Source organism: Pedobacter sp. MR2016-19 (assembly GCF_014947265.1).
In the GTDB taxonomy this organism is placed as follows: Bacteria; Bacteroidota; Bacteroidia; order Sphingobacteriales; family Sphingobacteriaceae; genus Pedobacter.
In genome coordinates this window covers 1-57,671 of record NZ_JADCNK010000011.1, presented here as the reverse complement: position 1 = coordinate 57,671, position 57,671 = coordinate 1, and the positions used below count along the sequence as shown (strand labels likewise).

Here is a 57,671-nt window from a genome sequence, read left to right as displayed (position 1 = left end):
GGTTTTTTCGAACCCTGCAAACCTTCAATCATCAATGCTGCTATAATATCAGCAGAATTCAGCACATTTTCTAAACGTTGTACTACCTTAACGGCATGCGCGGCAATAAACTGCGTTCCGTTAATTAAAGCAAGACCTTCTTTGGGGCCTAATTGCAAAGGCTGTATCTCATGTGCTGTTAAAAGTTGAGCTGTGGCAATAATTTCGCCTTTATAATGCACCTTACCCAAGCCAATTAAAGGCAAAAAGAGATGAGAAAGTGGTGCAAGATCGCCAGAGGCACCAACAGAACCTTGTTTAGGCACAACAGGAGTGGCACCGGTTTCTAAAAACCAGATCATCCGGTCAAGTGTTTCGATTTTAATGCCCGAGTAGCCCTGAGCTAAAGCCTGCAGTTTTAAAACCAACATCAGTTTTGATATTTCACTATCTATCGGTTCGCCTACGCCAACAGCATGACTCTTTAAAATATTTTCCTGTAACTTCCGGGTATCAACTGCCGAAATCATGGAGGTACAAAGTGGTCCGAAACCCGTATTGATGCCATAAACAGCCTTGCCAGAAATTGCAATACGCTCTACCACCTTGCTGCTTTCGAGTACTTTCGATCTTGTGCTTTCGCTTAATATGCCTTTCACTTCACCCTTGCTGATGGCCAAAGCCAGTTTAGCGGTTAAATGGTCTGTTCCGTAATTAAAAATCTGTTGCTCACTCATATCATAAAGGTTTTAAACAAAAATAAGCCCTATATTTGATACCTATAAATACCAATTACATCATCATGTAATAACCATGAGTTATCAAATAGAGCTTAGGCATTTAAAATATTTTCAGGTTTTGGCAGAAGAACTAAAGTTTAGAAAGGCTGCCGACCGCCTGTTTATTTCGCAACCGGGCTTAAGCCGGCAGATTAAACAGATGGAAGAAATTTTTAACGCACCCCTTTTTGATCGGAACAAGAAAAAAGTAACACTTACCGAAGCTGGCCTCTACCTTAAAGATGAGGTAGATTTTCTGTTCAGTCATATCGAGAATATTAAAAAACAGCTGACCAATATTACAGAAGGCAAACAAGGCGAACTTCGCATCGGTTTTTTAGGTTCTGCCGCTCAAAAAATTGTACCGGAGGTTATTTTCAAACTGAACAAAGATTTTCCGGAGATCAGGACCAATCTGGATGAAATGCCCAATAAACTACAGATCGAATTACTGGAAAAAGACATGCTCGACATGGGTTTTGTGCGGATGCAGCAGTTTAAACCAGGTATTTCTAAACACATGATTCATCAGGATACCTTTTCGCTGGTATTGCCTAAAAGTCATCCAATGGAAAAAGCAAGTTTCGAAGCGGTAAAAAAATTGGGTGACGAGCCTTTCATTTTTTTCTCAAGCGATGACAGTCCATTCTATTACGACCTGATGATGAGTATTTGCGAAGATCACGGTTTTAAACCCAAAACCTACCACAAATCAGTTAATGCGCTTACCATTTATAAACTGGTAGAAGAAGGTTTGGGTATTGCCATAGTGCCTACTGCCCTGCAATATGGCTATCAGGAAAATGTGAAGTTTGTGGAGCTTAAACATATTCCACAAAGAACAGAGCTATATATGATCTGGAAAGAATCTAACCGGAACCCGGCATTAAAAAATGTAATTAAAATGCTATTGAAAGATAAAGTTTGAATTTATCATATTAATAATTTAAACCAACACAGCCCTCAATAACTTTTCAACATCATCATTCAAATTAATTGGCGCATCAATGTAGATAAAAGGCAAAAATTTATTGAGAAAAGATGATCAACAATGCTTTACTTAAATGTACCATAAGAATAATCGCTAATAATGGAGTATTACTGGCCATTAATGATTTTGGCGGTAGGGGTAAATTCGTTATAATGGTAAGTACTTCGATTTAAAAGTATTTATAGGGATATTTCAAATAGAAATCACTGCTAATCTTTTCCAAACTATTAACAAATAACTCCTGGATTTCTATTGGCAAATTGTCCTCATGATTATCCAATTGTTCTTCAAGCTCACTATATAAAAAAGCGGCCTGAAGAAATACGAGAAAATTAACATGGAAATCAAGAAATTCATCAATAGAATTATATTCACCATTATTGTGATCGTAAAACAAAATTGTTGATTTTTCTATATTAATAAACCATTCGTCTCCCTGACCACTTCGCCCAATTATCCAAATCTTATCATATAGTTCTGGATAATTTTTCTCAATATATTTATTTTCATTTAAAGCATCTTCATAGCTAAATATTTCTATGTCTGGTGTGATTTCAAGGCCTTTGTATTCCGATAAAAATTTTAAATATAGAGGATCTGATACTGGCACTTTAATCAGATCCTTGATTTTATTTTCCCTACCCTGAAATTCTTCAAAAATTAGGACTGAATTCCTTTTTTCGAACATCATTGCCACTTAATTTAGTGATTATCTGATTATATCTGTTATGCTATCTTATCACAATATCTCAATCATTAAGCATCTTGATTTCGAAACAGCTATGTCATCTTAATTATGCACCCTCTTTAGCTTTAAATTCAGCTAATTTTTTTTCGATGAAAGCAAAATCATTAATTGCTTTGTCTCTATCTTTGGCTTTATCGTATTTGGCTATCCATGCTCTTATACCAAAAAGATAAAATTTTAATCCTTCTTCAGTCAGATCACCAACCTTTATTTCTGAATCATCGTTTGCCTTTTCACCTTTTTTCAAAATCATTCTAGTTGTAAAACCATTTTCCTGTAAAAACCATACCTGATTTTCGAAAAAGCGGTACTGTCTTTCTATGTACTCTTTTGTTAAAGGAGGGGCAGACTTCATTTGCGTTACCCAACCAATTCGATTAATAATTCTATTTTTATCCATTAGGTTTAAAAGATGTAAATCATTCTTCCACATACTCTGACAAAACATCAAGAGCCTTCAAAAGATATTCAATATCATAATTGGTTGTAGATTCTATTTCAAATAAGGTATCTTGAATTTTTAAATATTGATCAGATATCACTTCCAACATCAAATTCGTAGTTGAATTTACATCTAACGCATCTACCTTCAATATCATTTTTTCAGCAATATTATAATCTTCCATATGGATTATTGTTATTTCATCAACCTTTTCTCTGTTTTCAGTATAGTAGTAATTAACCTCTTAGATAATCTTTTAGTTAACCCTAAGAATTCCGCGATTTTATCTTTCAATCATTATAGAGAATATATATAACAAAGTTCCCAAATTTTTTCTTTTGTTCCTTTTACACCAAGTTTGTTAAAAAAATCACTCATCTCTCCAGTTAATTCTGGAAATATTTTTTCGATTATCAAACCCACCTCTTTCTTACTATTTAGTTTTTTTTCTTCTTTTGCAGCTGAAATAACGATTTTGCAAAATGGCAAAATAAACGCTGTAAAAACAGTATACCTATAATTATTAAAGGAAGGTTTTTCTAATTCTTTTTTCGAACTATTAACTAAGTAAGTCAGTCTCTGACCAGATATTAAATTAATGATTTTACTTTCACAATTTTTGAAAAAATCCTCTTCTAAAACCTGTGTATATCCGATTTTAACTTTTATGTTTGCGGAAAGATTTTCAAGTCCATCATCTGGCCTATTTAAAGGGCCGACCCAGAGATCGGTTTGTAAAGAACCGTCTAACTTATTAACTCTCGCGATGATAAAACAATAAAAAATACTTTCAATATGTTTTGAAAGAACAACAATATTGTCATACCAAAGCTTCTTTGGTAACTTGAATTCATATTCTTTTATTAAAATTTCGAAATCGTTCACTACATCATGAAATCCTGATTTCATATTTATCATTTATAAGTTTTTCCATGAGTTCTTGTAATTCCATTATATATCTTTATCAATGTGATTCTTCTACAACCGCATACTGCCTTGATACCTAAATGGCACAAAGTTTCTATCACCTCTAAGTTTACGTATTTTCTATAACATCAAACCTTATTTCACTAACACAAGGCTTTAGCTGGTCTGTTTAAAAGTATTCCAAACCTTTAAACCACTTAATTCAACGGATTCCAAATCCATTTTTCTTTATGGCATTAAAGACTTATATTTTCCATAAAGCGATCAATTCCTTCGCAAATATAGATGCTGTTTTATCATCTTTCTTTTTACTAAAACCTGTTAATGCTAAACCAATTTCAAAAAAAACTTTGAAACCGACCGAGTTAAATGGCTTTTCAACCTGTTTAAGTTTCTCAATAATATCTTCAGTTTGGAAGATGTTTAAATCATTATATATAAGATTAATGGATGGATCTTTATTGAATGACACTTCATTTACTCCTGTTTTTTTTGCTAACTTAATGGATAGATCCCCATAGATAAGTTCGGATCTTTCCAGCAGATCCTTTATCTCTTTTTGAGGCTTTCCGAATAGCGTTTCTATTTCTTTTCTTGACATTCCGAATTTAATTGGACCCACCGACTGATATGGAACAATATTGAATTCTTGATTTAAAATATCCATAATTATTTACACTTAATTTTTAATGTTTTTGCTTGGCTTTTAGTGATCAGACCTTTTTTATGGGAGTAATCAATCATTTCGATTAAACCAGCATTGTATTTATTTCCAAATTGGGTTTTAATATCAACAATGTCCATTTCTAATGCCTTATTCCATTTGCCTTTATTTATAAATTGAGATTGCCTTAATCTATACATTTTACCGGACAAACCCCTACTTCCATGACTTCCTGTTAGCTTATGGTCTGCTTTTTCCATCCACACGGCGGGCCCCTTACCATGACTCAAAGGGGATATTGAATTTGCAGGCGCATGATGAACCTCGCCACCAATATTTGATGATCTTACTTTGTAATATGATCCTCCCTGTACTAAGCCAAATACATCTAACCACAAATTTACATCAATTACATAAGAATAATGAGATAAACCTCCCTCCAATCCAATCGGATCTTTACTCATATAATTCCCACTTTCCGGATCATAATATCTAAACCTATTATAATACAGCCCCGTTTCTACATCTTCATATTGTCCCTGGTACCTAAATGGCATAAATTCCCGATCACCGCTGAGTTTACGGATTTTTCCATAAATATCAAGTTCGCAATCCCACACTTTTTTACCGGCATCATCATAAGCTTGTACTGGAGTGCCCAAATAATCACTAATAATAGAATAATACTGGCCATTAACGATTTTGGCACTTGGGGTAAATTTATTCTGATCGTACACCCAGGTAATTAAATCGTTGCCCAGTGACTCCATTTTATCGTAGCTGAGCAATCCATCTTCATCAACCACCAGGTTAGGCCGTTCGCTTAAAGGGTAATTCCATTCGTGGAGCAGTAAATTACCATCCCACACATAGCGATACACCGTATTTTTAACAATTTTGGCTTTCCTTCTGCCCAAGGCATCGTATTCGAAACTGATGATCTCGCCATGTGGATTTTTAACGGCTTTCATCATCCCGTTGGCCGCCCAGGCAAAAGCCCAGTCGCCCTCTTTCCATTCTGGTAAATCGGGTTCCGCATCTGCTAAGATATCCAGCGTTTCCGCTTTAGGGATATCAGGATCGGCCATTCCCCAGTTTAATTTTTTGCCAAATAAGCCATTATCTTCTGTTTCGGCAATTTCTTCTTTTGCCAAGCCGATAATGTTACGTTTACTTTTTTGTACCAAGTTGCCTTTGGCATCATAACGGTAATACCATTGGTCATCTTTAAGCAGTTTACCACCTTTATCGTAACGCCTATCACTGCGATCAGCAGTTTTATATAAGTTCCCGGTTTCATCAGGATTTTTATAGATCACTTTGCCATCATCGCTATAACTTGCCGAAGACAGACTGCCAAAAGTATCGTACCTGTAATTGATGCTGCCACCCGTAATGCTATTTAAGCAGCTATTCAGTTTATCATTCGGCCCCCAGGCATATTGTTTAAACGCGGTAATGGAACGGCTGGCTTCTACCTTCTGACTGATTGGATGACCTTCGTGGTCGTAATCGAATGTTGCCTTAACCCCACCGCTTAAACTGCGGCTGGTTTCCTGTCCGTTTTTGTTACGGCCAATGGTTGCAGTCCATTCTGCTGACCCGCTACTTTTCGCGGCAATACCATTCAGATAACCTATTTCGTCATAATCATATTGAATAGCTGCACCTAATGAACTTTTTAAACTGGTTAGGCTGCCAAAGACATCATATTGATAATTGATCTGATAGCCATCCTGTATTTCCTGGGTAACCATACCCAATGGGTTCCGCTTGAAATTAACTGAAGAAAGTTCGTTCTCTGCAGCAATGAGCAAACCGAGCTTATTGTATTGAAAAGCTTCGTAGGTACCATCTTCATAGCTGCTATACACCAACCGGCCGCTCAGATCGTAATTGTGGTAAATGGTCTTACCATCGGCCTGTATGGTTTTAATGACCTGCCCATCCTGGTTGCGGATGTATTGTTGCTCCTGCCCATCAAAGCCAATTTCTTTCACCACATCATCATTGGCATCCCTTAAAAAAAGATATTCTTCACCTTTTTCGTTGGTAATGGCCTTTAAATTTTCCCATTGATCATAGGTAAAATGAAGGGTCTGGATGTTCTGACTGGAGGATTGACTGCTTCTTTTTTGTGTTTTTAAGCTACCCATTGGGGTATAGGTCATGTACCATTCTTCACGCCCATCTGTAGCGTAAACCGGAAGATCGTAGGCATCGTATTCGAAGCGCAGGGCTTCTTCCCCAAAATCTTTTACCAAAACCACACGGCCCATATCATCGCGTTCCCAAATTGTGGTTTGATCACCATCCGGACTAAAACGGATCAAACGCCCATAATCATCGTAAGTCCAGCGGCGGATATTGCCTTCACTCGAAACCGATTCGGTCAGTTGATTTAAACTGTTATATGTCCAATGAACTTCATAGCCATCATTATCACGACAAAATACCGGTAATTTCTGTCCATCGGTATAATAAAAATCGACTACCCTATTGTCTTTTTGAACATGTTTAAGCAGTTGGTTCTGCTCATTATATAACCAGGTTTCATTTGAACCAGCCGGATCACTGCGCAAAATGAGGTTATTGTTTTCATCGTAGGCATATTGATATTTTTCGCCATCTGCGGTATGATAGGTAATAATATTCCCGCGTTCATCATATTCATAGCCGATTACCCTGCCCTCAGGGCTCGAAACCATTTTTTCTTCGTTATAGCGATCGTGCTCATACCAGGTTTCGCCGCCCATGGCATCCACCTTTTTGTAAACCAGATCGTTTTCATCATAATAATAACGTTCTATTTTACCATCCCGGTAGTACACTTCGTTATATTCTTCCTCCGGGAAATAGCTTATCGATCCGCTCATAAAACCATCTCTGCCCTCAGTGTGGATTACGCGGCCCTCTGCGTCATAAGTCCAGAAATAAGCCATTCCGTTTCGGTTGATTCTTTTAACTACCCGATTATGGTCATCATACTCAAAACTGATGGCTTTGCCCGCCTGATCGTAAACTTTGATCATGTTGCCACGCTGATCGTAATCGTAACTCACCAACAAGTCGCTGGTATTTTTATAGTGATAATAAACTGCGTTAATTGCCGTACCCGATTCATTATGCTTCATTTCGAGCACACGACCAGAGTTTTCGACAATCCGGGTTAAAAGTTGTTTTTGATAATAAAAGGTAAGCTGACTGCCATTGGTATATTCGATATGGTTTATACGGTAGATATCGCCATCTGGCCCCCCGCTAAAAAGAGTATAAGTATAAATATCCTGATCGATGGTAAGTATCCAAGTATTTTCATCTGGCCTTTCCATCCAGACCTTTTGTGCACGATCGTATTGTTTGCCTGAATATGGCTCAATATAAGGCAAAGGCATCACCATATTTTCAGTTGGGTGGCTAAACCCTGCAATGCCGGCTTCCGGATCAGGGTAAATGTAAAGATCATAATTGTTATATACCTGGTTGCCCAACATGCCCTTATAAGGTTTATCACTACGCCATACATTGTTCCAGGCCAATGTATGGCCACCAGGCAGTTCGAAATCCGTCCATTCAAAAAACATAGCTCCTGTAACGAAATTAACAGGTTCGAACCCCCAATGACAAAGCTTATTTGATAAGGGATTTTCTCCTAGCATGTTTTTTAAAAGCTTGTTTACACCCTTAAGCGCACCTTTTGCTAACGCCCCTCCCAATTTGGTTAGCCCCCTCATAATACCAATGGCTGCGAAGCGCATTAAATATTCTTTTAGTGTATAATTATGCGGTGCAAATGTACCACCAACCAACACCGGTTTACCAGTATTAATTTGCACGTACATGCTTAGTAAATCGCTATAAAAAGCGAAATAAGCCAATGGATTTTTCTTTAATTTATCTGGTACGGTTGGGAGCGGTTTTAAACCCATTGGCGGACACCAGCAGGTAAGAACCTGGCCTGGGTTAGAACCACTCATTTCTGAACCCTGACCTAAAACGGTAGTGGAACCCCAATATACTTCGCCTTCATGCGGTGAACCAGGAATGTTTACAATAAAATAAACGGGTATAGAGGTAATATGCCTGAATGGAAGCAAAACACCCATCACACTGGTGGTTGTAGTGGCTTTATGCCTGCCATGTACAAAAATTGAACCACCCATTGGGATACTGGGCATACCAATTAAACCCTGTGCAAATTTTGGTACGGGAATATTAAAACGGAGGTAATCCATCGGATCGAACACCATACCAATAAATGGGTGTGGTAATGGCAGTGGAATAAAGCCAAATGATGGTGGAATGGGAATGGTTGTCCAATGGAAATCGATAGCCAGTACCACATCGAAATGCTTACTTACATGCTGTACCGCAGTATTGGTCATAGCTGGCTTTTTAGCTTTTAAAAGCTTTAAGGGGCTTTTTGCTGCAGGCGGATTGCTGCCCGGGGCAACAGCACCACCGCCGCCACCCACTGCTTTTGGTTCGGCTTTGGTTAAGCTTGCAGATAGGCTTAATGACCTATCGGTAGACATATTCGGTTTACTCGCTTTAATCTTTTTCATCTGCATTTTTTTTAGGGTGATGTCATCACCGATCATCTTTAGGATAATGGATTGGCATGGTTCTTTGGCACTTCTGCCATTGATTTCCAATCCTCTCCGTAATCCTGCTGCATCTCCAGATCTAATTTTTTACCTTCGGGACTCTCTTCGCCATATTTTTTTAATATGATCGATGCGGTATAAGCCATCGAACTTTGTCGCCGCTTTTCTATCGGCATTTTCTTTGCAATTTCTAAACACTTCAAATAATAGCCCATTGCTTTTGAAGAGCCAGTTATTTTACTTTCAGAAAGCTGGCCCAGCAACCGGGTACATTCCATTGCGATAAAATTGTTCTCAATTAACTCAGCGATTTTAATCGCCTTTTCAAAATACCTTTTGGCTTCCTCCTTACCCGAGTGTGCCAAAAGGAAACTACCATAGCTCATGTGGACATGCGCGCTTAACAGCGAGCTTTCTCCGGCGCGCGCCAGGGCCAATTCGTATTGTTGCCGTGCTTCTGCTTTCTTGCTTTTTACAGCTAAGCTTTGCGCCAGCATGATCCTTGCTGCAACCACCGCTTCATGTAATCCCTGTTTTTGTGCAATTACGATTGCCCGCTCCAAAACGGCATTTGCCTGTTCATGTTTGCCTTTGCTTAAATAATTACTGGCGGTTAATATCTGTTGCTGGTAATCGGATTCGGGATCGTTCTTTTCGCGGTTGGTATGCGCCGCAGCATTTTGCATCAACTGGTTCACATCAATATTGATCCTGAATTCGGTTCCCTGTTTTAATTTTTTTAAAGTACGGTGTGTATGATGTTCCGTATAAACCAGCTTAATATTTTGGTTATTTGCCGTTTTAATACAATTGCACCATTCGTTAATCCATTCAGAAAGCCCGGAAACATCATTAATGCTTGTAGGCGCCAGCTGAACATATATTTTTTTCAACTTTAAATCAGGATAAATGTTACAGAGCCGTTCCAGAGCAACAACAGGCACATAAGCGTCGGTTTTATACGCTTCGTTTTCACCTGAATCTACATCCCAAACGATCCCTTTACCATTATCTTTCTGCCATAAATCAAAGATCTCTTTCCACTCTTTAACCAAACTTTTACCGTAATCATTTACGCTTTGAAATTCCTGGTAATGGAGCAGAAACATGTCATCGGTCCTGCTTTCTTCTGTTAACTGATATTTAAAGTAGGCCTCAAATAAATTTACCTCATGCCGCTCACCCAGGCAAAGAAAAAGCGTTTCTGATGGATGCTTCCTTACTACTTGTTGCCATTGTTTATCTATTTTAAATAATTCGAGTTGTACCGGATTCATTGAGCTTTAATGTCAAAATTAGTTTAGATTGATCGTTCCACTGCGGATATTCGTTTCGCTTTCACCCCCTACATTAATCTTCTTGGAAGCCAGGTTAGCCTCGTTTTCTCCACTCATTGAAAGTGTTTTCGTACCTATATCTAAAGTTTGGGCTTCTATACCAATGCCAGAGGTTGGTGTACCATCTTCTGGCCCCACGCCAATGCCAATACTGGTTTTGGCAGAGTTTCCGATGTTCTCGCCAAGGGTTAAAATATCTTTTCCTTTGATGATAATCTTACCGGTTTTATCCATAAAAATGCTGCTTTCGCCACATTTGATCAGAATCGATTCTTTGGTTTCGAAAACGGCTTTACCCGCTCCGTCGAGTTCGATAAAATTACTGTCTTTATCTTTCATAACCATACCTGCCCCATCATCCATGGTCAGGGTATGCCCGCTTTTAGAAGTTAAACTTTTGCTGTTGTTGCTGGAACTGCCACCACTTCCACTTTTGCCATGAAATACAGAACCCAAAACAATCGGCCGTGCAATGTTTCCTTCTTCAAAGGTTAGCGCTACCTGGTCGCCAATCTCCGGAATAAATACAAAGCCCCTGTTTTTACTCACTTTATCGCTACTTCCGGCATCTGGTGTAATTACCCGTAGCCACTCCGTTACATCATTGGTTTTGCATTCCCATTTAAATTTCACTTTAATACGGCCCTGGCCTTGCGGATCGGCATTATCAACCACATCTGCCAATTGCATATCAGGGTTTGGTTTAGTGTAGTTTTTCACCGAAAGCCGTTCTGTTGTGGCTACCACGCCTTCGAAAGTATTGTAATATTTTCCAGTACCATCAATATCGTGATTAATAGTAGTGATCAGGAATTTTCCCAGACTCTCCGTAGAAAATGAAAGTTCCTTTCTGATACTCATGGTAATTTCGGCAATACTGCCAATACCCAAAGCAGCATTATCGCCACTGGCATTTACCTTTAAAAGGTTGCTGATGTGTGCTTTTTCTTCGTTTTGCACATGGCTTTTAATATCATTGCTATTATCCACACGGATAAGTGCAGGTTGATTAAATGTTTTGCTGTACATGGTGTTTGATACCTGTATGGCATGCGCCAGGTCTGGTGATCCATCACTTGCGCCACTACTTTCGCTCTGCAACATTTCATCCTGTTTGGGATTATAGGCAAAACGTTTGTTTTTAATCGGCGCAATTTCCATGGCATACTGCAGGTTTTGCACGTCGCGGCCATAAACAAGGGCAACTTCTTTCTGATCGTCAGGCTTACCGAAATTCAGTTGTTTACCATCATAATAAAACCATTCGTGGTATTCGCCCGAAAGTCTGTTCAGGAAATCAAAATCACTTTCGCGATATTGAATCAGGTAGTCAATAGGTTCTTTTCTGGCTGCGTTGGCTACGATTTTAATATCATTCGAAGGCACATCTGAAGTGGCAAGATTTACAATGCTATTTAAATCTTTATCAAGATAAGAGCCTAAATCTGCCCCCCGATCGATCAAAATGGTTGGACTATACCCACTCACGATTAACACACCATGATAACCATGGCTTTGTGCCAGTTCTACCTTAGTTACCAAACCGACAAACTCTTGTAAATTGCCCGCATCATAACCGAAGGAAGCGGTAAGGGTTTTTCCTACAAAATCGCGACTATCATTTAAGCTGATCATTCCAGGCAATCCCATCTGATCATGGTTAAACCGCAGCTCAAAATAATGATGAACATTAAAGGCCTGCTTTAAGCTGAAGGAGGCAAAATGGGTAATTGCCTTATCTTCTATATTTATTTCGGTGATTAATTTCTTTTCCATATCAACTCAATAATAGTTTATGACTACCTGAACATTCCATCGCGAAAGGTTAAAACGTTTCTTTTTCCATTAAAAACAGCTCCGTTTTTTGTTTCGTTAACCTCGGGATAGCTGATGATTTTATCTTTAGGGTTATATTTCATGGCCAATTGGGCCGTAAGTTTTTCTTTATCCTCACCTTCTTTAAGATCGGCAGAGGCAAACAATTGTGTTTTAACTACCTTCCCAAGTTTGAACAATGGCTTTTCAATGCTAAATTCTGAATGATTAATTACTAATGTATGGCTTACACTATAGGGTTCAGTTCCACTCATTTGGCCATAGCCCATAAAGAGATATGTTTTTTGAGGAGCGGTATCTAAGCTGTATATATGTTCAAAAAATGGAGTTGGGCTCCCTTCATCGTCTTTGTCTTTATAAAGGTTGTTAAATGAGATTGCGGTAAGTACGTTATTTTCGTTTTTATACTGAACAATGTTCTGTACGTGCCACATAGAGCCCGAATAAGGTGAAAGCCAGTAAAACACTTTAAGATTTTTATCGTCGGCAATTAATACGTTAATTTCGTACGCTTTTAACGAAGCAAAATCATTTTCAAAAGCATTTGGCTTCTCGAGCGCGCTAATGAATGCTTTGATAAAAATTTCTTCAGCTTTGGTATCGCCATCATTGAGGTAACTCTCTCTTGAAGCAACCATTTTAGCCGCCAATTTTTCAAGCGAATCTGTTTCGGTATTCTTTATGCTTTTATTATCCTGTATTACAGAATCGGCATTATATGCTGTACTTTGCCTTTTATCTTCATGTTTTGCACCACATGAAAAAAACAGGAATATTGAAGAAAAAAATAAAATGCCAGCTATTTTCATATTATTGCCTTGGTATATTGATTAATCCCCTATTTTCCATAGCCTTTAAAATAACAGCTGTTCCGATTTGTTTATTTACATAATTGAGGCTAAAAACATGATCCCTTGGGAAACCTCCTTTAGTATAAAGGTTAGAGCCACCCCACAGATATGGCGAATTAATTTTATTATTTTGATAAGCTTTCGCTATACCATTATATTGCTCTAAACGAAGCAAAACCTTCGGCAACGACCAAACTGTTTCCTTATCCAAACCGCGTAATTTTAAAGCATCAACAGCACTTTCCTCAAAGGTAAATGGTGGACCATGACTAATTTTTGGCCGGTTTGCAGGGTGCTGCCTGGTAAAACCACTTAATGGATCGCCATTATGCAGGTGTTTGGTAAAATCGGAGTTGCTTTCCCTATAATGTACGCAGGCAATAAAATACCATGGTATACCAGTTGTTTCAGAGAAAAGACCCGTATCTGAAAATGACCTGTTAAAAAAGCTATTTGCAATTTTTGGATTCTTTTCAAGAAAGCTATCTTCCGGTTCGGTTAGAAAGCAGGCATTTCGATAAGTATATTCGGTTAAATTAAGCAGTTTATTTCTTACCGCCTGATATCTTGATTTATGATTTAAGATTTTATCATCAATAATCCGGTTGATCTCTGCAGTTTTTAACGGAGAAATTGTACAGGAATTGAACAGGTTTATGTATTCTAAATCGGTAGCCATAGGTAGCTCTTTTTATCATGCCACAAAACAAAAAAATCGTTATTAGTGCCAGCTTAGCGGAAACTAATAACGATTTATATCAGATTAAGCTTTTGGCCAGTCGTTTTCGTGTTCTGCATTGCCCAGTTTTAGTTTACGGGCAGATACTACAAAATTTAAAGTCATCGGTGTATTGTCATTTACTGCAATACCCTCGCTATATTGAATGATATAGGCATCTTCAAAAGTAAGTTCCTTCATTTTTGCATCTTCTTCGCCTTTTTTGAAGATAATACTACCAGCCTGTGGCTTGTACTGATTGTTAACCATTGATTCGATCACTGAAGTATCTTCAGTTGATTCGATTTCGATGTGGATGGTACCACCATAAACACCTGACGATGGACGGCCTTTGGCGTCAACATCTCTATTTAATGAAAAGCTGCACTGTAGTACATCAAATTCTTTTGATCCTAAGTTTAAACGGGTTTTAAATGCCATTGTAGTAAAGTTTTAATGTGAAAGATAAATTAATTGCGAGGAGTTTGGCGCTAAGCGCATGGGGGTTGGCGTCTAAATGCCTTAAACCCTAAACCTTAGGCCTTAAACCTAACTAAGCTTTTGGCCAATCGTTAACGTGCTCGGCGCTTCCTAATTTAAGCTTGCGGGCAGAAATCTGGAACTTGAGCGTCATCGCGTGATCGCCAACAATGTTTATTCCTTCGGAATATTTAACAATGTAACCATCCTCGAAGTTAACTTCTTTCATTTTGGCATCTTCCTCGGATTTTTTGATCAGAAGGGTTCCTGTAATAGGTTTGTACTGGTTGTTTACCATCGCCTCGATTATTGAGGTGTCTTCGGTTGATTCGATCTCAATATCGATGGTACCGCCGTAAACTCCGGAAGAGGGTCTTCCTTTAGCATCTACATCACGGTTTAACGCATAGGCACAATGAAGTACATCGTACTCCTTGCCTGAAAAGTTTAATCTAGCTTTGAAAGCCATAGTTTTAAAATTTAAAGGTTAAATAATTGGATTTTTCGTAGCCTCCGCTACATTAAGTATAAACCAAATATTAAGCCAATTATTGCGTATCTCACTCATATATAATGAGTAACAGAGTCGATAAAATTAAAATCTTGGCTTACGCTATAGGAAACGCAGATTATTGTGAAGAAAAAAAGTGTATTTTTTTTCAAAATAAATTTCCGTCTTATTTTTACTACATGCAATAGGGCAAAGTATTGTAGCATTTTAGGGCAAGTTGTTACTTTTTGCAACAGGTTGAATTGCTTCCTGCCTAAATTTTTAATGTTGATGTAGTTTTCTGGAAGGAAGGAAATCAAAAAAAATAACAATATGTTTATCCTACAGTAGCATTTATATTTTTATTAACGAAATGGAACAGCTGGGTTTCTGAATACATATTCCATGCCTAAGCAGACAATACAAAAAAAAGATAGAAATTAAAATTGATAAAGTGGAGAAAAGTACTGTGTACTGAGACCTGTTTTATTATCCTTTTTAATTTCTCAGCAAAATCTGTGCACAACATTCTAAACTTATGTAAATTCCTATTGCAATTAATTTTATTAGCTTATTCATCTTCTACTTTATTTAAATTTAAAAATCTGTTTTCTTATTCAGATTATTTATGCAGTATTTGGAAAATCTGGAAAAATATTAATCTGCAATCCCTCAACAAGGGTCTAGGATTCAATCTTTTAAGAATCCATTACTTAGAATTAATTCTAACAGCCTTTAATTTATTTTTATTCGAATCGCCCATAATACTGAGAAAAAGAAAGGAAAGATTAAATGCCAAACAGATGATTATCAAGGCATCAGCTTTTATCTGAAGTACAACAGAAATTAAATATAGAAATGCCGAAACTGGAACCGTTAACATAAATGCGAATAAAAATCGGAAAAACTGGGTTTTGGCATGATCAAAAGCATTGATAAAGTCGTAGTAAAAGCCCAACATATTAAGGCCTAAAAACATAATTGCTATTATCAATAAGCTTGTATTTTCAATTATGTAATAGTTGGCTTTTGTAATTACATCAAGTACATTTCCTAATGCATTTTTGAAAATCAATAATGGTATCCCGAAAACGGCAAGTAGTAAACCTATATAAACGATCCAAAAAAAAAATTTTTTCGATAACTTTTCAGCTCCTCCTTTTTTGTAGCTTTTAATAATGATTTTATTAAACCGCGATGGTCTGAAACTGTATAAAACGATAAGGAAAAAATAAAATTCAAGCTGGAAAATGGTCAGTTGATAACCATCGTTTGTATTCCTGATTAAGCTTTCGTTGGGTGCTTGGATAATGAAAGAAGAAAATAGGGAGTATATGGCATAGAACCTAAAAAGAAGGAAGTAGAAGAATAGCGCAATTGAAATTCTTTTGGCAATCATGAAATCAAATTCTTCATTTTCATCCTTTTACTTTAAAGATATTAACCATATCAAGCTTCATTTAATGGTATAATATCGATAAAAGCTATTTAACAATCCACAAAATCTTTAATATTTATACTCCGCTTAGTATCCATCTACGATTTATGAGACTAAAGATATTTGTTACTCGAAAAAGGTTATCTATTTACCAAATATCATTTCTTTAACTTTATTTAATTCTTGAATACGGTTCGCTGTTGCCATCGGCTGTTAAGATTAAGTTGTCACCTTTAAAATGATAGTTCAAATCGAATTCTTCATTTCCGGTAGCTTTCCCCTTATAAAAAATTTTATCTTTATTAATTCTATAGGTCATTTTTGAAGTAACGTGCTCTTTTCCATTAACTGAGGTTTGTAAGAAATTACCATCTGTGGTAAATTCTAAATACATTTTACCCAAATTGATTTTTATTTTATAATCTATTAAATCGCCTACCCATTTGCCAATAAGTTTCTTTTCCTGATCTGCAGTTTTAGAAGTACAACTCAAAAAGGCAAAAACTAATAAAAACATTATTCCTCTCATAATTTTTATTCTTGGCCTTGTGCATCTAAAGAATAATTTCGAACCCAGTATTGCCTTTTGGCAGGTATATGTAAAAAGGAAAACCAAATTCTTCGTTTTCTGCCTTTTTTAGGTAAGAAATAATCGGAGATTTATCTTCCCTAATTAAGTTTATCAACCTATTTTTTGCGTAAAACGCTTCCCTGGGCACATTCGGAAAATCCTGCATCACATAACCTTCAGCATCAATCATTTTGAAAATGTTATTTAATGCGGCAATATTATCTTCTTCCAGGTACATAGATGTATCTGTTTCTTCGTACCTTTTTTTTAATAGCAGCGCAAGTGCATCAACATCCTGATTTTTAAAAAGTGTATAAATTCGATGATAATAGTTATGTATCCTCTCAATGGCGACTTCATTTTCAACATCAATAATACCGGCATCAGACCAGCCTTTTAATTGGTAAGGCACTTCTGCCTTAAACTCACCAATAGACTCTAAAAAAGGTAATTTACCATCTTCTACCCGCTGCATTTTATACTCGTATACGGTTTTAAGTTGTTCCTGATCCACTGTTGAAGCATCAAGATATTGTATTTTAATAATAGCTTCAGCATCCTGATGTATCGTTTGCGAATCTGCTAAGGGCTTAAACCTTACTTTAATCTGCTGCGTCCCACTGTTAAGTATAAAATGATTTATGGGATAATTTGAGTAAATGCTCCCCCCACTATCATATGAAAAGGCCAGAACATCATTGATCAATATATCGAAATTGTAAGAGAGACATTAAAGTCAACTAAATAATAGGGTTCTTTTATCATGCCTGACTTAGTTATTTGAAAGGATTGTCGGTATTTTTATGATACCCCATAATTACGGCATCTTCAAATGCTTTTTTAGTAATAATATCGAGTTTAAAGTTTAAACTATTATTTACCGGATCTAGTGTTAACCGATATAGGACATCATTTTTTACCCATGTTGTTACTTGCGGGTAATCAACAACCATACTGTTAAAATCATTTTTATACTCTTTATAATATTCGGGAAAGCTTTCTTTAAGCATTGCCTTGGTTTTGGCACTTAGCGTTTCGGCCATGATATTATTTACTGAGGCACTATCAGGTTTCCCAAATTTTTTCTTGAGATATTGTACGCTGCTTACAGTCTGCTCTGTATTAACGGTAAATGTAGCAAATGATAACAGATTGTTATAGGTGGTAATAACCGCCCCAAATGAAGGATTGATCGCTGCTCCGTCGAATTTAAGATTTGCACTTTCCTTTTCATCGAATGAATATTTAACAATTTTTTCGCCATTATCAACTGTTTTAAAACCGCCATCTGAAACTTCGATATGTCCATTCTGGTTTTCCACTCGTGAAGCATAACCATTTAAATCAGTATCTAATGGTTTGTTAAATGTTAACTTCGCAATATCTATGGCCTCTTTTTTACAGGCAGTTGTAAACATCACGATTAATAACGCGGATGACAATAATTTTATTTTCACCTTAATATTTCAAATAGACAGGTATTATTCTTAATTTATCTAACTTTTATATATTCAGATTTTTCACCACCAGATTCTATAATTAATATATCCCCTTTTAAAGAATAATTAGAATCAAATTCCTCATTAGATGTTGCCTTTCCCTTATAATAAATTTTATCTTTAGTAAGTCTGTAAGTCATTTTTGAAACAACTTGTTCACTTCCTTCTCCTGTTTTTTGAATAAATTCACCATTTTTAGTGAATTCTATATACATCTTTCCTATGGGTTTACCTGTACTACGATTTTTCATCTCACTTGTCCAACTGCCTATAATCCTTTTTTCTACATCCTTAGTCTGAGCATTACAGCTAAAAAAAAACACAGTGGTTAATAAAAACATTATTCCTCTCATGGGTTAAAATTTATTTTTAATTCGTTTTTTAATTAGTAATCCCTTTTTTAATTTAGATTACAGTTAGTTTATCTCCTTTATGCTTTCTTTGAAAACGAAAATCCAAATACACACAATCATCGTGATTTTTATTATTTTTCAGTCGGATAATCCCCTCTCCATCGATTTTATTAACCAAAGAGACCAATTTCCCATAACCTTGATAGTCTAGCTGAAATGTTTCCGCATACATAGGCTCTATCTCATAATCAGGATCTTGTATCAATTTAACAAATTCTTCCGCCCTAGCTTTTTTCTCGTTTTCTCTATAATGCAAAGCTTGTGTAACCAATTCTTCTCGCTCTTTTACTAAATTAAGATATGCTTGAACATCTCTTTTCTCGATCAATTCATATATCTTTTTATATTCAGCAAAAACTTCATTTCTTATATCTTTCTTTTCTTCATATTCCTCTTTTCTTAAATTAATAGAATTGCGCCATCCGACCATATCAAAAGGTACTTCAGCTTTAAAAATACTATGCCATTCATAAACTGGAAATCCTTTAAATTTATGGGGTTGTTTCTCTACATAATCCCCATCATAACCTACTTGATTTTCCTGGTCCCATTTCTCTATCCATTGCTTTTCTGATTGGTCTATGTGGACCCCATTGTGAGCATTCATATCACTAAAGTAAATTGGCTTTTTGAATGTTTCTCTTGTAAAATGAGAAAATTTTAAATTTACATAACCCTCTTCACCAAAAACAGTTTGCTTAAATTTCGGATACATTCTAACCATAACCTCATGTTTTCCTGATGTCAATAACAATTGATTAATATCATGATCACCGCTAATGCCACCACCATTTTGAGTAATTGGCCCCATTATCCTTAATAAAAGAACATCATCTACAAATACTTCAAACTGGCATTCCATGTTATCAATATATATTCTATTGACCCTTCTTTCTGTTAATGTTGTATCTATTTTTTGAGGGAATTCTATCTTTGTTTTTTCCATTGTAATTAAGCGGTTTCTTTGTTTCCAAAAATTTTCAGTTTGCTTTAATTGTTTTTTTGTTTTACCGGGCAACTGCTGCTGACATGACATTAGTATTAATGATACCGTGCCAATTAAAGTTATTCTTGACATTATCATGGAAGTATATATTGTTTTGTTAAGTCAGGAACATCAGCCTTTAAGAAGGGCTCTTTATCATTACTAAACTTTAACATACGTTTAAACCCTTGAACAACTACCTCAGCTTCGAATGTAAATATTAAACCAGAAAAGCCTAATTCGGGTGTGTAAAAAACCCCTTTCTGATCTGAATCAATTTTAAGTTTAGCAGCAAAATATGCTTTGGCAACGCCTTGCGCCCTAAGTTTTACTTCAACTTCCATAAACCAAGATTTGTACTTTACAGCGAAGTTAATTTTGAGTGTGATCTCTATACCCATTTCAGCACCAAGATCTAAAGAGCCTGCTTTTATCCCTGAAAGACTATTAATTTCAAGCGCATTGAAATCGAAGCTAAGTTTCCCATAGAATTTTGCTTCAAAAGTAATGCCTCCATTTAAAGCACTCAAAGCAAGCTCCGTTCCAGTAACCATAGCAGCAACCAGTGGATGCATCCTACTTCCAACCGCCAATAAATCAATGGTAAATGATGCGCCAATTAAAGGGTCACCCTTAAAATTTAATTTCCCAACAGTTGCGATTTTCCCAACATATTTGCCTTCTCCTTTTTGTAAACTCCAACTAATTGCTGCATTTAAAGCAGGAGACTGCACCTCAAACATAAAAGGAGGTTTTCCTGGAATTTTCTTTACTGCGCCCCCAACCGTATCTTTTACTTTATCTGCTATTTCTTTATATTTTATAAAAACATCGAGCACTCTTCTGATTTTCTTTCCAAATTCGGCTCCCACCTCCGCCTTTGATTGTTTGTCATTCCATTCTGCCTGGAGTTTCAGTCCAAAATTAGTAAGCATTTCAGGGCTATTTTGTATTCTTTTGGATTCAATCCCAGAAGAAACAGCCTTCGATTGTGCCTTTCTATTCTCCCGTATAATCTCCTTAACCTCATCAGGTTTTGGGTTATTTCTGCTATACTCTGGTAAATTACCATGCGTATAGGCAGCTGAATTAACAAAATTATACGAAAACTCAAGGGTCCACTCTACGTCGGGATATACCTGAACATTTATTGTAGGATTATTTCGAACCGAAAAATACCTGCATGAATGAATATGTACCAAATATTCGTTGGCAGAGCTATAAATACCTTTTAAAGTAGCCTTGTGTGTAGGCCATATATAGTCAATAGGCATTATACCAGTTTTGCCCATACTAGATATTGCTGGAATGGTTATACTTCCTTCGTTATGAGCCTTTTCCTCATTGAGGTTTAATAAGGTAATCATTTTATCGTGTTTCTTTCTATCAAAACATGCCTTAGTATCGAAATTAATCGGTTGGATTAGAATATTTTTTGACGTACTACCTGATATGGTCTGATAAATGATTGTATGTGCATTATGGCCATAATATTCAAATGCAATATCTACACGCCTGTTGTTAGTATAATCATATTCATTTTTGTATTTGATATTATCACGGCCCATTTTATCATCGGTAGGGTTCACCTCGCCATGGCCAGCGGCTTTAATCCTATTTGGATCTAACTTTCCTTTAATAAAAAATTCTCTGACTGTTTTTGCCCTGTTTTCTGACAATACATTATTGTGGTTCTGTTTACCGATTACACAGGCAAAACCATCAAGTTGTATGGTGCTGTGCCTATGCTCCAATAAGAACTGGAGAATATTATTAAGCTGTTTAAGACTTGCGGGTAACAATTCTGTACTGTCGAATTTAAAATAAATAGATTCAAGCGTTGTTTCGCGTTTATCAGAAATATTTTTAACACCCTTTCCATTATCAAAAATGAGAACAGGTTTACCCCCTGCTTCGGTTAAATTTATTTGTTCGAATTTACATAGCTCAAACCTTGCTTCATTTTTATCAGGTTGGTAGATGGTAACCGGAGTTCTGTTTTCGGGCGCTTCTACTACTCGCGATTTAAGTTTATTTTTTATTCTTAAAAAACGGGCATGTGCCGTATCACCCTTGCCACCTGTATCTTCAATATATTTACCAGTTACCGGATGCACCACACGCACATAAAATTCTTCAACATCTGCTCTGTCATTCATTGAATGATACCAGGCATAAGTATTTGGGATTTTCAGGTTAATTTCGCCATCTATTACACTTACCCTGTAAATTTTCCTGGTTACCTCATCATCTTTTGGCCATAAGCCCATAGCAGACCTCAATTTCCTAAAAACCCTTACTTCTACGTTTTCATAGCCATTTAAACCTTCGGTAAAGAGCCTGAGCCATATCAGTTCGCCGTAAGAAAACTGGTAAGTTTTGCGTACATCTGCTCCACCTTCATTTTGAGTCCACCTGCTGTCTACTATTTTTGCCGGCGAGTCGCCCCTGATCTTTAACCCTGATTTACTATCAAAATTTCCGCTCCAAGTTGCTTCAATGTACCACAAATATGGGCCACATAGCTTTTTAGGAATTTTATACCCGTAATTAAAATTGCTGGGTATTGTTTTTTGGAGATCGATAATATTTCTCTCATTAAAAACAGCCCATTTTATGTCTTTCTTTTTGTCCTGGTCGGTAGTACCGGGCTGCCATTCGCCTATTTTGAACCAAACATACTGATCGGGAGCCACCACGACTAACTGACCCGGTATTGATCCTTTATTAGCATTATATACTTTACCTTCACCAGTCCAAATAATTTTCTTTATTCCCTTTGCCATATGTTATGCTTTAACACTCGCTTCTACACCATTAAAGTTATTTGCAGATTCATCTAAAGATTCTGACATGGGGTTGAGCTGTGCTTGTACGTCTTTATTTGCATTATCAAAGTTTTGTTTTGAAGCCTCTGCTTTTTGGCCATGCTGAACAATTGAGATACAATCGGTATCGCCGATGGGGCAGGTGGCTTTGCTGTCTTCCAGCAAAATCTTACCTCCATTTGTAAGAATCGTATCCTCATAAAAGCCCGACCATTTAGTCACTACTGCATTACAGGGTTTATTGTTCATTTTTGAGCAGGAACCGAACATATTTTTTTCGAAAGTTGCACCAATATCTTTGGTGGTCGCAATCGATTTCTGGCTTCCATCTTTATCATTCGCATATTCTTTGGTATGTGTAAGCACCTTTAATTTATCTGGTGCCGATCCAAATTTGCACATGCACTGTGCCCCCTGAACTACAATATGTTTCTCTGCCATTTGTTACTTATTTAGTAAACGGTCCCAAAATCCTTTTCTTGATGTTTGCCTATCAATCATCACTATTTCCGTTACCGGCAAACCTTTAACATTGGTATCCAGTTCAAAGTCCTGATCAAATTCTTCTCCACTTTTTGGAATCACCGTAATTTTCACCTTCACTTTTGATACAACTGGCGCACCATAATTAAAATCTGAAACTACAGATATGACTCTTCTGTATTTTGGATGTAAAAGGTAATATCCTTCATAATTGCCTGTAGCCCTATTTGCAATATATAAATCGTCTTCTAAAGGTTTAATGATACCATTGTGCAATAATTCTATAGCTCCAAAACTATTGGTTTTTCCGCTTAATTTTTCTTCTGTTATATAGCCCTCTACATTAAAACCGTTGGCTATCGGAAATTTATATATCGATTCAGTTGTACGGTGCTGTCCATATTCTTTATAAAGCGGTTTAAAAAAAGTCTGGATAAACCAATCATTCGAAAATGCAACCTGTATGCTGTCTGGATTGTTAAGCAATTTTTCCATTCGTTCGATATAATTTTCAACCAAAGTGCCTTCAAAATCATTAAGGATTTTAATTTTTACAGATTGCCATCTTTTTAAGATTTCAGTACAGTTGTAAACAGTTTGGAAACCTCCGTTTTGATCAACAGTAATTACAAGTGGATAAAATACCTTTCCGGCGGCATACGCCAAACGATCGGCCACCAGATCGGGGAGGATTTCGTTAACAAATACATCTCCAACCCGATCGATCTGAAATAAAGCCTGCCCCTCTGTCCCAGGCTTTAAACGGGTTACCTGAACTTCGTACTTTACTTCGTTGCTATTTTCTTCGCCCTCGTTAAAAGTGATTAAAACGCCATATTTTACAGACTGTTCTGCCAGCCATTCTAAACGAAGGGCATTTACACCTGAGTAATATATTGTTTTATTTGAAATGTCCATTTTATTGGTTGTGCTATCTATTTCACAAAAGGATTATCTAATAGTGCGTTTGATATCAGGTAAAAAGAAAGCACCAAACTTACTATCGATAGGATTCCGAAAAAAACTATGCAGCGTACTAAATACAATACCCAAACCGTTTGTATTTTTCTTATCAAAAAATCAGCAAGAACGAACAAAATAGCTGTTGGAATACTAATTACCAACCCAAATTGTTTTATGGTCTGCAAGATGGCGGCGAAAGTAATCTTATCTGCAAGGGCACCAAAACTATATATAAAATATAGTGTAACTATTGCAGTAGCTAATAAAAGAACAATCAAAAACTGAATCAATAGCCGGGGTATATTTTTCATAGTTATTTCTTTTTGTATCCAGGATTCTTTCCTGAACTGAAGGCACCTCTCAATCCCTGTTCTACCTGTGGCCAAAATTTTGTATGACTTAAACTGTGTGATACCATAGCTAAATATGGTACCGTACCAGGTCTGGACATTAGATCGAGTTGTTTATCCTTGTCAGCAACCAGTTTTGCATGATATTTTGTTACCAATTTGGAGTATATCTGTAAATCTTTCCTCAGTTTGGTAATTTCAGTATCAAGGCTACCAAAAACCGCAGGCTCTACCAGTTTGTCGATTACCATAGTAATCAATAACAAGGTAATTGGGTCTATAAACTGGCTGAACAGGCGCATTAATACCTCTTCCAGATTGTTTTTTTGTAGTGCACCCACTGTGCCTGTAATAAAACCTTCGCATATCACTTTTTTGCCACGACTGTGATAAGGATCATGAGTAGTAATATTAATATCCTGAATACTTAATCCAGCTGCCTGATCGGCAGGGGTCCATGCGTTAATTTCGATGCTATCTGTTAAGCCAGTATTTTCAGCAAATACCCTTGCCAACAAGTGCAAAATATAACTATCCTTTTCACTGCTTTTGATATCGAACAGCTGGTTTAAAACTGCAACTCCCTGGGCTAACCTCAAATTGCCAACAAATTTAGCTTTACTGTAACCCGTATTCGCATTATTGTAATTGCTGTACACATCGAAAGTCCATTGCAAAAATCTTTTAAGTATCGCAACAAAACCATCCCTTTCTTTGTCTAAAGTTGGCTTATTAACATTGATCCCCTGGATATATTTAATAAATTCCTGCGTTAATACATTTGCACCTTTAAATACCTTGGTCATTTCACGCCATATAATCTCGCCTTCTTCTTTTGACATCCATAAATCGAGCAAGTTAGCTTTAAGCGCACCGGTATCTACCTCTTCTAGTATTTTTAGGCCTTTTTTAAAATTAGCCATGTTAAAATTCTTCAAAAACACCTCAAGATTTACCAGACTAAAATCGGCTACGAGTCTCTGTGTTAAATCGTACTCGTTGTGTACGTTAATGATTTTACAGTCTTTGCGTATTTTGGAATGGTTTAACTGATGTTTCTTTTTAAAAAAGGGAGTAGAGAGATAAGTAATGCTTTTTATTTTCCAGGTTTCTGGAAAGCGCTTATCTGTTGCAATAAGGTTGGTGAACTGGTTAATTACATTCCCTCCATGAGAGTGACCAATTAAGTGAAGATGCACTTCTTTCCTTTTAAAGCCTGAATAAACCCTCACAAATAAATCGAGCAAACGATCTGCTGCTTTGTTTCTTTCCAAAGTATCGTTATCGCCAGACCAGCTAAAAAAGTTACCTTCGATATGAAGATTAAGGTACTGCGGTTTTAATTCTTTGATCTTATTCCAAAAATTTTCCTTGCTTGCCTGCCAATACTGCGTATTTGCTTGGTGTTTTAATCCCTGTGTATTTATTGGATCGGTAGTGCCAGCAACAAACATTACAATATCAACGATAGTTTTATCTTTTGTGGCCTCAGGTACTACAAACCTCGGCTTCTTAAACATTACATTCGTCATAGCCTGCTTATTTACCGGTGATATTTATTTTTTTGTTAGATGCTAAAATCAAATTTTCGCCTAAGGCAACAATTTCCACCTTTTCGGCACTTTCCATATGCGTTTGCGATGTTGAAACATATTTATCCGAGATGGTAATAAATAAATTTCTAGCGGTTTTCTTAATGGCCATGTTAAAAGAGATTTGATTTTTCAGCACTGTTAATCTCTACCGTTTTTTCGGAACTCTCCAACAGCATATTTTCCTTGGTGCTAAAAATGGTGACCTTTTCTGCATACTGCGTAGAATCCTGTGCACTCCTGGTATATGTTTTCTCTATCAGCTCATTCTTGTTGTTTGCTGTTTCGCGCATATCGCCGGTAGCGCTGATGTTGATATCCTTACCGGCAGTTTGTATAATATCCTGGTTGGCACTTGATGTAATGTTTTCGCCTGCGCTTTCTGCAATATTCTTACCTACACTCACATCCATATTTTCCTGTACATTAATCTGCATGTTCTTGCAGTTTAGGGTCATGTTCTCTAGTGCCGTAATGGTAATATTATTGCCTTTGGTATCAATATGAATAATATTATTATGGATATCCGTGATTTTTATCCCCTGACTGTTTGCATCATCATCAAACTCCACCAAATGCCCGCTTCTGGTAATGATACTCTTCAAGTGGTTTTTAATTAAAGGGCTGCTATCAACGCTGGCACTATGGTAAACACTTCCCATTACTACGGGGCGGGCCACATTTCCTTCTTCAAAAGCAATCATTACCTGATCATCAATCTCTGGGATGGCAAAATAACCACGGTTATTGCCCCTGTCGCCTACACCTGCACTTGGCGTAACCACTCGCAGCCACTCGGTCACATCGTTTGTTAAACATTCCCATTTAAATTTCACTTTAATGCGGCCCTGGCCCTGTGGATCGTTGTTATCGATCACATCTGCCAGTTGCATATCAGGTTGAGGCTTTTGGAAGTTTTTTACCAGAATGCGCTCGGTAGTAGCTACTTTTCCTTCAAAATTATTGTGGTATTTACCGTTCTCATCAATATGGTGTTTAATGCTTGTAATGAGGAATTTACCCAGGCTTTCTGTCGAAAAAGAAAGTTCTTTTCTTAAACTCATCGTAATTTCGGCAATACTGCCTATGCTCAAACCGGCATTATCCCCTCTTGCGGTCACTTTTAATAGCTCGCTGGTATTGGCCTTTTCTTCGTTTTCGACCAGGCTTTTAATATCGCCGTTATTATCTACACGTATTAAGGAGGGCTGGTTGAAGGTTTTACTGAAAGTGAGGTTGGAAGCTTTAATGGCATGTGATAAATCAGGAGTACCATCTACTTTGCCTGTGCTCTCACTCAGCAACATCTCATTTTGTTTTGGATTGTAGGAAAAGCGTTTATTTTTAATCGGAGCGATTTCCATTGCATATTGCATTTCCTGAACATCTCTTCCGTAAAATAAACCGATTTCTTTTTGTGTATCGGGCTTGCCAAAATTAAGCTGTTTACCATCATAGAAAAACCATTCGTGGTATTCGGCCGAAAGCCGGTTTAAAAAGGCAAAATCACTTTCTCTATATTGAATGATGTAATCGATCGGTGTGGTTCTTGCCGCATTGGCGACTACTTTTAAATCGTTGGCCGGTGTATCCTTTGTTGCTAATTTTACGATCTCATTCAGGTCTTTATCCAAATATGAACCTAGATCTGGTCCGCGATCAATTAAAATTGTCGGACTATAACCGCTTACGATTACAATGCCGTGATAACCATGATTTTGTGATAATTCGACTTTAGAAATCAGGCCGACAAAGTTTTGCATGCCTTCCGGAGAATGACCAAATGATGCGGTTAAGGTTTTACCCACAAAATCCCGGCTATCGTCCAAACTGATCAAACCCGGAGCACCCATTTGATCATGGTTAAAACGCAGCTCAAAATAATGGTGTTCGTTAAAAGCCTGTGTGAGGCTGAAGGAAGCAAAGTGGGTAATTTCCTTATCCTCTATATTGATTTCTGCAATGAGTTTCTTTTCCATATTAATTAATCTTGATCACAAAAAATACCCTAAACTAAATCCAGTTGTTGATTTTTTTAATGCATATCCAGAAATGATTCCATTTTATGTAAGGCATGTTCAGATAAGTTTTGTGAGTGGCTGCCGAACCAAACATTTTACCTGGGTGGTAATTGTTTTTTACTACAAAATATTTGCGTTGGTTAGACATAATTGAGCTTTAATTGAGATGTCATGTGGAAATTACCGCAGGACTGAAAAGTATTAATTTTAGATATTAGGTAGATAAAAAATAGGATTGAACTAAAAGCGACCGGTGTAAACCAGTCGCTTCAGTTTAATTATGTCTGATGACTAAGCTTTAGGCCAATCATTTTCGTGTTCTGCGTTACCCAGTTTTAGTTTACGGGCAGATACTACGAAACTTAATGTCATCGGTGTATTGTCGTTTACCGCAATACCTTCATTATATTGAATGATGTAACCGTCTTCGAAAGACAATTCTTTCATTTTTGCATCTTCTTCGCCTTTTTTGAAAACCAATGTTCCAGAAAGCGGCTTATATTGGTTATTAACCATTGATTCGATCACTGAAGTATCTTCAGTTGATTCGATTTCGATGTGGATGGTACCACCATAAACACCTGACGATGGACGGCCTTTGGCGTCAACATCTCTATTTAATGAAAAGCTGCACTGTAGTACATCAAATTCTTTTGATCCTAAGTTTAAACGGGTTTTGAATGCCATTGTAGTAAAATTTAAATGTTTTTAAATGAATGAATTGCGTTGAGCGGTTGGCGTGGAGAGCATGGCGTTTTAAACCTTATACCCTCAACCTTTCTACCCTCAACCTTAGACTAGGCTTTTGGCCAATCGTTAACATGCTCGGCGCTGCCTAATTTAAGCTTTCTTGCTGAAATCTGGAACTTAAGCGTCATCGCGTGATCGCCAACAATGTTTATCCCTTCGGAATATTTAACAATGTAACCGTCTTCGAAGTTAACTTCTTTCATTTTGGCATCTTCCTCTGTTTTCTTGATCAGAAGGGTTCCTGTAATAGGTTTGTACTGGTTGTTTACCATCGCCTCGATTATTGAGGTGTCTTCGGTTGATTCGATCTCAATATCGATGGTACCGCCGTAAACTCCGGAAGAAGGTCTTCCTTTAGCATCTACATCGCGGTTTAACGCATAGGCACAGTGAAGCACATCGTACTCCTTGCCCGCAAAATTTAATCTAGCTTTGAAAGCCATAGTTTTAAAATTTAAAGGTTAAAAAATTGATTATTGTAGCCTCTGCTACTGTATTCATTCAACCAAATATCAGGCCAAAACTGGGATATAATGCTCATTAATAAGCGGTAAACAAATGGTAAAAAACAGAAAATTTATGTTTATCGCCTAAAAACGCAGTTATAGATTGTGTTTTTAGTGGAAAAGATGTGGAAAAATCCGAACCTATCTTTAATGTTACAAACACATTATTAATCCAGAGTGTACAATAAAACTGTAGCGATTATACACAAAGTGTAGCGTTTTAGGACAAGCTGAATACCAAATCATTAAGATGGTCTGCGAGGTCACAGACCATTTTGCCTTTAAATCAACTGTGATCCAAATTTTTCCATCTTGGCCAGCCATTTTTGACTGTAATGATTTTCAAGCGAATGCAATTCGCCAATCGTATTGGTGAGTACAGGACTCATTCTGCATTTTTCAAAGACATTTTTTTTGATGGAAAGATAAGTTGTTTTTTTATTTGCTTTCCATTCTTTAAAGGTTGCCTCATCTAAAATAGATACAATTCTTCCTGAACGGCCGCTAAAGTTATTATTTACATTTTGCTGCTGAGCAGTAAAAATCTGATCGGGCATAAATAAACGATCAAAAAAGCCTTTAATTTTTGCGGGAATATGATCTACGTATACCGGACAAAAAAGCACAATATGATTACTTTGCCTAATCGCCGTTAAGGCTTTCTGCAAATCGGGTTCTAACTCGGCAATCTGTCTGTTATTAAACAGCTTGTTCGAATTAAATATCAGATCGATAATGGCCAACTCCCTTACGGTAGCTCCAACACTTTCTGCACCTTGCTTATAGGCGTTAATCAGGAAATTTGTAGATGCGTTTTTTTCAATATCCCCATTCAGAATAAGTACTTGCTTCATTTTTTTTGATTAATCTGATCAGGCCGATGCATTACAAAATTATAAAGAATTTGTTAAGTGTTATGCATAACCCATAAAAAAACCCAACGCTATGGTTGGGTTTTTATTTTCAGCTATCAAAAACTATTGCTGATTATACTCTGAACTCCATGTGGTACTTTCATCTTCACCTTTATGTCCATCCAGTTTTACTACAAAACTTTTGGCCGGAAAATATGGCGTAATGTGTATATCCAGGTGGATTCTGTCTTTTTGTTGTTCATCTCTTTCGAAACGCATGATCTTAAATCTTTCGATCAAACGGTCAGCACCCTGAATACCATCTAAGAATTTCACAATCTGACCACGTAAATCCTGTTCTGTTTTAGAAGTCCAGTTTTCGAATGCCCTTCTGTTCAGGAAATCGAATAATACTTTGGTAATGTAATCGAATACACGTACAACGGAATAAGTCTGTAAACCGATGTTATCGCCATTAAATAAGGTTTTGGCAGAAAAAGCCATTACTTTACCATATTCATTAACCATTGGTACCAAGCCTACTCTCTCCAGGTGAGAGATTTCACTTTTCTTTAAATCAAATTTTACGCCATCTACTTCATTTATGGCACCATGTTTTTTACCTGCAGTAACCTGCGACATTAAGGTATAGTACATTTTACCTGCAAGTGCAGCTGATCCAGGTACAGTTAAATCATCCTCCTCACCCACTTCGGCAACCTTACCACGGCCAACAAGCCAGTTACAGGTCATAATTACATTCGATCTAAAGGCGTCAGCTCCTGTAAAGTTAGCTGCTGTAAATAAATCAAGTACGTCATCAGGCTGATCAAGATCTGCAAAATCGGTTACCAACATCGCTTTATTGTTGTGCGCAATTTTACCCCATCTTTCTACCACTTTATTAGAACCCATGTAACCCGGCACCACCATTAACGAATAGTTATTACGGAGATCCAAACGGTCGTAATTCTGCTTTAACTCATCATCTACATAATCTATAAAACGAGGATTATCAAGATCTTTGATCTGATCCATCGATGCATTTAAAAGCACTACGTTTTTAAGTTTGTCAGATTCTGTATTTTTATAGAACAAATGCACCGAACGGTAAGCCTGCTCCAGTTCTCTGGTGCTTTCCAACGCTGTGCCAATATTTTTATTTAAGTTTTCTTCTGCAGCATTAAGTTTTTCTGTACTTTTTTCAACCATATCAGCCACAGAGGTAGAAGACTCAAGCACATCTATCCAAAGCTGGATTTTCTTTTTCAGTTCTTCACGTTCTTTCTTCTTTTCATCGCCGGTTAAAAAAATCTGTTTCCGGGCTTTTCTTTCAGGATTTAAATTCTGAAGGCCATCAACTGTCGCTTCTAACAAATCAAAACCGCCAACCCTGGCCAGTTTTTCTAAGTTATCCTTTAGTGATGTTTTTTCTATTGTTTTGCTCTCTGCCGGTTTAAAACCTGCTTCGGACGTATTTTGGTCTGCTTTTAATTCTTGAGGGTTTGACATGTTTTTTCAGCGTTAAGATTATTTATTCTGCTCCAATTCATCAACAAAGTTCTTTAATGCATTGATGAAGGCCGATTTAGTTTCTTCATCATCAAGTGTAGCCTTTAAGGTTTTGTTCGATTTTAATTGTTTGATTACATTAAGCGACATTTCTTTCTCAATATTCACGTTGGTGAGGTAGTTACTTTGGTTGATGATGTTTTTCACACCAAAATCGCCCAGATCGTTAAAGTTTAGGGTTTCGCCAACGGTAGATCCATCCTGCTTTTCGAAAGCAACCTTTACATTTGGTTTATAATGTTGGAATACATCCTTTACCGTTTTTAATCCTTCAACTTTTTCAGGTTTTATCGGATCGTTATCTGTAAGTTTTTGTACAAAAAGTGTTTTGTTGTGGGCAATTTCTGCGAAAGCTTCTGAGGTGTCAATTTTCCGCTCGTTTCCACCAATTTCATAATTAAACATAGTATGTAGATTTAGGTTTACAATTAATTTGTTTTAATAATATAATAGTTAACGTTTTAACTCAATTTTTGTTCTAATGTAACGACTTCTGGCTGAATAATATCCCATTGGAGTTTATCTTCTTCAGGATGCTTGCTTACTACAATCTTCGATCCTTTTTTCAGCTCGCCCGAAATGATGTATTTGGAAATGGGGCGACGTAAAAGATTCCGGATAACAGCCGATAACTGCCTTGCACCATATTTTGGTGTAAAACCATCTAAGGCGATCATTTTCTTGGCATCATCTGCTATTTCAAATTCGATACCCAATTTGTTCAGCGATTGCACTAAACTGCTCAGCTGAATTTCAAAAATGCGTACCACATTGCTTTCGTTAATCGGTGCAAATGGAACAATTTCAGAAATACGAGCTAAAAACTCAGGGCGAAAATGTCCGGCCATTACCTCCATCAATTGGTTCGAAGCAGGAATAACACCTTTTCCAATCTGTTCGGCAATCCATTCGCTACCAATGTTCGAGGTGAAAAGTATTAAGGAATTGCTAAAATCACCTTCCTTACCCAAGCGGTCGTGCATGTGGCCTTCATCTAAAATTTGCAGAAAGGTGTCGAAAACAGAAGGGTGTGCTTTTTCAATTTCATCAAACAATAGTACAGAGTATGGCTGCTGTCTGATTTTATTTACCAATAAGCCACCTTCTTCGTAACCTACATATCCCGGAGGAGCCCCGTAAAGCAAGGCGGCACTATGCTCTTCTTTAAATTCGGACATATCAAACCTGATCATCGCCTTTTCATCGTTAAACAGGAATTCGGCAATTGATTTAGCCAATTCGGTTTTTCCCGTTCCGGTTGGCCCTAATAAAAAGAACGATCCGATGGGCTGCCCTTTTTTATTTAGTCCGCTACGCGATTCCAATATGGCGTCAGAAACAGCTTTTAAAGCCTGGTCCTGTCCTACCACACGCTTTTTAAGGTATTGCTCCATATTGAGCAGTTTTTCCTTTTCGCCGGCCTGCAATTTACCCATTGGGATGCCTGTTTTATAGGCCACTATAGAAGCAATATCCTGTTTGGATATACGGTCGCTTTTTTCTGCAGCATATTTTTTTAATTCCTGAAGGCTACTATCGATATAACCCTGGTATTCATCTGCGGTTTCGAAAGCATCGGTCTGTGTCTCATCGGTTAACCTTCCTAATAAAACCGGACTTAATTTATTCTGAAGTAATGAAAAAAGCCATTTATAATCTGCAAATTGATCAGCTTCTGATTGTTCCTGGTTTGCATTCAGTGTTTCCAGCTCTGTTTCCAAACTATCAATTACCTGATCAGAGGTATCATTCATCATTTTCATCGCCGCCATAGTCCTGTCTAACAGATCAAAAGCTGAGTCAGGGAGCCTTCTATCTTTCATATAACGTTTGGCCAGGCGTACACATTCGCCCAAAGCATCGGGCTCAATGCTTAAAGTATGGTGTTCTTCGTATTTTACAGCCAGTTTCTGCAACATTTTAATGGTGCTCTCTTCATTTGGCTCATTTACCTGAAGCACTTCAAAACGCCTGCTAAAAGCCTGTTCCGGCTCAATAATCTTACGGTATTCATCAATAGTTGTGGCACCAATTACCGTTATTTCGCCACGTGCGAGTTCTGGTTTCAATAAATTGCCAATACCAGCACCTAATGGGCCTTTGCTATCTAATAAAGTATGGATTTCATCAATAAAGAGTACTGCTTTTTCAAACTGTTTTATTTCTTTAATGATGTTTTTTAAACGGTCTTCGATTTCTCCTTTGTAAGATGCACCCGCGATTAACGAACCTAAATCCAATTCGAAAAGCTGAACTGGCTTTAAACTTTCAGGAACGTTCTGATTTACAATATCAATAGCAAAGCCATCTACCAAAGCTGTTTTACCCACGCCGGCATCGCCGGTAAGAATTACATTTGGCTTAGTTCTGCGGCAAAGAATTTCCATCATTTGCCGTGTTTCTTTATCGCGGCCAATAATGGGGTCAGTTTTACCATCCCGAACCAGTTGTAAGCGATCTATGCAATATTTATACAGCGCATTGCCTGTACTTTTATTTTCAGCACCAGCGGTTGTTTTATCTGGCGAAACTACCCTCGAAATTTCTTCATCATTTACATAGAGATCCAAAATTTCGCGTTCCTTGATCGGAAAAGATTTTAACTGATCGGGCTGAAAACCGATACCGGGTTTTGCAAGTGCGGTTAACACACAAACCGGTGTAATTAAATCAAGTCCCAGCTTAATTCGTACATTATCCGATTCTTCGAAAATTACTGCAATTTCTGGCGCACCGTTAACTATATCGCTAAGACCTGCTGATTTCGCCTGCTCATCAATCCGAACTTCAGCCCACTCGCTTATGTATTCCTCATCCTTCCCAATGGAAGTAATAAATGATCTTAATCCAACATCTTTATGCATTAATCCTTTGAGCAAATGAGCCGCAGAAAATACTTCGTTTCTGTATTCTTTTGCCAGCGACTGTGCAATGTGCAATGCTGTTTTTACCGATTCGCTTAAGTTTGTAACTGCCATAGCCTTTAGTTGGTTGTAGGCAATACTGCCGGGTTAAAATTATTTTCAGTAATGTAGTAGTATATTTTGCCGTTTGAAATAAACTGTTGTTCAATCTGCGTAGCTCTTTTAATCTGCTGAACTGACTGATTTAATAATTTAATGTAAGTTTCAAACTCATCCAGCGGCATTTTAGAGGTATTCTTTAAATCACTTACCTTGTATTTGGCTAAAAACTCATTGTTTAAAGGCAAACCCGTAACCAGCTTAATGTAGTTACTTAAAGTCATTGCCTTGATATCACTTGATGGCATTTTCATACCCAAAAACTGTTTAGGCATTCTTACATAGTTTTTAACCAGCTTCCTTCTAAAAGAAGATTGATCGGCCTGAAGGTTTTGCCCCAGCATAATCGAAAATACATCTACAATCTGCTTGTACTCCATATTATTTAATACAATGGCATATTGTAAATTGGAACGGTTATTTTTTACTACATCAGCAGATAAGTTAGCAGTAGTGTAATATTTAAAAGCATTATGCGGCATGCGGTCTGCTACTTCTGCACCAACAGGTTCTGGCAATAAAGCTTCCACCTCAGCAGATAGGTTTTTACGCGATATACCGGTTAAGCGGAAGGCGCTATCCAACGAGCTGATCTGATTATAGATATCTGAATTGGTTTCTTTTACAAAACGACGCAGGGCGATCGTCATACTCTGGTTTGAATTTACTGATCCTTTGGTCGGGAAAACCACACCACCCTGGATTAAACTGTTTTTAGGATAATCTAAATAATAAGAAATAGAATCCTGTAAACTTGTATTATAAGGCTGAAAACTTTTTAATCCTTCACCTTTTACCATCGTATTTTTTCTGTATTCTGCAGAACGGATAGCAGACTCCGAAACGAGTTTGCGCGATTGGATAACAAAATCGTTAAACGACTGGTTAAAATCACTGTACACCTGTAAAGCTAAAATGCGGGCATCGGCAAGGGCAACCTGTTCGCTCAGCTCATTAATCAGATAATTGTTCGTTCCACCTGAATTTCCGGTACTACCCACCAATATAATTAAGTTGGTTTCGTTCTTTTTCGCTTTAAATAAGTTTATTCCTGCTTTTAACGCGCTAAAAACCGGTTCTTCCGAAATCTCGCCATTACACCTCATGGTATTTTTTGCCTGATTTGATAAGAAAGTCATCAATTTCCTGTAATCATCCTGGATCGGGCTAACAAAAATACCCTGTTGTCCACATCCGCTTTCACCACGGTACACTACACCGCCAAAGTTTACTTTGGTTCCTTTACCAAAATCGCCCATAATATTTTCGAAAGACGCAATAGTATTGGTCATTCCGGAGAAATACTTAGTCATCGGGCTTCCGCCATCCACTACGAAAACAACATTTACTTTTGTTTTATTTTTGCGCAGCTTCAGGTAATCCTGATAGGAAAGTGAAGAACCATTAATAGTTAATAGCTTATTGTCTTTTTTGTTGTAAACATCTGCAGCAATACCTACCATGTTGCCGCCCTCATCATTTGAAACAACAGGCACACTACGCAGGATCAGGTTTTCTCTTGACAATAAAGGATCTATTACGAAAGCTGTTCCTTTATCAATGCCATTTTTAATGGCCAGTGCGGTTGAATCATCCGTATCATAGTCGCCTGGTTTAACGGAGGTGATGTACAAACGATCTCCCCAGCTATGTATAGCCTCGGCAGAAACCCATCCATAAATACTTTTTAAGGCTGTATCTGCAACCAGCTGATCGTCAGAACCGATCAGGTATTTTTTGCCATCTTCCGATTTTTTATAGATGTAGGCAATTTCATGCAATCTCACCTTGGTGCGTCTGTCTTTAAGTTCAGGCGTGTTGTAAACCAAAATTGAATCGGTCGTATCGAAATAGAATTTCGGCTCGGTTAACGCATTTTTTCCATTAACTATACCAATGGCCTTTTCAGCGTAACCCGTTTTTTGGTTAGAGAACGCACGTTGCCATAAAAGTAGTTTGGATTTGGCAATCCACCCATAACTGATGGCGCTTTTTTTATCATTAATTTTTCTTCCCCTGATCATTCCCGCTTTATACTTGATCAGTTTCAGATAGCCATTTTGCTCTTTTGAAACATAAAAAGGTTCCATAAAGCTGATTTTTTTCATAATCAGGCTTCCACCTGGTGCTGTTGTTGTATAATTATCTTCACGATCGGAAAAAACAATCCACGGCAAACTGCTGCTGCGGGTGTTCTCGTTAACATTTATCGTTTCAGCTGGCCTTTCGTATGATTTAGGCATGTATTTTACTTTTTTGCCAAAGGATGCCGGTGATTGTGCATAGGCAAAAGATATTCCTAAAAACAGGATGGTTAAGGCATAATATTTTTTCATATTCTTTGTAGATGAGCTTAAAATTAGGTTAAGATGTTAATCTATTTTGTTTTTGCCGGAGCATCAGTAGTTGCTGTTGCTTCAGGCTGGGCCGTTCCCGAGTGTTGTTTAATATTTAATAAACTGGCACAGGTAGAGTTGGGCTTAATGGTCAATTGCGCTTCATCCACCGCTATTTCTCCTCCAAAAGTCAGGCCCATACAATACGAATAAATATCAGTCTGTTTTTTCTTACCATTCATTTCTACATTTACAGTTACTTTTTCGTTGTTGCACATGTATTTGTTAATGAGATAGTAATAATTTGCGTTAAAATCAGCTCCGTTGGCAATGGCTTGCAGGCGTGCCCTGATATCATCAATGGTTTTACGTTCTCCATCGCCAGGAGCAACCAGGTCATCTACGATTTCGGCATTTGGATCAGTAATTAAAATGGTTAAAAAAGCGGGCTTACGGGCTTTATCCGACCGAAGGCGAACTACGTATTTCCCTGGTGTGCGGTAGGTGTATAAGGCCGTTTTTCCTTTTACATCCACCCGGCCGGTTTCGCCGAACGACCATTCGAAGTCTTTTCCTTCTCCATCACCCTCAAGCCTGATCTCTTCGTTAACCAAACCAGCGGTAGGGCCACTAATGGTTAACACACTATCTACAGCCACTGTATGAACGGTATCACGTACAGTAACCGGAAATTCCTGGCGGAGTTCCCCATCAACAGTTAAGCGTACAATGTAGGTGTCGGGTTTGGTGTAGTGGTACGAACCTGTTTTTGTTGTGGCCTTTTCGCCATTACCAAATTCCCATAACCATTTTGAGGCCTTTGGGGTATTATCGGTAAAAACTAAATCTTCGTTTAAATAAATTTCATCCTTAAGGATCCTCGCATCAATTGTCCTTTTTTCGAACAATGAACTTTTAAATAAAAAGATCAGGCCTGTTAAGAGCAGTACAGCCAGCAGGATGTAGAGAATAACATAGCCTTGCGAATTTGAATTAACTTGCTTGGTGTTTGTGTCAGACATAGGTAGCGTTTTTTATAGGTTGTTTGGTATTTTATCTTGCAGATATTGTTTGCTGTAATTGCCGTCTGTTGGTAATACAATCATCTAACTGTCTTTTATGCAGCTCAATATCTGAAATATTTCTGTTTTGTTCTTGTCTATCGTAAAATAATCTATCGTATAACTGTGCAGTGTGAACAAAGATTTTATAGCGTGAATCTGATGCCTTGCGGTCAAACGCAGCTTTTATTGAACCTAATGAAAGCTGGATATCGTTCTTTAAAAAAACGGCCTGCACATTTGGGTTATAACGTGTGATCTGTTTAAACGTAGTATCAATGGTTGGCATGGTTTCTTTCACCATATTTTCGAATGCTTCGTTCTCGTTAATCTTAACTTCCAGTTCTTTTTTAGAAATTTCGTACTTCGACTTATTGCTATAAAAAATCCCAAAGCTCAAAAGCCCAACAGTGAAAACGAACAATGCTGTAAAAAACAAGAATTGTTCACGTCTTTCTTTTATGCTTATTTTAATCATGATGTTTTAATTACTTGCCGTACCGACCGTTTCTAATTTTTTGTGCTGCAGATTGATTTGCCTTTTGGCACTCGTTTATACGTTCTTTGTACCGCTGTATATCGCTCCTTGATTGGAAAAGCGAATCTTGTAAATCGGCCATTGCACCAACATTATTGTTTAGTTTTCCGTACAGATCGAAACTCGGACTTGGTTCTGTTTTTTTAGAAATTAATTCTTTTATCTTATTATTAGCGCTCTGGATATCACTAAGCAGGATACTTTGCTTGCTCATTTCATTTGCATTATAATCGCGATATTGGGCAAGTTCTTTGAACCGGACCTGAATAAGGTCAAAATTTGTATTGATATCTTTTCTTAGGTAAGATAATTTATCGCTTTCCTTTACCTTTTTATCAAGCAGGGTATACTCATAGTCGGATGCGGCAAAAAAAAGATAGATACAGAGAATGGAGAAAAGCGTTAGAAATACAAAGTTGAGAATGAACCTCGTATAAGAAGTTCTGATTTCGATGGCATTGATGGGTTTCATAGAGCATTAAATAGTTTTCACATAGCATTAGTTTTCACATTAATCTGACATCTCTTTCACCTTAATCACTCAACCTTTTTCAAACTAACATTGTCTATAACAATTTTTAATATTTGTTGTTTGATAATAAAAACGATTTTATTTATTTTACTTTTAGCAAACTTTAAGCCAAATCCTTTATGTCTGAAAATTTTTACAACAAACCCTTCAGATTTAAGTCTCTTTTCTCAGGTACTGGGCTTCAGCCAACTGACCTTGGAAGATCGATTTCGCACCATATCGAACTGATCATTTTCACACGGTATGGGGAACACCGGTTCCGCAACGATTTTGGCTGTGAGATATGGGACCTTGACTTCGAATTAATCGTTAGTGAAAGCCTCTGGGAGGAAAAATTCCGCAAATCATTGCTTAAATCCATTACCGATTATGAGTTCAGGATCTATAATACTTCGGTTGAAGTACGCATTACGGAAGTAGAAAATGTATATCCCCTGCGTAAGATAACAGAGATCAAAAAAAAGGTTGATATTAGTGTACGGGCACTGATAAAAACCACAGGCGAAAAATATTTTTTCAACACCGCATTATTCCTCAGCCCGCTATCCACCTAATCTAAAACGCCCCAAATATCCTACACATGAAACCAGTTTTTTACTCATCTAAAGATGAAATCCGCAATAGAATTTTAAAAAATGCTGAAGATTTTTGGAATGTTAAAGACAGTAACGACTTCGATCCGCTGGTTAGGCTGATTATTGAAGCCTTGAGCAATGAGCTTTTTAATGTTGCCAATGATGTTAAAAATTTAGAGAACAGGATTTTTGATAAGATCAGCCGCATTTTAGCCCCCGATCATTTAACTTCTTCGTTACCTGCTCATGCCATTATGCATGCCAGACCGATTGAGCAGCAGGATTATCTTTCTCCTTATTCGCAGTTTGCATTTAAGAAAAACATCCCTCAGGAAAACGATAAGGCAAAAAAAACCGATATTTTTTTTAGTCCGCTGCATACCGTAAAAGTAAATAATGCAGCTATAAAATATATTGTTACCGGAAACACCCTGTTTAATGTAGAACAATTGGGCAAACAACCCATTCACAATACACTTCCCGGTACTTCGGTAGAGAAAAACACGATGTATATCGGTTTTAGTGGAATTAAAGACTGGATGGATTTTAATAAACTGAACTTATTTTTCGACTGGAAAAATTATTCGGTGCCTGAAAACACTTATGATCTGCTCTCGCTGGGAAAATGGTTCTACAAAAATAACGAACTCGCGGCCTATACTGAACGTTTTATGGACGAGCCTTTAACGGGTAAGGTACAGGCACCTTTTCATCACAAGCAATTGCTTAATCTGATTAAAGCGGATGTTTTACAGTTTTACAGCAATAGGTTTATTACCCTGGGCGACCTTAACGACTTCAATATCGACGAAAGCGGGGAACTCCCTCCAGCGTTTTCAAACCTGTTTCAACCAGCGGTTTTAAACCAAATCGATAATTCGGTAAAATGGCTTAAAGTAATTTTTCCGGCAGCGATAAACCAGGAAATGCTGAACGAGCTTCATATTTATATCAACGCGTTCCCGGTAGTTAATAAACGGTTAAGCCAGATTAAACACCGGCTTAAAACGATGAAAAATATTATCCCAATTAAAACGGAATCGCTGGACCAGATGCTCGCGGTAGAAAACCTGAAGGATAATAAAGGGAAAAGTTATAACGAAATTCCCTACACCAACGAGAATGAAAAAGGCGATGGTTCTTTCTCGATCCGATACGGAGGAACGGAGCGTTTTGATACCAGGAATGCAAAAGAACTGGTTGATTATCTTTTTGAGCTTTTACGTGATGAAAAAGCAGCTTTTACAGCTTATGGACCTGATTTTTTAAGTACCATCCTTAAAAACCTGGAGCAGAATATTGCCCTGATTGAACAAAAAAGTCGATCGGCGCTGAAAGATATTAAAGAGTTGCCAAGCTATATTGTATTAAAACCGATTGACGATGCGGACATTTTATTTTTGGATATTTGGGTTACCCAGGCCGAAGAAGCCAACCACATCAATGCCGGTAGCCGTTTAGTGGTATACGATAACAATAGAGTAAATGCTGAAAGTATCTTTTTATTAAGCCAAACAAAAGGCGGCCGGTCAAGATTGAATTCCACCAACCGGGTGCAGGCTTATAAATATGGCTTAACCACTGCCGACCGGATTATTACGAAGGCTGATGTGATCAATTTTTGCCGTTACGAACTGGGCAACAAATTAAAGGGAATTACGCTTGCCAAAGGTTTGATTATGGATAATAAACCTAATGCGGGTTTTATTAAAACCACCGATATTCTGATCGAGCCTGCAGATCAGCTGAACCTGAGTACACAGGACTGGGAAGAACTGTTGAGCTTGACATTGGCAAAATTAAATTTAAGAAGCACCATGAATATACATTACCGCTTGCTGTTGAAGCCGACGATGTATAGGGCGGTTTAAGGTTGTGATAGGACTTAAAATAAATACCGTCATCTCAACTGGAACGTAGTGGAATGGAGAGATCTATTTAGACAAATTTAGCTTCGCTGAGCAATTGTGGTTCTTGATTTCCTTGCACTCTTCGACGGTATTATGAAAGTTCGATCGTGTAGAATTGTTTGATGCCTCGCAAGGGCAACCTCCTTCGGTTTTCCTGCAGGCCATTATTATTTAAAGATAAACCGTATAACCTAAATAAGCACTTTCACCACCCTCGCTCAATACTGTTTCCTGATAATCGGCTGCGGTAAGGAGCTCTACATTTACTTCGGCATCAACAGGCATCAAATAACTGATAGCCATATCCAGAATGGCCCTGTTTTTCTGTCCGGGGATAAATTTAATCAATTCCTGTGGAAAAGTAGGGCCAATATTAATGTTATACGCTTCATTTTCGGGCATAAAACTATCGCCTATGATGGTATCGATACCCAGCGCACTCCCGCCCAACTGCATCTGCATTCCTTCTGCGATTTTTACCGGGGCAATATTAGCGGTGGCATCCACAATAGTAAGGGGCAGGTTAAATAATGCGGTTAGCACCTTCGATACAAAATCGATGTCGTTTCGTTTCTGCTGGATCTCAGGCAGCAGGTGCATCCAGATAATACTCTGCTCTTTATTGAGCAGATTAAACTCATCCCAGCCAAATTCAAAAATCTGACTTAAATCGGAATAGGTTGTTTTTTTATCGAGCATATTCTCATATAGCTCGGTCATAATTCTTACATAATTGATCTCGGCATCAAAAGGTGTAAAAAATAACCTGGCCTCTTTTTCTTCCTCCCTCCTGTCTCTGATGTCTTTAATCATCGATTCCTCGTCCATGCCTGCACTACCGGTTGGCGGACGGTGAAAAAGTCCTTCGGGGAGCATATCATACAAGCCTTCGCGGTTGGTATTGATGCGGATGCGATCTTGTCTTCTTTTTTCAGAATAATAAGTTGTGGCAACCTCGATATCTTTCGCAAATGCACGTTTATCAGGTCCCAATGGGATAATTTCGATCCGATCGGCATCAACCACCTTACGTTCTATCAGGTCGGCAGCGTGGGCAACGGCCTTATAATCTGTAAATAGTTCGTTATTAATCAAAGTTTCTTTTTTCATTAAACTTTAAGGCTTCATTTTTGTTATAGGTTAAATTTTAATTATCAAAAAAATAACAATTATAATCAAATACTAAGATACTATATTTGTAGTACATCACATCTATAAAAATTTAATGGACGTTCAATCATTTTTTATCCGCTTTCTCTTATTCCCGCTGATTTTCATGGTATCAACAGCGGTGCTTTCTATCATTAACAAGAAGAACCAGTTTCTCAATAACAAACGACTCATCGTAAGTGTTCTGTTAATTGGCATTATTTTGGCCATCCCGGGGTTTTTAGGCTTTCTAAACTTCAATTTTATGCCCTGGGGATACATTATCTGCTGTATCTTTTACCTTTTAATGGGAACGGTTTTCGTTTACCTGTTAACCAAATACTACCCGAAGGATATGCTGGAGCGTAAAGTTTTTATCTTTTTTGCCACATTAATTTCGACCATTTTATCTGTTTATTTATTTCAACTGGCCTTTAACTGGTTAAGTGCGGTAAATTTTGGGTGGTTCGGCGCGGGCAGTATTGCCTGTTTCTTTGTGCCACTTATTTTTTGGTGGGCTTATGTTTCCTTATTGGAGATTCCATCAGAAATTTACAAAATTTGGAGATATCCTGATACGCCACTGGATATTAACATGGACCACGTAGACTTTAACCGTTTATTGGTATTGGAACTTGAGCTTTATAAAAAAAGCAGTGATCCTGAGCCATTGAAAGTAAAGGTAAAAGCGGTAGAAAACATGAACTTCGGTATCTGGTTCCACAAGTTTATAGATGATTATAATTTAAAGTTTGCCAAAAGTCCGGTGGAATTCAGGAGCGACGATATGGAAAATTATAAATGGATTTTCTTTATTAAAACTTCCTTCTTTAAACGGAATATCTTTATTGATCCGGATCTGGATATTATTGAAAACGGCATTACCGAAAAAATGACGATTTATGCTAAACGGGTATCTGAAAATATTAACAAACCAAATGAAGTTGGAGAAAGTGCTATCTTTATCTAATCTATAATTAAAAACATCTACCATGATAAAGCCGCTAAAATATAAATCCATTAACTGGATTAATGGCATGAAGCTCTCCAGTGATCATTTTACCTTGAGTGATCTCTACTTGCAGGACTTTGTACGCGATGCCGCCTCTCTACATTTAAACAATAGCAATTACGGATTTTTACCCCCTTTTTCGGGTTATAAAAGTTCGCATGATATCGAAATTATCGAAAAAGCAACTAACCATATCGAGGTGAGGGTAAGGTATTGTAATGCCATTACACCTGAAGGTTGCCACATTGACATAGTACAATCTGATAATATGGATACGCTGGTACACAACCACTATTTTGGGCAGTCGGAGCCGCGTAACTACTTTATTTTATTGGTAGTGAGTCCGTTTAACCGGGCGCCCGCTGGCACACCAAATCCTGAAGAAAGCCCGATTCGCTACCCTGAACTAACTAAAAGCTATTCCATCGCTGTTTTACCAGAAAGTGAAGTGAATTCGCAAACAGCAGACAGCTATTTTCTAACAATTGGACAGGTTTATTATGAGAACGGCAGATTATCGATCAACAATAATTATATCCCGCCAAGCTCAACCATAACAAGCCATCCGGCGTTAATCAGATATTATGAGTCATTCAGTGTTTTATTGAATGATTTACAATTGGCCGCATTTAAGATTATTGATAAAACAGCAGGCCGCGATAATATCACTCCTCTTGGCAAGAATATCCGTCTGATTTCTGAGAAGATTGTAGATTATATTGCAGGTTTATTTTACGAATACCGAAACATTGCACACCGCGAATCGCCGGTTGTTTTAACTGGTTATTTTTCCAGTTTGGCACATATCTTTTTTACAGCTATAAAACTGATTGATCCGCGTGAACGGGAAGAACTGCTTAAATATTTTTACGAGTGGAAAGATGTAACTCCAGGAAACTTTGAAGAGCTTTTAGCTAAAACCATTGAATTGGTTTACGATCATAAACAGATTAACAACAGCATGGTAATGGCCAACGAATTTATGAATGTGTTGGTAGCCCTCTGGAATAAATTGAGTGGATTAGAATATATCGGGCAACGCAAGGAAAATATTGTGGTTGCCGAACAGCAGGTTGTACAACAGGTACAAGCCAGAAAAACCTGGACTTTGCTGGATTAAAATTATTTCTCGGAGTAAATTTTGTAATTAAGCTGTACCCATAACCGGGTACGGCTTTTTTTGCACATATAAATTAAAAGCTCTCCACCGATCTTCATCCTGGTCTTTTGTGCTAATCTTCCCTATAATCAACGGTTTTGAACAGCGATCTTGCTTTTTTATCATTCCACGCTCACATCTGCTTTGCATCAATGACAAATAAAGGCAAGATGAAACGGCCACAGCACTATAAAACAAAGAAGACAATCGTAGTATGAACATTTGTATTACAAATTTGTCGATTATTAGTCATTCATCAGACCTAAATACATTTACTTTGCTTCCCTAACCAATATCATTATATGAAAAAACAAAACTCACTGACAAGTGTAACCAGGAAGGTTACTTTTGTTGTGGCTGCAACCATCGTGTTTGCAAGCGCTGCATGTTTAACAGGCTGTAAAAAAGAAGAAAAGATGGCGCCAGTGCCAGTTACTGCTTCTACGAAACCAGGCGCAACGGTAGAAACCTACCAATCTGGTACAAATAACGGCTTCTTTTGGTCGCTTTGGAAGAGTGACGGCGCAACCGGCACAGTCAATTATGCCAATGGTGCTGCCGGAAATTACAGCATTAACTGGAACGGATTTAATGGTAATTTTACTTGCGGTAAAGGTTATTCGGTAGGGTCAAAAACCTATAAAATAGGCTATAACCTGAGCACTTATTCAAACTCCGGAGGTGGTACTTTTGGCTGGTACGGATGGAGCAGAAGCCCTTATTATGAGTATTATGTGAATGAAACCTGGGGTTCGGTTTCACCTCATACCGGTACTTTCCTGGGGACATTTAACTCCGATGGTGCAGCTTATAACGTATGGACCCGATGGATGACAGGTAAAAATATCGACGGTGGTGACGGTTTCAGGCAGATTTATAGCTCCAGGGTTACAAAAACTTCTACCGGACAGAATCATGTCATTACTTTTGCCAACCACTACAACAAATGGCAAAGTTACGGATATACGCTTGGTCAGTTAAATATTCCTGCAATTATGGTTTCAGAAACATGGGGCTCTAATACCAATGGCAATATCAACTGTACCATTTGGGCACAGTAAACATTTGTTTAAAACGGTTATAACCACATTACTGCCCGGCAATAAGCCGGGCAGTAATGTACTGTAGGTAATCCTCATCACTACCTGGATTAAAAATGCTTTTAATATTATTTAACAATTAGTTACCATGAGATCCATATTTTATTTCCTTGCTTTTTTCATTTTTATCGTTTCCTCCTGCAATTCGCCAAATCCTAAAAATATAGATGGAAATAAAAAATTACTGATCGGAAAATGGCATCGGTTTTCCACAGCAAATGGATATAGCGAATTTGATATTGATTCGCAAAATGTAGTTTTCTATAATCAGAAAGTGGGCCGGTTCAAACTTCCTTATAAAATAGAAAATGATTCCTTAAAATACCTTACCAAGGATTATATAGCCAAGATTACAAACTACGGCGACTCTATTCTTTTGGAAGGAAACGATAGTACTAAAGCCATTTTGCACAGGTTTAAAGAACCGAATATTCCTTTTAAAACAATTCCTGAACAAAAAGATTCTTTATCATTTGCATCATACATCGCAGATTTCGATAAAAGATTAATCAGTGAGTTTGAGAAAGCCGGAATAAAGATTACTAATGGTGCGGAAAAAGATCAGGGACCTGCATACGAAGAACTGTTGAAAAAAAAATCAGCAAATAGGTAAGCATTATCTGCCGTTCACATTCCTTCTACCGGGCTATTGCTCCAAGGCAAACTACTGAAAAAATGCTAATTCTGTCACTTACACACTTAACCAACTTATCAATAGTTTTAAGTCATAATTGACGAGTATCCATAATCTGTTCACAGAACTGCTCGCCTTTTTCTTTCGGAAATAAAGGATAATTTTGTGTTTCCAGAAAACATAAAGGCCTCAACTTAAAAAGTTGAGGCCTTTATTGCGGAATGGACGGCCTTCGAACCAAATCATGTAAATATCTATTTTACAGCAATTTATAAACAACAAAATATAATGCACTCTAAATGCACGCCAATAAATCTATTTAAGAACAACAATTATAAATCAAATTTAACAATACTTCAGCAAGAAAGTAACAGATATAAATTTATCTCTGATAACTTGTATCTCCAGAAAGTTATCCCCTTTGTTTAGAGTTATCACAAAGTATGAATCTTGGATATCGCATTTTTTCAATGGAAAGAGATGACAGAAAATAGCGAAACGGGCAGCTGTTTTTAAATAAAAATTTGAACTCGCAGAATATTTGGCGGCTTTGTCTGCGATAACTCCAAGTTATTTCGATAGTGATCAGATCGAATCCAATAAAAGTTGTTTGGTTGGTAAGGTTGTCTTTTTTAAGGGATTATTGATAGGGAAGACTATACGAATAAAATGTGCTTGTTTAAGCGTGCTAGCAGTTATATGGTTGCTTTTTATAACATTAAACATTCTCCCCAGTCCGGATTAAATTGGTTATCCCTACTAAGGTACGCTAAGAGGACCAGTCCTACCCCCGCTGTTCCATTTAATAGGCCGGTAACTTCGCCCAAGCCATATTTGGGGCCAAGGTAAAATTCAAAACAGTTTCCTTTTACTGCGTGGGGCAATATGAGTAAGTTTATCCAATATTTAAGCTCCTTTTCCATCATATTATCCTTTATTAAACAGCAGATTTTGAGGTATAAATAAGCAATGCCACTTGCGCCATGACAAAAGCCGGCATCAATAACCCTATTTTTATCAAAACTCCGCCTTTTAGCTATCCGATATAGCAGATCCATTATTGTTTTTTCATCAGCCTTATTGTTAAATAATCTGGCGATTTTTAAAAGAACTAAACAGGTTGCCAAATCGCCATAACACCAACCCTGCATAGTAATTGCCGGTGCTGCGCCACTTTTTTTATAATCGGTTGTTAATACCTTATTTGGAAAAATGCCCGCATCATAATCTTCTGTTTGAATGTTGTTTATATAAAAATTAAAGCCTTTTTTTAACAGCCCTTCAATAAGGTTACAACAAATACCTTTTTCGTGGCATTTGAGTAGAAAGGCCAAAATACCTGCTACCCCATGGGCAAATCCAAAGTCGTATAAATCTGCACGGTAGTTAAATTGATCAAATCTTTTCCATTTCACCTCATCATTTTCATCAATACAATTATCGTAAAGGGCCTGAACAATTTTTTTAATACGGGCGGGCTGTTCCCTTTTTAAAGAATAAACCCCAATACCTATAGCGCCGTGCAGAAAATCATAATTATTAGTTGATAAAAATACATCAAGCTGTTCGTCTAATACAGCATCAATTTCGTTATCAAGGTTATCATTTATATTACCCTTTTTCTCGGTATGCTTAATTAGCCAGCCCCATCCAGAAATTCCGGCAGAAAAAGAAGTTTCTAAAACATCGGATAATTGGACAATTTTGTAACTGCGCGAAAGTGCCTGGGTAAATCTTTTTTTGGAGGATAAACTTTTTACATAGGCATTATACTCATAAAAATATAAACAAACACCCGTTATGCCAGAAGTAAGGGAGATATTATTATCCCCGGAAAGTTTTTTCGACGATAAATAAGTATTTATCGTTTCGAGTTTTTCGATAATTTTTTTGTGCCGGACAGTGTTCTGCATTATTTTTTAAATAATCGATTGATCAGATTCGACTCGCCATAAACAATACTGGTAAATGCCTTAACAGCATACAACATCTGGGGCTTATCACATATTAGTTTATAATCGTTTTGATCAAGTTTAATGCTTGCTACACCAAACTTATCGCCCTCTTTAGGAATGGCAATGCCTTCTATGTGCCCGGTTAATTTTTCTAGTCCGTTAAATTCACTTACGATGCTTATTATTGCTTTTTGCCCTAACTTAATCCTCGAATAATCAGAAACCGGCACGTAGGTTAAAATTTCGATATTTTGATTTACAGGTAAAAGTGCAACGAGCTGGGTTCCTTTTTTAACGGTGCTGCCCCGACTTAATTTTCTTAAATAAAGAACTTTGGCTGCGCTATCCGATCTGAAAACCATACCATCATTTGCTGTAAATACCGTATCGCCTGCTTTTACAATATCTCCATCAATTTTTAAAAGTTTTTGCACAGTAAGGTCGTTTACGGTTCTTATCACACTTACAGCCTGGCTTGGCTTTAACGTTGCGGCACCAATAACTGTATCTGGAATTTTAATATACCAGGCCAAACAGCCCATAGCAACAATTAATATCAACAGCAGGATATTTCCTTTGATGATTAAGTTGGATGGACCGGCACCAAGCAATTGGTTAACCTCGCCATTGTTTAATAAATCGTGATCCGTTATTCCTATTTTTTGCTTTTCCATCTTATGCACCTAATTCTAACTGGTTTTTAATAAGTGTATAATACAGGCCCTGTTTAATAACAAGCTCATCGTGGGTACCTTCCTCTGCAATTTTTCCTTCTTCGAGTACCACAATTTTATCGGCATTTTTAACCGTGCTCAACCGGTGCGCAATAACAAGTACGGTGCGCCCCTCAAAGGCCTTTTCCAATCTTTTCATAATCACTTTCTCATTATTTGCATCCAATGCACTGGTGGCTTCGTCGAAAAACAGAAAGGAAGGGTTTTTGTATAAAGACCGGGCTATAAGCAGCCGTTGTTTCTGTCCGGTACTGAGGCCATATCCGTTTGGTCCGATTTTGGTTTCTACACCAAGAGGTAATTTTGCGACAAACTCATCAATGTTGGCTATTTTAAGGCACTCTTTTAACCGGATTTTATCGGGTACCTCATCTCCAACCGCGATGTTATTGCCAATACTATCCGAAAAAATATAACCCTCCTGCATCACGGAGCCAATATGATTCCGCCATTCGTGATGAGAAATTTCAGAAATAGCATTCGCTCCGATCACAATTTTTCCGGCGTCGGGCTCGTAAAATTTTAATAGGAGTTTAAGTAATGTGGTTTTTCCACTGCCGCTCGAACCAACTATAGCCGTAACCTTGTTTCTTGGGATAATGAGGTTGATGTCTTTCAATATCGGATCGTTCCTCAGGTCTTTATCATAAGAAAAAGAAATATTCTTTAACTCCACATTCCCCGATTCGGGTACGGCCAAATAAACAGGGTTATTTTTTTCTTCATCTGGCTTATCGTGAATTTCATTGATGCGTGCAACACTGATCTTCGCATCCTGGTAAGACTGAAAAAAATCGAGAAGTTGCGAAACCGGATTATTTAACTGGCCGTTTATGTAAGAAATGGATAACATCATACCCAAACTGATTTCTCCCTGAAGCACAAGTTTTGCTGATAAAAATGTGATAAAAATATTTTTAAGCTCGTTAATAAGAGATGATCCTGCGGTTTGGCTTTGCTTTAGAGAAAGCCCTTTTAGGTTAACTTTGAACAATTTGATCTGAACATGTTCCCATTGCCATCTTTTTTTTCTTTCGGCATTGTGAAGTTTTATTTCCTGCATGCCATAAATCAATTCCAGGTTTTTTTCCTGATTTAAAGAAAGTGTAGAAAACCGTTTATAATCAAGTTCTGCACGTTTTTTCATGAATACCGAAATCCATACAAAGTACAGGGCGCTTCCAAAAAGGAAAACCAGAAATATCATCACATTATAATAAGCCAGTACCCCTCCAAAAACCAAAATATTGATACAGGAGAATAGGGTATTTAACGATCCTGTTGTAATAAAGGTCTCAATCCTCTGGTGGTCGGCTATCCGTTGAAGAATATCACCGGTTAATTTCGTATCAAAAAAACCCAGGGGCAATTTCATCAGTTTGATAAAGAAATCAGAAATCAGCTTAATATTGATCCTTGAACTTACATGTAACAGGATGTGGGCACGCATAAATTCGATACTCGTCCGCCCGATAAATAGTACAAGCTGGGCAATTAAAATAAGATTGATAAAATTTAGATCATTCTGCTTAATTCCGATATCAACAATGCTCTGTGTAAGAAAAGGGATTATCAACTGTAAAACACTCCCGGCAATGAGGCCTAAAAACACCTGAAAAAGAAGTTTTTTATAAGGGATGAGGTACTTTAAAAGCACCTTCATCCCTCTTTTTGAGGGTTGCTTTTGCTCGTCTTCTTCGATGTCGAAAAAATCGGCCGTTGGCTCAATGGCCATCACAATCCCTGTTTTGCCATCGGTTGACCAGTTTTTTATAAATTCCTCCTTAGGGTAGCTAATTAAGCCGTACGCAGGATCGGAAACATAAACGGTATTCTTTTTTATTTTATATACAATAATAAAATGCTTTTGCCGCCAATAGGCAATACATGGAAATAAGTCTTCAGTCTGCATATCTTCAAACTCAATTTTGGCTCCCACGGTGCGGAAGCCAAGTTTCTCAGCAGCCGCGCTTATGCTTAACAGCGAGCTTCCTGAACGGCTTGTATTGCAAAGCTGACGGAGATATTCAAGAGAAAAATCCTTTCCGAAATATTTAGAGATGATTTTTAGACAGCTTGGGCCACAGTCCATTTCATCATGCTGTTTATATGAAGGAAATTTGTTTAGCATTTTTCTAATTGATTTAAGCGCTCACCTACTTGTGGTTTGTTTTTTAATTGGGCAATCTGGGATTGATAATACTTTGCCATAATATCGTATACAATGAGTTCGTGGGCACGCGCATCTGCAATGAATAACCTGTTGAGTAACATGTGTAGATATGAGCCAAGTAAATCGGGTAAAGAAACCATGAGTTTGCCCTGCATTTTAAGCTCCAGTATTTTCTTTGCGAAACCCTCGGTTTGCAACGATTTTTCAGTAATGATATCGAGCAGCGGTATAAAATCTTTACCGATTTGTGAAGTATCACCCATCATCGTAGTAATCATGCTCCGGTTATCTGCGTACTTTTTGTTAATCTGTAACTTGAGGTTTTTATCCATATTAAACTCATTGGCAAAACTGGTTTTAATTGCATTTAACAACTCTGCTTTCTGTTCTAACGACAAAGAGAAATTTTCGAGTAGGGCATTTGCAGACCTCAGGCCCCATAGCCACCTGATCTCTTCTCTTCCGTCGCCCTCGGTAAGTGATAAAAACTGTAGAAAACCTTCGCTATCTGCACAAAATACCGATTCAGCAAGTTCGATCGTGTTTTCACCGTAACGTTCTACCTCTCTTTGGTAAGAATCGAGCTGCACCCTCCAGATCAGCCCCTCTAGTTGTAGCTGCACAATAGAATTATTTATAATCCTCATGCACTCGCCGATGTGTTCGGTATTTTTAAGATGAAAGCGGATCCTTAAATGAAAGTGTGGGTCGCTATATCTTATAAAAAACCACTTATCGATGATATCTCTTTTTTTAAGTTCATCTATAATCAAAGCGATGTTTTCTTCCAAAATCCGATCTGCCGAGGTGGTGCCGCAATAGAGTTTAAAGTAAACCCATTCCGATCCGGGACCAAACCTGCGGTTTATGTTTTCTATTTGGTTAAGCTTGATTTTTTCGGATAAGGAAGTTTTATAAACAGGGTTTTTATTAATCAGCGTAGCAATAAATTGGTTAACTACAGCGCCTTTATCTATAGTGGATATAGAAGAATCGGTATTGAACATAAACTCTTTTAACAAAATACTCGATCGGTTTTCTATGGTTTTTAACCAGCTGTTTACACTTTGCAGGTTTTCAAAATCGATTAAAAGCTCGTTATCACCATCAGCAAGGCAAACATACCGTGGCATATTCCATTTTTGTCTAAAATCAATAATTGCATTGGTCAAATTTCCTGGATCTGCATGAGTTAAACTTTTAAACTCATCTTTTGGTAATTGCCATTGTGCCGGTACAAGGATTAAATTTTTATAGCGCATGCGTGGTAAGAATTTGTACTGGGAAGCCATACTTCCCCACGAAAACTTAAACCCGGCCCGAAGATCCTGGGTCTGGAGATCGCACAAAAACTGGTAAACAGGCAGTGCTTTATAGCTAAAATTATGTGCGGTGCTAAGGCGGGGGATAATTTCTTTCCCAAGCCTTTTTGAAAATAGAATAATTTTATTGTACCTCACTGCAACCATTAAATCGTCGGCATTGATCTGTTGTTCGGGCGAAAGCGATGATTTACCCAGATAAGGAATCTCATAATCCCTAAATTCGGTATGAAGCATGATGTTTCCAATACGGCTTTCGGGTAAATGTATAATCTCTGCAAAAACCACATCTTTGTTCTGTTCTTGTTCCTGGCTGGTAATATCCGTTACAATGTTATGGATATTCTGATCGGCGTGGGTAAACCTGCCCAAAAGATTTGCCGCACTCGAGCCACCGATTGTTTCTACAAGGATCTGACTATCATCATGGTTTACCAATTTAAAAAGTATGGATACCGATGGTGGGGTATCATCCCAATTGGGTGCAAAGTTTTTAAAATCGTCTTCTTTAAATTCAGCTTCATATTGATTGGCAGCATTAGCTTCCTTTAGTTTGTTGAACAAAAGTATGGAAGCACTATCGAAAGGAACAGATTTTGCGCCTTTGTTTGGTTTAGCCGGAAGAATAATTCCTTCGATTAAAGGAGAAATGTTTTGATTACTGTTTTCGAGATAACCAATGCCTGTTTCGGTATCCAGCACCTCTAATAATGGCATTACCTGATCTTCATAACGCTCGTAAAACCGTTTTGCAAAAGAAGAGAGATTTGCATGCCTTTTTTCGGGGTATAAGGCGTTTGCCAAGGTAAAAGCATCGCGGAGATCATCCTGAAGGGATATGTGTACATTGTCGGTAATTACTTCTTTGTTCATATCGGTTTGAAACAGTTTACCCTCATCAAAACCAACGCCTAAACTTCCGATGAGGTCGATAATTTTTTTGTAAGCATCAATGGGATTATGAACATTGCTATCAAGCAACGCAAGGCGGTTCTCAATCTCTCCGATAGTGCTTAGGATTTGACCAAGAACTTCGCTGGGATGATTTTCGTTAATTTTACCCAGTGTAGCAAGAATCTGGTGGATAAACTCTGGTCCGGTTACTGCCGGCTCGAGCTCGCTAACCAGAAGCTGTTCATCAATCAGTTCGGAAATAAAGCCCAATCCTTCTTCGAGGGTTATCTCTTCACTTACCAGGGCACCTGCCAATTCGAGGGCCGATTTGCCTGTGGCAGCTAATTCGATGATTTTTGTTAAATAAGCTGAACTTGTTAATGCACTGATCCGGTGAGATCTTCGACCGGAAACATATTTATATTCCACATATCTTATTTCATCAGAAATTGAATATATGCTGGAATTTGGATAGTATTTTAAAAAGGGTTTAATGCTCTGATTATTGGAAAGCTGAAGTGCAAGAGCACAAAGGTAGTGCATATCAAGCCGTGTATGTCGGCTGAATTGATTGTTGTGAAATGATACGTTGGTTTCGGATTCGCTCCATGAGGTAACCGAGCAGCTGGAAAATAAACCGAACGGGGTAGATCTGGAGCTCATTCGGCCAATGTATTTTACAAGCGAATTGGTAAGCCTGGTAATATCTTTCTGATCCTTGATCTCGTTTCTTTTTAACCTGCAACACTCGCTATGCAATACAGGAGAAGCCAGATAGATCGCCTCCATAAACGAATCGTCATTCAAAAACGAGCTGATATCACTAACGTTGTTCTGTGTATTAAACGCATAGCGTGGGGTACGCAAAATAAGTTTCGGGTGAAACTCGTAAGGAAAATCCTTTTTATCATTTTTCATATCTTTTTCAATTGTATGATCAATGATAAAAAGGGAATGGCGTTTTTAAAAATTGGTTACACCAATAGCCATTTAATGGGGATACATTTAAATATTATGATTATTTTTAAGGTGTATCCTTTCGAGGAAATTTGTTTTGTAAGTAACCCCGATAGGGATTTTTCCTGAAATGTTTTTAAGACGGACCTGGTTGCCTTCTACCATCGTGATGTTGTTTATAGAAACGATGTAAGAATTGTGTACGCGTACGAATAGCTTTTCGGGAAGTGTTTCCTCAAGATATTTCATATTCATTAACGCCAGTATACATTCTCCTTTTTGATAGATCCCGACATAGTTTTTCATGCCTTCAACATAATCGATATCTTCGAAATTTACCTTAATAAGTTTGCCCTTCTGCTCGGTTTTTACAAACATAAAATTTTCATCAGAAGATGTCTGGGCCTGTTTAGTTGAGGCAATCAATAATGATGCTTTTTGAACGCTTTTCAGAAACCGGGGAAAGGAAATGGGTTTAAGCAGGAAATCGATAACGTCGTTTTCAAAACCTTCTAGAGCAAACTCTCCATGGGCACTGGTAAATATAATCTGTTGCTTACCGGATAATGCCCTTACAAAATCTATCCCTGAAATTTCAGGCATATTTATATCCGAAAAAATTAGGTCGATCTTTTCCTGTCCTAAAATACTTAATGCCTCCAAGGGGCTGGTAGTCGAATGAACAAGCTGTAACAAAGGGATTTTCTCTATATAACCTTTCAGCAGATCAATTGCGTGCTGTTCATCATCCAACACTATACATCTTATCATAACCCTTTAATAAATAATTTTACATTGTACCATAAAGCTTCGTCTCTGATCTCTAATATATAATCTTTTTTATATAAAAAATCCAATCTTTTACGCAGGCTAACTATTCCTATTCCAGTCGATTCGGTTTTAAATCCAATCGCTTTTTTGTTGCTTATTTCGAATGAAAGCCCTTCTTTATTTGATTTCAGATCAATCCGGATAGGATTTTCTTTATCTATTGAATTTCCATATTTAAAAGCATTTTCCACTAATGTAATCAGTAAATGCGGACTGATTAAATGTTCGTCTTCGGTTTCAAATTTTTTATTAAAAATAAGGTTAACTGCCCCGTTAAATCTTAGATTATTAATCTTGATAAGATTTTCAATATGTTCTATCTCCAGTTTTAGCGGTACTTTTTCTACATCTGTTTTTAACGAATACCTTAAAATATCAGTAAGTATCAATAATCCATCAGCTAAATCTTCGTCGAAATTTAAGGTTTTAGAATAAAAATAACTTAAAGTATTATAAAGGAAATGGGGACTTAACTGTTCTTTCAAAAATTGGTTTTCTACCTCCAGATTCTGCTGTTTTAATAAGGCAACATTTTTTGTTTTTTGAATGCTGTCCATAGCAAACCAATATCCTATGGCATAAATAAAATATTCCAAAAACACGAAGATACAAAAATAAATAAAGGGCCTTTTCAGATAAGAATCCAGGGGATGCAGGATTGTTCCAAATGATGAAAAATTGTTCTTTGACAGAAATCTCAGATAACAATATACAACAAACAGGACCAAGAAGAAAAACACGCCCCACATTCTTTTTTTCTTTACCGAAAAAAATGGGATGATAAAAATCGCAAAGCAATAAAAAAGGCCTGTGCCCAAAATATAACTTATTACTAAATCAAACAATTTAACAGATTCTGGCCTAACCAAATAAGTCATTGAAATTGCATAGGTTATATACATTAACCAGCAAGCTGCATGTATTAAAATTATTTTGCCTGATTTCTTTATATCCATAATTGGGGTTGAGTTAAATGCATTAAAACCTGAAATTTTGTGAATTTCAGGTTTTTAATATAAAAATTGAATAAAAAAGGTTATGCACAAGTATTTCCGATACTGGTTTGGGCAGTACCTAAAGTTTCGCCAGTGGTAGGGTTCTCAGTGGTGTTAGTAGTTCCATTTATCCCTCCTTTAATAAGGTTCATGCTATAATCGTCTAGTGTAACGATAGTTTTTTTCTTTAAAAAAAATGTAGTTTTTACGGTCGTTTTCAGATGTTTTTTCATGTTATTATTATTTTTTTATAAAAGTAATCTGAAAAGGTTTTTCATCCTATAATTATACACCAATTCTCCAATTGTATGGATAACTTTGCGAAAAAACAGTATATTGCGACGATTTCATGATTGTACATCTTAGTAAATGTATCCTCATGTATAGAGGCTAATCCTCTGGATAGCCTCTATTTTAATTTATCTTTATTAAAAAATTAAGGGGTAACAATTGTTTTCGAAGTTGTAGGTCCGGGTTCACAACATAAAAAATCGGTACAATTAACAAAGGAGGTAGTAAACATTGCCTCGTTTACCTGCATTTTTCCACCAAAAATATTGCTTTTATTATCATCGGTTAAATTAGCGATTACTTTTTTCCTTAACTGAAGCTGTTTTATCTTTTTCATGATTATATCTCCTGTGTTAATTTGAAGTTGTTTCTAATATTGTTGTTCCGCCTGGTACAAATGATGTAGTTGTAGGAGAATCAATTGAAGTTGGGATATCAAAAGTTGTTACCATGTTCTGGGCACCGCCGTTTAGGCTGCCTAATGCGCTTTGATCAAGCTTTGCGATGGTTTTTTTATCCAGGTTAAATTTATTGTTTTTGTTTAATTGTTTTGATTTCATGATTGTATGGTTTAGTAATAATACCTACTCTTTTAGCTTTTCGGCATCCGCTCTATTTACAATGGGGAAAATATGCGTGTGCAGCTTAGTCTACACACGCCAAGGGTTTTTCCCACTGTTTGTTTTGTGTTTACAGGTAGCTTAAAATGCTGTGGTGAAAGTTGTAAATGTAGTCCACTCTGTGGTCGGAACCAGTGTAGTTGTAGTGGTGGTAGAGGTAGTGGTGCCCGCTTCGTTACCACCGTTTAGGCTGCCC

At 37.3% G+C, this 57,671-nt stretch carries 53 protein-coding genes (1 of these 53 running past the window's edge); 7 read left to right on the top strand and 46 right to left on the bottom strand.

Annotated elements, in window-relative coordinates:
* Positions 1–716 carry the beginning of a histidine ammonia-lyase gene (gene hutH, locus IM793_RS15225; protein ID WP_193422769.1) on the bottom strand. 817 nt of this gene lie to the left of the window's left edge, so 716 of the gene's 1,533 nt are visible here — the first part of the coding sequence; its start codon is at positions 714–716; the stop codon falls past the left edge of the window.
* 76 nt (positions 717–792) lie between these two features.
* On the opposite strand from hutH, the gene IM793_RS15220 reads away from it, so the two are divergent.
* Complete coding sequence (locus tag IM793_RS15220) at positions 793–1,686, top strand: LysR family transcriptional regulator (RefSeq protein ID WP_193422767.1); 894 nt, start codon at positions 793–795, stop codon at positions 1,684–1,686.
* 232 nt (positions 1,687–1,918) lie between these two features.
* Here the strand turns inward: IM793_RS15220 and IM793_RS15215 are convergent, their stop codons facing one another.
* The 35 genes from IM793_RS15215 to tssO all read right to left on the bottom strand — a co-directional run bounded on the left by IM793_RS15215 (position 1,919) and on the right by tssO (position 39,104).
* Positions 1,919–2,440 (bottom strand): SMI1/KNR4 family protein, encoded by a 522-nt coding sequence (locus IM793_RS15215; RefSeq protein WP_193422765.1) that lies wholly within the window; start codon positions 2,438–2,440, stop codon positions 1,919–1,921.
* Positions 2,441–2,543: 103 nt separating this feature from the next.
* Positions 2,544–2,897: a cyclopropane-fatty-acyl-phospholipid synthase gene (locus IM793_RS15210; RefSeq protein WP_193422763.1), complete on the bottom strand. Its 354-nt coding sequence runs from the start codon at positions 2,895–2,897 to the stop codon at positions 2,544–2,546.
* Positions 2,898–2,916: 19 nt separating this feature from the next.
* Positions 2,917–3,123, bottom strand: coding sequence for a hypothetical protein (locus IM793_RS15205; RefSeq protein ID WP_193422761.1), 207 nt, complete (start codon positions 3,121–3,123; stop codon positions 2,917–2,919).
* A gap of 113 nt (positions 3,124–3,236) precedes the next feature.
* Positions 3,237–3,848 (bottom strand): Imm25 family immunity protein, encoded by a 612-nt coding sequence (locus IM793_RS15200; RefSeq protein ID WP_227256267.1) that lies wholly within the window; start codon positions 3,846–3,848, stop codon positions 3,237–3,239.
* Between the two features lie 262 nt (positions 3,849–4,110).
* Positions 4,111–4,533 carry a hypothetical protein gene (locus IM793_RS15195; RefSeq protein ID WP_193422757.1) on the bottom strand — a complete coding sequence of 141 codons (423 nt, stop codon included), beginning with the start codon at positions 4,531–4,533 and terminating at the stop codon, positions 4,111–4,113.
* A gap of 2 nt (positions 4,534–4,535) precedes the next feature.
* Positions 4,536–9,095, bottom strand: coding sequence for an RHS repeat-associated core domain-containing protein (locus IM793_RS15190; protein ID WP_193422755.1), 4,560 nt, complete (start codon positions 9,093–9,095; stop codon positions 4,536–4,538).
* Between the two features lie 38 nt (positions 9,096–9,133).
* Positions 9,134–10,414 carry a hypothetical protein gene (locus IM793_RS15185; protein ID WP_193422752.1) on the bottom strand — a complete coding sequence of 427 codons (1,281 nt, stop codon included), beginning with the start codon at positions 10,412–10,414 and terminating at the stop codon, positions 9,134–9,136.
* A gap of 18 nt (positions 10,415–10,432) precedes the next feature.
* Complete coding sequence (locus IM793_RS15180; protein ID WP_193422750.1) at positions 10,433–12,250, bottom strand: type VI secretion system Vgr family protein; 1,818 nt, start codon at positions 12,248–12,250, stop codon at positions 10,433–10,435.
* Between the two features lie 23 nt (positions 12,251–12,273).
* Positions 12,274–13,119, bottom strand: coding sequence for a hypothetical protein (locus tag IM793_RS15175; protein ID WP_193422748.1), 846 nt, complete (start codon positions 13,117–13,119; stop codon positions 12,274–12,276).
* Position 13,120: 1 nt separating this feature from the next.
* Positions 13,121–13,840, bottom strand: a complete 720-nt coding sequence (locus IM793_RS15170) for a hypothetical protein (RefSeq protein ID WP_193422746.1) — start codon at positions 13,838–13,840, stop codon at positions 13,121–13,123.
* A gap of 84 nt (positions 13,841–13,924) precedes the next feature.
* Positions 13,925–14,320 carry a type VI secretion system tube protein TssD gene (gene tssD / locus IM793_RS15165; protein WP_121284522.1) on the bottom strand — a complete coding sequence of 132 codons (396 nt, stop codon included), beginning with the start codon at positions 14,318–14,320 and terminating at the stop codon, positions 13,925–13,927.
* Positions 14,321–14,432: 112 nt separating this feature from the next.
* Positions 14,433–14,828: a type VI secretion system tube protein TssD gene (tssD, locus tag IM793_RS15160; RefSeq protein ID WP_121284523.1), complete on the bottom strand. Its 396-nt coding sequence runs from the start codon at positions 14,826–14,828 to the stop codon at positions 14,433–14,435.
* Between the two features lie 730 nt (positions 14,829–15,558).
* Positions 15,559–16,248, bottom strand: a complete 690-nt coding sequence (locus IM793_RS15155) for a hypothetical protein (protein ID WP_193422744.1) — start codon at positions 16,246–16,248, stop codon at positions 15,559–15,561.
* A gap of 211 nt (positions 16,249–16,459) precedes the next feature.
* The gene (locus IM793_RS15150) at positions 16,460–16,804 is read right to left on the bottom strand and encodes a hypothetical protein (RefSeq protein ID WP_193422742.1); all 345 of its coding nucleotides are present in this window, start codon (positions 16,802–16,804) and stop codon (positions 16,460–16,462) included.
* 37 nt (positions 16,805–16,841) lie between these two features.
* Positions 16,842–17,564, bottom strand: coding sequence for a hypothetical protein (locus tag IM793_RS15145; RefSeq protein WP_193422740.1), 723 nt, complete (start codon positions 17,562–17,564; stop codon positions 16,842–16,844).
* Positions 17,565–17,634: 70 nt separating this feature from the next.
* Positions 17,635–18,279, bottom strand: a complete 645-nt coding sequence (locus IM793_RS15140; protein WP_193422738.1) for a hypothetical protein — start codon at positions 18,277–18,279, stop codon at positions 17,635–17,637.
* A 71-nt stretch (positions 18,280–18,350) separates the two neighbouring features.
* The gene (locus tag IM793_RS15135) at positions 18,351–18,710 is read right to left on the bottom strand and encodes a hypothetical protein (RefSeq protein WP_193422736.1); all 360 of its coding nucleotides are present in this window, start codon (positions 18,708–18,710) and stop codon (positions 18,351–18,353) included.
* Positions 18,711–18,762: 52 nt separating this feature from the next.
* The gene (locus IM793_RS15130; RefSeq protein WP_193422734.1) at positions 18,763–19,848 is read right to left on the bottom strand and encodes a hypothetical protein; all 1,086 of its coding nucleotides are present in this window, start codon (positions 19,846–19,848) and stop codon (positions 18,763–18,765) included.
* A 2-nt stretch (positions 19,849–19,850) separates the two neighbouring features.
* On the bottom strand, positions 19,851–22,541 hold the full coding sequence (locus IM793_RS15125) for an OmpA family protein (protein ID WP_193422732.1): 2,691 nt from the start codon (positions 22,539–22,541) through the stop codon (positions 19,851–19,853).
* Positions 22,542–22,544: 3 nt separating this feature from the next.
* Positions 22,545–23,024, bottom strand: coding sequence for a DUF4280 domain-containing protein (locus IM793_RS15120; protein ID WP_193422729.1), 480 nt, complete (start codon positions 23,022–23,024; stop codon positions 22,545–22,547).
* Positions 23,025–23,027: 3 nt separating this feature from the next.
* Complete coding sequence (locus tag IM793_RS15115) at positions 23,028–23,984, bottom strand: hypothetical protein (RefSeq protein ID WP_193422727.1); 957 nt, start codon at positions 23,982–23,984, stop codon at positions 23,028–23,030.
* A gap of 17 nt (positions 23,985–24,001) precedes the next feature.
* Entirely contained in the window at positions 24,002–24,340 is a 339-nt protein-coding gene (locus IM793_RS15110; protein WP_193422725.1) for a hypothetical protein, read from the bottom strand.
* Positions 24,341–24,342: 2 nt separating this feature from the next.
* Positions 24,343–25,911 (bottom strand): hypothetical protein, encoded by a 1,569-nt coding sequence (locus tag IM793_RS15105; protein WP_193422723.1) that lies wholly within the window; start codon positions 25,909–25,911, stop codon positions 24,343–24,345.
* Between the two features lie 7 nt (positions 25,912–25,918).
* On the bottom strand, positions 25,919–26,083 hold the full coding sequence (locus IM793_RS15100; RefSeq protein ID WP_193422721.1) for a hypothetical protein: 165 nt from the start codon (positions 26,081–26,083) through the stop codon (positions 25,919–25,921).
* Position 26,084: 1 nt separating this feature from the next.
* A complete protein-coding gene (locus IM793_RS15095) occupies positions 26,085–27,950 on the bottom strand; it encodes a type VI secretion system Vgr family protein (protein ID WP_193422719.1) in 1,866 nt (621 codons plus the stop codon).
* A gap of 333 nt (positions 27,951–28,283) precedes the next feature.
* Complete coding sequence (gene tssD / locus IM793_RS15090) at positions 28,284–28,679, bottom strand: type VI secretion system tube protein TssD (protein ID WP_025141860.1); 396 nt, start codon at positions 28,677–28,679, stop codon at positions 28,284–28,286.
* A 110-nt stretch (positions 28,680–28,789) separates the two neighbouring features.
* The gene (gene tssD, locus IM793_RS15085; protein WP_121284536.1) at positions 28,790–29,185 is read right to left on the bottom strand and encodes a type VI secretion system tube protein TssD; all 396 of its coding nucleotides are present in this window, start codon (positions 29,183–29,185) and stop codon (positions 28,790–28,792) included.
* Between the two features lie 344 nt (positions 29,186–29,529).
* Positions 29,530–30,102, bottom strand: a complete 573-nt coding sequence (locus IM793_RS15080; RefSeq protein ID WP_193422717.1) for an NAD(P)H-dependent oxidoreductase — start codon at positions 30,100–30,102, stop codon at positions 29,530–29,532.
* A gap of 123 nt (positions 30,103–30,225) precedes the next feature.
* Positions 30,226–31,614 carry a DUF5458 family protein gene (locus IM793_RS15075; RefSeq protein ID WP_132399639.1) on the bottom strand — a complete coding sequence of 463 codons (1,389 nt, stop codon included), beginning with the start codon at positions 31,612–31,614 and terminating at the stop codon, positions 30,226–30,228.
* Positions 31,615–31,632: 18 nt separating this feature from the next.
* Complete coding sequence (locus tag IM793_RS15070) at positions 31,633–32,079, bottom strand: hypothetical protein (RefSeq protein WP_193422716.1); 447 nt, start codon at positions 32,077–32,079, stop codon at positions 31,633–31,635.
* A gap of 56 nt (positions 32,080–32,135) precedes the next feature.
* Entirely contained in the window at positions 32,136–34,652 is a 2,517-nt protein-coding gene (locus IM793_RS15065; protein ID WP_193422714.1) for an ATP-dependent Clp protease ATP-binding subunit, read from the bottom strand.
* A gap of 5 nt (positions 34,653–34,657) precedes the next feature.
* Positions 34,658–37,033 (bottom strand): type VI secretion system protein TssR domain-containing protein, encoded by a 2,376-nt coding sequence (tssR, locus tag IM793_RS15060; RefSeq protein ID WP_193422711.1) that lies wholly within the window; start codon positions 37,031–37,033, stop codon positions 34,658–34,660.
* A 41-nt stretch (positions 37,034–37,074) separates the two neighbouring features.
* A complete protein-coding gene (locus tag IM793_RS15055) occupies positions 37,075–38,055 on the bottom strand; it encodes a PKD domain-containing protein (RefSeq protein WP_193422708.1) in 981 nt (326 codons plus the stop codon).
* Between the two features lie 31 nt (positions 38,056–38,086).
* Positions 38,087–38,572, bottom strand: a complete 486-nt coding sequence (locus IM793_RS15050) for a type VI secretion system transmembrane protein TssO (protein ID WP_193422706.1) — start codon at positions 38,570–38,572, stop codon at positions 38,087–38,089.
* Positions 38,573–38,582: 10 nt separating this feature from the next.
* Complete coding sequence (gene tssO / locus IM793_RS15045) at positions 38,583–39,104, bottom strand: type VI secretion system TssO (RefSeq protein WP_121284543.1); 522 nt, start codon at positions 39,102–39,104, stop codon at positions 38,583–38,585.
* Between the two features lie 179 nt (positions 39,105–39,283).
* On the opposite strand from tssO, the gene IM793_RS15040 reads away from it, so the two are divergent.
* The gene (locus IM793_RS15040) at positions 39,284–39,718 is read left to right on the top strand and encodes a GPW/gp25 family protein (protein ID WP_121284544.1); all 435 of its coding nucleotides are present in this window, start codon (positions 39,284–39,286) and stop codon (positions 39,716–39,718) included.
* Positions 39,719–39,744: 26 nt separating this feature from the next.
* On the top strand, positions 39,745–41,610 hold the full coding sequence (locus tag IM793_RS15035; protein WP_193422704.1) for a type VI secretion system baseplate subunit TssF: 1,866 nt from the start codon (positions 39,745–39,747) through the stop codon (positions 41,608–41,610).
* A 210-nt stretch (positions 41,611–41,820) separates the two neighbouring features.
* Here IM793_RS15035 and IM793_RS15030 read toward each other — a convergent pair whose 3' ends face one another.
* A complete protein-coding gene (locus IM793_RS15030; RefSeq protein ID WP_193422702.1) occupies positions 41,821–42,759 on the bottom strand; it encodes a type VI secretion system baseplate subunit TssG in 939 nt (312 codons plus the stop codon).
* Between the two features lie 115 nt (positions 42,760–42,874).
* Between IM793_RS15030 and IM793_RS15025 the strand changes: the two genes are divergently transcribed.
* The 4 genes from IM793_RS15025 (at position 42,875) to IM793_RS15010 (ending at position 46,682) form a co-directional block, all read left to right on the top strand.
* Positions 42,875–43,768 (top strand): TssN family type VI secretion system protein, encoded by an 894-nt coding sequence (locus IM793_RS15025; protein WP_121284547.1) that lies wholly within the window; start codon positions 42,875–42,877, stop codon positions 43,766–43,768.
* A 22-nt stretch (positions 43,769–43,790) separates the two neighbouring features.
* Complete coding sequence (locus tag IM793_RS15020; RefSeq protein ID WP_193422700.1) at positions 43,791–44,930, top strand: hypothetical protein; 1,140 nt, start codon at positions 43,791–43,793, stop codon at positions 44,928–44,930.
* Between the two features lie 341 nt (positions 44,931–45,271).
* A complete protein-coding gene (locus tag IM793_RS15015) occupies positions 45,272–46,030 on the top strand; it encodes a glycoside hydrolase family 11 protein (protein WP_193422698.1) in 759 nt (252 codons plus the stop codon).
* 127 nt (positions 46,031–46,157) lie between these two features.
* Positions 46,158–46,682: a hypothetical protein gene (locus tag IM793_RS15010; protein ID WP_193422696.1), complete on the top strand. Its 525-nt coding sequence runs from the start codon at positions 46,158–46,160 to the stop codon at positions 46,680–46,682.
* A 731-nt stretch (positions 46,683–47,413) separates the two neighbouring features.
* On the opposite strand, the gene IM793_RS15005 is transcribed toward IM793_RS15010, so the two are convergent.
* The 9 genes from IM793_RS15005 to IM793_RS14965 form a co-directional block, all read right to left on the bottom strand.
* On the bottom strand, positions 47,414–48,616 hold the full coding sequence (locus IM793_RS15005; RefSeq protein WP_193422694.1) for a lanthionine synthetase C family protein: 1,203 nt from the start codon (positions 48,614–48,616) through the stop codon (positions 47,414–47,416).
* Positions 48,616–49,332: a hypothetical protein gene (locus tag IM793_RS15000; protein ID WP_193422692.1), complete on the bottom strand. Its 717-nt coding sequence runs from the start codon at positions 49,330–49,332 to the stop codon at positions 48,616–48,618. The genes IM793_RS15005 and IM793_RS15000 overlap by 1 nt, the downstream gene beginning before the upstream one ends.
* Before the next feature lies 1 nt (position 49,333).
* Positions 49,334–51,523, bottom strand: a complete 2,190-nt coding sequence (locus tag IM793_RS14995; protein ID WP_193422690.1) for a peptidase domain-containing ABC transporter — start codon at positions 51,521–51,523, stop codon at positions 49,334–49,336.
* Entirely contained in the window at positions 51,517–54,699 is a 3,183-nt protein-coding gene (locus tag IM793_RS14990) for a lantibiotic dehydratase (protein ID WP_193422688.1), read from the bottom strand. The genes IM793_RS14995 and IM793_RS14990 overlap by 7 nt, the downstream gene beginning before the upstream one ends.
* An 87-nt stretch (positions 54,700–54,786) precedes the next feature.
* Entirely contained in the window at positions 54,787–55,509 is a 723-nt protein-coding gene (locus IM793_RS14985; RefSeq protein ID WP_193422686.1) for a LytTR family DNA-binding domain-containing protein, read from the bottom strand.
* Positions 55,506–56,126: a sensor histidine kinase gene (locus IM793_RS14980; protein WP_193422684.1), complete on the bottom strand. Its 621-nt coding sequence runs from the start codon at positions 56,124–56,126 to the stop codon at positions 55,506–55,508. The genes IM793_RS14985 and IM793_RS14980 overlap by 4 nt, the downstream gene beginning before the upstream one ends.
* A 479-nt stretch (positions 56,127–56,605) precedes the next feature.
* Positions 56,606–56,797: a hypothetical protein gene (locus IM793_RS14975; protein WP_193422682.1), complete on the bottom strand. Its 192-nt coding sequence runs from the start codon at positions 56,795–56,797 to the stop codon at positions 56,606–56,608.
* Between the two features lie 203 nt (positions 56,798–57,000).
* The gene (locus IM793_RS14970; protein WP_193422680.1) at positions 57,001–57,192 is read right to left on the bottom strand and encodes a class I lanthipeptide; all 192 of its coding nucleotides are present in this window, start codon (positions 57,190–57,192) and stop codon (positions 57,001–57,003) included.
* A gap of 16 nt (positions 57,193–57,208) precedes the next feature.
* A complete protein-coding gene (locus IM793_RS14965) occupies positions 57,209–57,415 on the bottom strand; it encodes a class I lanthipeptide (RefSeq protein ID WP_193422678.1) in 207 nt (68 codons plus the stop codon).
* Positions 57,416–57,671 lie beyond the last annotated feature (256 nt).

Bases quoted from the DNA above. Each gene is read 5' to 3' on its own strand.
- IM793_RS15105 (WP_193422723.1), bottom strand. From the start codon at position 25,911: ATGACGAATGTAATGTTTAAGAAGCCGAGGTTTGTAGTACCTGAGGCC.
- IM793_RS15175 (WP_193422748.1), bottom strand. From the start codon at position 13,119: ATGAAAATAGCTGGCATTTTATTTTTTTCTTCAATATTCCTGTTTTTT.
- IM793_RS15170 (WP_193422746.1), bottom strand. From the start codon at position 13,840: ATGGCTACCGATTTAGAATACATAAACCTGTTCAATTCCTGTACAATT.
- IM793_RS15120 (WP_193422729.1), bottom strand. From the start codon at position 23,024: ATGGCAGAGAAACATATTGTAGTTCAGGGGGCACAGTGCATGTGCAAA.
- IM793_RS15010 (WP_193422696.1), top strand. From the start codon at position 46,158: ATGAGATCCATATTTTATTTCCTTGCTTTTTTCATTTTTATCGTTTCC.
- IM793_RS15125 (WP_193422732.1), bottom strand. From the start codon at position 22,541: ATGGCAAAGGGAATAAAGAAAATTATTTGGACTGGTGAAGGTAAAGTA.
- IM793_RS15135 (WP_193422736.1), bottom strand. From the start codon at position 18,710: ATGAGAGGAATAATGTTTTTATTAACCACTGTGTTTTTTTTTAGCTGT.
- IM793_RS15050 (WP_193422706.1), bottom strand. From the start codon at position 38,572: ATGATTAAAATAAGCATAAAAGAAAGACGTGAACAATTCTTGTTTTTT.
- IM793_RS15220 (WP_193422767.1), top strand. From the start codon at position 793: ATGAGTTATCAAATAGAGCTTAGGCATTTAAAATATTTTCAGGTTTTG.
- IM793_RS15195 (WP_193422757.1), bottom strand. From the start codon at position 4,533: ATGGATATTTTAAATCAAGAATTCAATATTGTTCCATATCAGTCGGTG.
- IM793_RS15005 (WP_193422694.1), bottom strand. From the start codon at position 48,616: ATGCAGAACACTGTCCGGCACAAAAAAATTATCGAAAAACTCGAAACG.
- IM793_RS15015 (WP_193422698.1), top strand. From the start codon at position 45,272: ATGAAAAAACAAAACTCACTGACAAGTGTAACCAGGAAGGTTACTTTT.
- tssO (WP_121284543.1), bottom strand. From the start codon at position 39,104: ATGAAACCCATCAATGCCATCGAAATCAGAACTTCTTATACGAGGTTC.
- IM793_RS15055 (WP_193422708.1), bottom strand. From the start codon at position 38,055: ATGTCTGACACAAACACCAAGCAAGTTAATTCAAATTCGCAAGGCTAT.
- IM793_RS15130 (WP_193422734.1), bottom strand. From the start codon at position 19,848: ATGTCAAGAATAACTTTAATTGGCACGGTATCATTAATACTAATGTCA.
- IM793_RS15185 (WP_193422752.1), bottom strand. From the start codon at position 10,414: ATGAATCCGGTACAACTCGAATTATTTAAAATAGATAAACAATGGCAA.
- IM793_RS15100 (WP_193422721.1), bottom strand. From the start codon at position 26,083: ATGGCCATTAAGAAAACCGCTAGAAATTTATTTATTACCATCTCGGAT.
- IM793_RS15190 (WP_193422755.1), bottom strand. From the start codon at position 9,095: ATGAAAAAGATTAAAGCGAGTAAACCGAATATGTCTACCGATAGGTCA.
- IM793_RS15020 (WP_193422700.1), top strand. From the start codon at position 43,791: ATGATAAAGCCGCTAAAATATAAATCCATTAACTGGATTAATGGCATG.
- IM793_RS15205 (WP_193422761.1), bottom strand. From the start codon at position 3,123: ATGGAAGATTATAATATTGCTGAAAAAATGATATTGAAGGTAGATGCG.
- IM793_RS15115 (WP_193422727.1), bottom strand. From the start codon at position 23,984: ATGGACATTTCAAATAAAACAATATATTACTCAGGTGTAAATGCCCTT.
- IM793_RS15000 (WP_193422692.1), bottom strand. From the start codon at position 49,332: ATGGAAAAGCAAAAAATAGGAATAACGGATCACGATTTATTAAACAAT.
- IM793_RS15070 (WP_193422716.1), bottom strand. From the start codon at position 32,079: ATGTTTAATTATGAAATTGGTGGAAACGAGCGGAAAATTGACACCTCA.
- IM793_RS15035 (WP_193422704.1), top strand. From the start codon at position 39,745: ATGAAACCAGTTTTTTACTCATCTAAAGATGAAATCCGCAATAGAATT.
- IM793_RS14985 (WP_193422686.1), bottom strand. From the start codon at position 55,509: ATGATAAGATGTATAGTGTTGGATGATGAACAGCACGCAATTGATCTG.
- IM793_RS14990 (WP_193422688.1), bottom strand. From the start codon at position 54,699: ATGAAAAATGATAAAAAGGATTTTCCTTACGAGTTTCACCCGAAACTT.
- tssD (WP_025141860.1), bottom strand. From the start codon at position 28,679: ATGGCATTCAAAACCCGTTTAAACTTAGGATCAAAAGAATTTGATGTA.
- IM793_RS15200 (WP_227256267.1), bottom strand. From the start codon at position 3,848: ATGAAATCAGGATTTCATGATGTAGTGAACGATTTCGAAATTTTAATA.
- IM793_RS14965 (WP_193422678.1), bottom strand. From the start codon at position 57,415: ATGAAATCAAAACAATTAAACAAAAACAATAAATTTAACCTGGATAAA.
- IM793_RS15065 (WP_193422714.1), bottom strand. From the start codon at position 34,652: ATGGCAGTTACAAACTTAAGCGAATCGGTAAAAACAGCATTGCACATT.
- IM793_RS14980 (WP_193422684.1), bottom strand. From the start codon at position 56,126: ATGGACAGCATTCAAAAAACAAAAAATGTTGCCTTATTAAAACAGCAG.
- IM793_RS15095 (WP_193422719.1), bottom strand. From the start codon at position 27,950: ATGGAAAAGAAACTCATTGCAGAAATCAATATAGAGGATAAGGAAATT.
- IM793_RS15025 (WP_121284547.1), top strand. From the start codon at position 42,875: ATGGACGTTCAATCATTTTTTATCCGCTTTCTCTTATTCCCGCTGATT.
- IM793_RS14975 (WP_193422682.1), bottom strand. From the start codon at position 56,797: ATGAAAAAACATCTGAAAACGACCGTAAAAACTACATTTTTTTTAAAG.
- IM793_RS15075 (WP_132399639.1), bottom strand. From the start codon at position 31,614: ATGTCAAACCCTCAAGAATTAAAAGCAGACCAAAATACGTCCGAAGCA.
- IM793_RS15080 (WP_193422717.1), bottom strand. From the start codon at position 30,102: ATGAAGCAAGTACTTATTCTGAATGGGGATATTGAAAAAAACGCATCT.
- tssD (WP_121284536.1), bottom strand. From the start codon at position 29,185: ATGGCTTTCAAAGCTAGATTAAATTTTGCGGGCAAGGAGTACGATGTG.
- IM793_RS15215 (WP_193422765.1), bottom strand. From the start codon at position 2,440: ATGATGTTCGAAAAAAGGAATTCAGTCCTAATTTTTGAAGAATTTCAG.
- IM793_RS14995 (WP_193422690.1), bottom strand. From the start codon at position 51,523: ATGCTAAACAAATTTCCTTCATATAAACAGCATGATGAAATGGACTGT.
- IM793_RS15155 (WP_193422744.1), bottom strand. From the start codon at position 16,248: ATGATTGCCAAAAGAATTTCAATTGCGCTATTCTTCTACTTCCTTCTT.
- IM793_RS15150 (WP_193422742.1), bottom strand. From the start codon at position 16,804: ATGTTTTTATTAGTTTTTGCCTTTTTGAGTTGTACTTCTAAAACTGCA.
- IM793_RS15210 (WP_193422763.1), bottom strand. From the start codon at position 2,897: ATGGATAAAAATAGAATTATTAATCGAATTGGTTGGGTAACGCAAATG.
- IM793_RS15030 (WP_193422702.1), bottom strand. From the start codon at position 42,759: ATGAAAAAAGAAACTTTGATTAATAACGAACTATTTACAGATTATAAG.
- IM793_RS15040 (WP_121284544.1), top strand. From the start codon at position 39,284: ATGTCTGAAAATTTTTACAACAAACCCTTCAGATTTAAGTCTCTTTTC.
- IM793_RS15180 (WP_193422750.1), bottom strand. From the start codon at position 12,250: ATGGAAAAGAAATTAATCACCGAAATAAATATAGAAGATAAGGCAATT.
- tssR (WP_193422711.1), bottom strand. From the start codon at position 37,033: ATGAAAAAATATTATGCCTTAACCATCCTGTTTTTAGGAATATCTTTT.
- tssD (WP_121284522.1), bottom strand. From the start codon at position 14,320: ATGGCATTTAAAACCCGTTTAAACTTAGGATCAAAAGAATTTGATGTA.
- IM793_RS15110 (WP_193422725.1), bottom strand. From the start codon at position 24,340: ATGAAAAATATACCCCGGCTATTGATTCAGTTTTTGATTGTTCTTTTA.
- IM793_RS14970 (WP_193422680.1), bottom strand. From the start codon at position 57,192: ATGAAAAAGATAAAACAGCTTCAGTTAAGGAAAAAAGTAATCGCTAAT.
- tssD (WP_121284523.1), bottom strand. From the start codon at position 14,828: ATGGCTTTCAAAGCTAGATTAAACTTTTCAGGCAAGGAGTACGATGTA.